At 70.7% G+C, this 55,101-nt stretch carries 64 protein-coding genes (2 of these 64 running past the window's edge); 18 read left to right on the forward strand and 46 right to left on the reverse strand.

Annotated elements, in window-relative coordinates; translation table 11 throughout:
* The 13 genes from ABEA34_RS02490 to ABEA34_RS02550 all read right to left on the reverse strand — a co-directional run.
* Positions 1-885 carry the 5' portion of a hydantoinase B/oxoprolinase family protein gene (locus ABEA34_RS02490; protein ID WP_345518895.1) on the reverse strand. Its footprint begins 1,044 nt before the window's first position, so the window shows 885 of its 1,929 coding nt (coding positions 1-885); its start codon is at positions 883-885; the stop codon falls past the left edge of the window.
* Positions 882-2,990 carry a hydantoinase/oxoprolinase family protein gene (locus ABEA34_RS02495; RefSeq protein WP_345518897.1) on the reverse strand — a complete coding sequence of 703 codons (2,109 nt, stop codon included), beginning with the start codon at positions 2,988-2,990 and terminating at the stop codon, positions 882-884. Before ABEA34_RS02495 ends, ABEA34_RS02490 begins: the two co-directional genes overlap by 4 nt.
* Positions 2,987-4,237 carry an amidohydrolase family protein gene (locus tag ABEA34_RS02500; protein ID WP_345518899.1) on the reverse strand — a complete coding sequence of 417 codons (1,251 nt, stop codon included), beginning with the start codon at positions 4,235-4,237 and terminating at the stop codon, positions 2,987-2,989. The genes ABEA34_RS02495 and ABEA34_RS02500 overlap by 4 nt, the downstream gene beginning before the upstream one ends.
* A gap of 99 nt (positions 4,238-4,336) precedes the next feature.
* Positions 4,337-5,002, reverse strand: a complete 666-nt coding sequence (locus ABEA34_RS02505) for a lysophospholipid acyltransferase family protein (protein ID WP_345519123.1) — start codon at positions 5,000-5,002, stop codon at positions 4,337-4,339.
* Positions 5,003-5,108: 106 nt separating this feature from the next.
* Positions 5,109-5,783 carry a class F sortase gene (locus ABEA34_RS02510; protein ID WP_345518901.1) on the reverse strand — a complete coding sequence of 225 codons (675 nt, stop codon included), beginning with the start codon at positions 5,781-5,783 and terminating at the stop codon, positions 5,109-5,111.
* The gene (locus ABEA34_RS02515; protein ID WP_345518903.1) at positions 5,780-6,802 is read right to left on the reverse strand and encodes an ice-binding family protein; all 1,023 of its coding nucleotides are present in this window, start codon (positions 6,800-6,802) and stop codon (positions 5,780-5,782) included. Before ABEA34_RS02515 ends, ABEA34_RS02510 begins: the two co-directional genes overlap by 4 nt.
* An 886-nt stretch (positions 6,803-7,688) precedes the next feature.
* Positions 7,689-9,074, reverse strand: a complete 1,386-nt coding sequence (locus ABEA34_RS02520) for an amidase (protein WP_345518905.1) — start codon at positions 9,072-9,074, stop codon at positions 7,689-7,691.
* Between the two features lie 94 nt (positions 9,075-9,168).
* Positions 9,169-9,798, reverse strand: coding sequence for an SRPBCC family protein (locus ABEA34_RS02525; protein WP_345518907.1), 630 nt, complete (start codon positions 9,796-9,798; stop codon positions 9,169-9,171).
* Positions 9,795-12,194 carry an aerobic carbon-monoxide dehydrogenase large subunit gene (cutA, locus tag ABEA34_RS02530; RefSeq protein WP_345518909.1) on the reverse strand — a complete coding sequence of 800 codons (2,400 nt, stop codon included), beginning with the start codon at positions 12,192-12,194 and terminating at the stop codon, positions 9,795-9,797. Before cutA ends, ABEA34_RS02525 begins: the two co-directional genes overlap by 4 nt.
* A 67-nt stretch (positions 12,195-12,261) precedes the next feature.
* A complete protein-coding gene (locus ABEA34_RS02535) occupies positions 12,262-12,744 on the reverse strand; it encodes a (2Fe-2S)-binding protein (protein WP_345518911.1) in 483 nt (160 codons plus the stop codon).
* A complete protein-coding gene (locus ABEA34_RS02540; RefSeq protein WP_345518913.1) occupies positions 12,741-13,565 on the reverse strand; it encodes an FAD binding domain-containing protein in 825 nt (274 codons plus the stop codon). The genes ABEA34_RS02535 and ABEA34_RS02540 overlap by 4 nt, the downstream gene beginning before the upstream one ends.
* Before the next feature lie 21 nt (positions 13,566-13,586).
* Positions 13,587-15,056, reverse strand: a complete 1,470-nt coding sequence (locus tag ABEA34_RS02545) for a uracil-xanthine permease family protein (protein ID WP_345518915.1) — start codon at positions 15,054-15,056, stop codon at positions 13,587-13,589.
* A gap of 129 nt (positions 15,057-15,185) precedes the next feature.
* Positions 15,186-16,439 (reverse strand): PucR family transcriptional regulator, encoded by a 1,254-nt coding sequence (locus ABEA34_RS02550; protein WP_345518917.1) that lies wholly within the window; start codon positions 16,437-16,439, stop codon positions 15,186-15,188.
* A 75-nt stretch (positions 16,440-16,514) separates the two neighbouring features.
* On the opposite strand from ABEA34_RS02550, the gene ABEA34_RS02555 reads away from it, so the two are divergent.
* Genes ABEA34_RS02555 through ABEA34_RS02565 form a run of 3 tightly spaced genes read left to right on the forward strand, consistent with a single transcriptional unit; the run spans position 16,515 to position 19,965 of the window.
* Entirely contained in the window at positions 16,515-17,186 is a 672-nt protein-coding gene (locus tag ABEA34_RS02555; RefSeq protein WP_345518919.1) for an oxamate carbamoyltransferase subunit AllH family protein, read from the forward strand.
* A complete protein-coding gene (locus ABEA34_RS02560; protein ID WP_345518921.1) occupies positions 17,183-18,568 on the forward strand; it encodes an AllF/FdrA family protein in 1,386 nt (461 codons plus the stop codon). The genes ABEA34_RS02555 and ABEA34_RS02560 overlap by 4 nt, the downstream gene beginning before the upstream one ends.
* Positions 18,565-19,965 (forward strand): YlbE family protein, encoded by a 1,401-nt coding sequence (locus ABEA34_RS02565; RefSeq protein WP_345518923.1) that lies wholly within the window; start codon positions 18,565-18,567, stop codon positions 19,963-19,965. The genes ABEA34_RS02560 and ABEA34_RS02565 overlap by 4 nt, the downstream gene beginning before the upstream one ends.
* A gap of 112 nt (positions 19,966-20,077) precedes the next feature.
* Here ABEA34_RS02565 and ABEA34_RS02570 read toward each other — a convergent pair whose 3' ends face one another.
* The 9 genes from ABEA34_RS02570 to moeZ form a co-directional block, all read right to left on the reverse strand.
* Complete coding sequence (locus ABEA34_RS02570) at positions 20,078-20,683, reverse strand: hypothetical protein (protein WP_345518925.1); 606 nt, start codon at positions 20,681-20,683, stop codon at positions 20,078-20,080.
* Positions 20,684-20,720: 37 nt separating this feature from the next.
* Positions 20,721-21,056: an MGMT family protein gene (locus tag ABEA34_RS02575; protein WP_345518927.1), complete on the reverse strand. Its 336-nt coding sequence runs from the start codon at positions 21,054-21,056 to the stop codon at positions 20,721-20,723.
* On the reverse strand, positions 21,053-21,595 hold the full coding sequence (locus ABEA34_RS02580; RefSeq protein ID WP_345518929.1) for a hypothetical protein: 543 nt from the start codon (positions 21,593-21,595) through the stop codon (positions 21,053-21,055). Before ABEA34_RS02580 ends, ABEA34_RS02575 begins: the two co-directional genes overlap by 4 nt.
* Positions 21,592-22,917 carry a DUF58 domain-containing protein gene (locus ABEA34_RS02585; protein WP_345518931.1) on the reverse strand — a complete coding sequence of 442 codons (1,326 nt, stop codon included), beginning with the start codon at positions 22,915-22,917 and terminating at the stop codon, positions 21,592-21,594. The genes ABEA34_RS02580 and ABEA34_RS02585 overlap by 4 nt, the downstream gene beginning before the upstream one ends.
* The gene (locus ABEA34_RS02590) at positions 22,914-23,909 is read right to left on the reverse strand and encodes an AAA family ATPase (RefSeq protein WP_345518933.1); all 996 of its coding nucleotides are present in this window, start codon (positions 23,907-23,909) and stop codon (positions 22,914-22,916) included. The genes ABEA34_RS02585 and ABEA34_RS02590 overlap by 4 nt, the downstream gene beginning before the upstream one ends.
* 2 nt (positions 23,910-23,911) lie before the next feature.
* A complete protein-coding gene (locus tag ABEA34_RS02595; protein WP_345518935.1) occupies positions 23,912-24,382 on the reverse strand; it encodes a hypothetical protein in 471 nt (156 codons plus the stop codon).
* Positions 24,379-25,104 carry a DUF4129 domain-containing protein gene (locus tag ABEA34_RS02600; protein ID WP_345518937.1) on the reverse strand — a complete coding sequence of 242 codons (726 nt, stop codon included), beginning with the start codon at positions 25,102-25,104 and terminating at the stop codon, positions 24,379-24,381. The genes ABEA34_RS02595 and ABEA34_RS02600 overlap by 4 nt, the downstream gene beginning before the upstream one ends.
* Before the next feature lie 56 nt (positions 25,105-25,160).
* A complete protein-coding gene (locus tag ABEA34_RS02605) occupies positions 25,161-26,039 on the reverse strand; it encodes a S1 family serine peptidase (protein WP_345518939.1) in 879 nt (292 codons plus the stop codon).
* Between the two features lie 69 nt (positions 26,040-26,108).
* Entirely contained in the window at positions 26,109-27,308 is a 1,200-nt protein-coding gene (gene moeZ, locus ABEA34_RS02610; RefSeq protein ID WP_345518941.1) for an adenylyltransferase/sulfurtransferase MoeZ, read from the reverse strand.
* A 190-nt stretch (positions 27,309-27,498) separates the two neighbouring features.
* On the opposite strand from moeZ, the gene ABEA34_RS02615 reads away from it, so the two are divergent.
* The 3 genes from ABEA34_RS02615 to ABEA34_RS02625 are packed head-to-tail and all read left to right on the forward strand — an operon-like array spanning position 27,499 to position 28,648.
* Positions 27,499-28,086 (forward strand): TetR/AcrR family transcriptional regulator, encoded by a 588-nt coding sequence (locus ABEA34_RS02615; protein WP_345519125.1) that lies wholly within the window; start codon positions 27,499-27,501, stop codon positions 28,084-28,086.
* A 45-nt stretch (positions 28,087-28,131) separates the two neighbouring features.
* On the forward strand, positions 28,132-28,353 hold the full coding sequence (locus ABEA34_RS02620) for a DUF3107 domain-containing protein (RefSeq protein ID WP_345518943.1): 222 nt from the start codon (positions 28,132-28,134) through the stop codon (positions 28,351-28,353).
* 25 nt (positions 28,354-28,378) lie between these two features.
* Entirely contained in the window at positions 28,379-28,648 is a 270-nt protein-coding gene (locus tag ABEA34_RS02625) for a GlsB/YeaQ/YmgE family stress response membrane protein (protein ID WP_345518945.1), read from the forward strand.
* Positions 28,649-28,659: 11 nt separating this feature from the next.
* On the opposite strand, the gene ABEA34_RS02630 is transcribed toward ABEA34_RS02625, so the two are convergent.
* Positions 28,660-29,373, reverse strand: a complete 714-nt coding sequence (locus ABEA34_RS02630) for a ferritin-like fold-containing protein (RefSeq protein ID WP_345518948.1) — start codon at positions 29,371-29,373, stop codon at positions 28,660-28,662.
* A gap of 140 nt (positions 29,374-29,513) precedes the next feature.
* On the opposite strand from ABEA34_RS02630, the gene ABEA34_RS02635 reads away from it, so the two are divergent.
* Positions 29,514-31,010: a DEAD/DEAH box helicase gene (locus ABEA34_RS02635; RefSeq protein WP_425576851.1), complete on the forward strand. Its 1,497-nt coding sequence runs from the start codon at positions 29,514-29,516 to the stop codon at positions 31,008-31,010.
* A gap of 99 nt (positions 31,011-31,109) precedes the next feature.
* Here ABEA34_RS02635 and ABEA34_RS02640 read toward each other — a convergent pair whose 3' ends face one another.
* The 4 genes from ABEA34_RS02640 to ABEA34_RS02655 are packed head-to-tail and all read right to left on the reverse strand — an operon-like array spanning position 31,110 to position 34,039.
* Positions 31,110-31,952, reverse strand: a complete 843-nt coding sequence (locus ABEA34_RS02640; RefSeq protein WP_345518952.1) for a hypothetical protein — start codon at positions 31,950-31,952, stop codon at positions 31,110-31,112.
* Positions 31,952-32,488: a SigE family RNA polymerase sigma factor gene (locus tag ABEA34_RS02645; protein WP_345518954.1), complete on the reverse strand. Its 537-nt coding sequence runs from the start codon at positions 32,486-32,488 to the stop codon at positions 31,952-31,954. Before ABEA34_RS02645 ends, ABEA34_RS02640 begins: the two co-directional genes overlap by 1 nt.
* 49 nt (positions 32,489-32,537) lie before the next feature.
* Positions 32,538-33,233 carry a L,D-transpeptidase gene (locus ABEA34_RS02650; protein ID WP_345518956.1) on the reverse strand — a complete coding sequence of 232 codons (696 nt, stop codon included), beginning with the start codon at positions 33,231-33,233 and terminating at the stop codon, positions 32,538-32,540.
* Entirely contained in the window at positions 33,230-34,039 is an 810-nt protein-coding gene (locus ABEA34_RS02655; protein ID WP_345518958.1) for a ParA family protein, read from the reverse strand. Before ABEA34_RS02655 ends, ABEA34_RS02650 begins: the two co-directional genes overlap by 4 nt.
* A 62-nt stretch (positions 34,040-34,101) precedes the next feature.
* Between ABEA34_RS02655 and ABEA34_RS02660 the strand changes: the two genes are divergently transcribed.
* On the forward strand, positions 34,102-34,863 hold the full coding sequence (locus ABEA34_RS02660; RefSeq protein ID WP_345518960.1) for an SDR family NAD(P)-dependent oxidoreductase: 762 nt from the start codon (positions 34,102-34,104) through the stop codon (positions 34,861-34,863).
* On the opposite strand, the gene ABEA34_RS02665 is transcribed toward ABEA34_RS02660, so the two are convergent.
* From ABEA34_RS02665 to ABEA34_RS02700, 8 genes are all read right to left on the reverse strand, one after another.
* Entirely contained in the window at positions 34,832-35,728 is an 897-nt protein-coding gene (locus ABEA34_RS02665) for a PHP domain-containing protein (protein WP_345518962.1), read from the reverse strand. The genes ABEA34_RS02660 and ABEA34_RS02665 overlap by 32 nt on opposite strands.
* Positions 35,729-35,754: 26 nt before the next feature.
* Positions 35,755-36,390: a DUF6758 family protein gene (locus ABEA34_RS02670; RefSeq protein ID WP_345518963.1), complete on the reverse strand. Its 636-nt coding sequence runs from the start codon at positions 36,388-36,390 to the stop codon at positions 35,755-35,757.
* A gap of 48 nt (positions 36,391-36,438) precedes the next feature.
* Complete coding sequence (gene purE, locus ABEA34_RS02675) at positions 36,439-36,960, reverse strand: 5-(carboxyamino)imidazole ribonucleotide mutase (protein WP_345518964.1); 522 nt, start codon at positions 36,958-36,960, stop codon at positions 36,439-36,441.
* A gap of 2 nt (positions 36,961-36,962) precedes the next feature.
* Positions 36,963-38,135 (reverse strand): 5-(carboxyamino)imidazole ribonucleotide synthase, encoded by a 1,173-nt coding sequence (locus ABEA34_RS02680; RefSeq protein WP_345518965.1) that lies wholly within the window; start codon positions 38,133-38,135, stop codon positions 36,963-36,965.
* Between the two features lie 21 nt (positions 38,136-38,156).
* Positions 38,157-38,477, reverse strand: coding sequence for a winged helix-turn-helix domain-containing protein (locus ABEA34_RS02685; RefSeq protein WP_345518967.1), 321 nt, complete (start codon positions 38,475-38,477; stop codon positions 38,157-38,159).
* A gap of 80 nt (positions 38,478-38,557) precedes the next feature.
* Positions 38,558-39,577: an adenylate/guanylate cyclase domain-containing protein gene (locus ABEA34_RS02690; protein WP_345518969.1), complete on the reverse strand. Its 1,020-nt coding sequence runs from the start codon at positions 39,575-39,577 to the stop codon at positions 38,558-38,560.
* Entirely contained in the window at positions 39,543-40,064 is a 522-nt protein-coding gene (locus ABEA34_RS02695) for a PH domain-containing protein (RefSeq protein WP_345518971.1), read from the reverse strand. The genes ABEA34_RS02690 and ABEA34_RS02695 overlap by 35 nt, the downstream gene beginning before the upstream one ends.
* 12 nt (positions 40,065-40,076) lie before the next feature.
* On the reverse strand, positions 40,077-40,868 hold the full coding sequence (locus tag ABEA34_RS02700; protein ID WP_345518973.1) for a biotin--[acetyl-CoA-carboxylase] ligase: 792 nt from the start codon (positions 40,866-40,868) through the stop codon (positions 40,077-40,079).
* A gap of 66 nt (positions 40,869-40,934) precedes the next feature.
* On the opposite strand from ABEA34_RS02700, the gene ABEA34_RS02705 reads away from it, so the two are divergent.
* The 4 genes from ABEA34_RS02705 (at position 40,935) to ABEA34_RS02720 (ending at position 45,295) form a co-directional block, all read left to right on the forward strand.
* Positions 40,935-42,554 (forward strand): acyl-CoA carboxylase subunit beta, encoded by a 1,620-nt coding sequence (locus ABEA34_RS02705; protein WP_345518975.1) that lies wholly within the window; start codon positions 40,935-40,937, stop codon positions 42,552-42,554.
* 71 nt (positions 42,555-42,625) lie between these two features.
* Positions 42,626-42,880 carry an acyl-CoA carboxylase subunit epsilon gene (locus ABEA34_RS02710; protein WP_345518977.1) on the forward strand — a complete coding sequence of 85 codons (255 nt, stop codon included), beginning with the start codon at positions 42,626-42,628 and terminating at the stop codon, positions 42,878-42,880.
* Positions 42,881-43,034: 154 nt separating this feature from the next.
* A complete protein-coding gene (locus tag ABEA34_RS02715; protein ID WP_345518979.1) occupies positions 43,035-44,513 on the forward strand; it encodes a glycosyltransferase family 2 protein in 1,479 nt (492 codons plus the stop codon).
* 50 nt (positions 44,514-44,563) lie between these two features.
* Positions 44,564-45,295, forward strand: coding sequence for a hypothetical protein (locus ABEA34_RS02720; protein ID WP_345518981.1), 732 nt, complete (start codon positions 44,564-44,566; stop codon positions 45,293-45,295).
* Between the two features lie 16 nt (positions 45,296-45,311).
* Here ABEA34_RS02720 and ABEA34_RS02725 read toward each other — a convergent pair whose 3' ends face one another.
* Together ABEA34_RS02725 and ABEA34_RS02730 are read right to left on the reverse strand one after the other, a co-directional pair.
* Complete coding sequence (locus ABEA34_RS02725) at positions 45,312-45,779, reverse strand: hypothetical protein (RefSeq protein ID WP_345518983.1); 468 nt, start codon at positions 45,777-45,779, stop codon at positions 45,312-45,314.
* 12 nt (positions 45,780-45,791) lie between these two features.
* Positions 45,792-46,160: a hypothetical protein gene (locus tag ABEA34_RS02730; protein ID WP_345518985.1), complete on the reverse strand. Its 369-nt coding sequence runs from the start codon at positions 46,158-46,160 to the stop codon at positions 45,792-45,794.
* Positions 46,161-46,272: 112 nt separating this feature from the next.
* Between ABEA34_RS02730 and ABEA34_RS02735 the strand changes: the two genes are divergently transcribed.
* Positions 46,273-46,524, forward strand: a complete 252-nt coding sequence (locus tag ABEA34_RS02735) for a hypothetical protein (protein WP_345518987.1) — start codon at positions 46,273-46,275, stop codon at positions 46,522-46,524.
* A gap of 577 nt (positions 46,525-47,101) precedes the next feature.
* On the forward strand, positions 47,102-47,338 hold the full coding sequence (locus ABEA34_RS02740) for a hypothetical protein (protein ID WP_345518989.1): 237 nt from the start codon (positions 47,102-47,104) through the stop codon (positions 47,336-47,338).
* A gap of 107 nt (positions 47,339-47,445) precedes the next feature.
* Here the strand turns inward: ABEA34_RS02740 and ABEA34_RS02745 are convergent, their stop codons facing one another.
* Both ABEA34_RS02745 and ABEA34_RS02750 read right to left on the reverse strand, forming a co-directional pair.
* Positions 47,446-47,826: a hypothetical protein gene (locus ABEA34_RS02745; protein ID WP_345518991.1), complete on the reverse strand. Its 381-nt coding sequence runs from the start codon at positions 47,824-47,826 to the stop codon at positions 47,446-47,448.
* 133 nt (positions 47,827-47,959) lie between these two features.
* Positions 47,960-48,184 (reverse strand): hypothetical protein, encoded by a 225-nt coding sequence (locus tag ABEA34_RS02750; protein ID WP_345518993.1) that lies wholly within the window; start codon positions 48,182-48,184, stop codon positions 47,960-47,962.
* Positions 48,185-48,598: 414 nt separating this feature from the next.
* Here ABEA34_RS02750 and ABEA34_RS02755 point away from each other — a divergent pair, with 414 nt between their 5' ends.
* On the forward strand, positions 48,599-49,042 hold the full coding sequence (locus tag ABEA34_RS02755) for a WapI family immunity protein (protein ID WP_345518995.1): 444 nt from the start codon (positions 48,599-48,601) through the stop codon (positions 49,040-49,042).
* A gap of 53 nt (positions 49,043-49,095) precedes the next feature.
* Here the strand turns inward: ABEA34_RS02755 and ABEA34_RS02760 are convergent, their stop codons facing one another.
* From ABEA34_RS02760 to ABEA34_RS02775, 4 genes are all read right to left on the reverse strand, one after another.
* The gene (locus ABEA34_RS02760) at positions 49,096-49,356 is read right to left on the reverse strand and encodes a DUF7660 family protein (RefSeq protein WP_345518997.1); all 261 of its coding nucleotides are present in this window, start codon (positions 49,354-49,356) and stop codon (positions 49,096-49,098) included.
* Positions 49,357-49,461: 105 nt separating this feature from the next.
* The gene (locus ABEA34_RS02765; protein ID WP_345518999.1) at positions 49,462-49,935 is read right to left on the reverse strand and encodes a hypothetical protein; all 474 of its coding nucleotides are present in this window, start codon (positions 49,933-49,935) and stop codon (positions 49,462-49,464) included.
* A 248-nt stretch (positions 49,936-50,183) separates the two neighbouring features.
* Positions 50,184-50,594, reverse strand: a complete 411-nt coding sequence (locus ABEA34_RS02770) for a hypothetical protein (RefSeq protein WP_345519001.1) — start codon at positions 50,592-50,594, stop codon at positions 50,184-50,186.
* 84 nt (positions 50,595-50,678) lie between these two features.
* Positions 50,679-50,945, reverse strand: coding sequence for a hypothetical protein (locus tag ABEA34_RS02775; RefSeq protein WP_345519003.1), 267 nt, complete (start codon positions 50,943-50,945; stop codon positions 50,679-50,681).
* Positions 50,946-51,086: 141 nt separating this feature from the next.
* On the opposite strand from ABEA34_RS02775, the gene ABEA34_RS02780 reads away from it, so the two are divergent.
* Positions 51,087-51,560 carry a hypothetical protein gene (locus ABEA34_RS02780; protein ID WP_345519005.1) on the forward strand — a complete coding sequence of 158 codons (474 nt, stop codon included), beginning with the start codon at positions 51,087-51,089 and terminating at the stop codon, positions 51,558-51,560.
* 89 nt (positions 51,561-51,649) lie between these two features.
* Positions 51,650-52,051 (forward strand): SMI1/KNR4 family protein, encoded by a 402-nt coding sequence (locus tag ABEA34_RS02785; RefSeq protein WP_345519007.1) that lies wholly within the window; start codon positions 51,650-51,652, stop codon positions 52,049-52,051.
* A gap of 743 nt (positions 52,052-52,794) precedes the next feature.
* Here the strand turns inward: ABEA34_RS02785 and ABEA34_RS02790 are convergent.
* Both ABEA34_RS02790 and ABEA34_RS02795 read right to left on the reverse strand, forming a co-directional pair.
* Entirely contained in the window at positions 52,795-53,013 is a 219-nt protein-coding gene (locus ABEA34_RS02790) for a hypothetical protein (protein WP_345519009.1), read from the reverse strand.
* A gap of 175 nt (positions 53,014-53,188) precedes the next feature.
* Positions 53,189-53,794 (reverse strand): hypothetical protein, encoded by a 606-nt coding sequence (locus ABEA34_RS02795; RefSeq protein WP_345519011.1) that lies wholly within the window; start codon positions 53,792-53,794, stop codon positions 53,189-53,191.
* A 386-nt stretch (positions 53,795-54,180) separates the two neighbouring features.
* Here ABEA34_RS02795 and ABEA34_RS02800 point away from each other — a divergent pair, with 386 nt between their 5' ends.
* Positions 54,181-54,450 carry a hypothetical protein gene (locus ABEA34_RS02800; RefSeq protein ID WP_345519013.1) on the forward strand — a complete coding sequence of 90 codons (270 nt, stop codon included), beginning with the start codon at positions 54,181-54,183 and terminating at the stop codon, positions 54,448-54,450.
* Between the two features lie 360 nt (positions 54,451-54,810).
* Here the strand turns inward: ABEA34_RS02800 and ABEA34_RS02805 are convergent, their stop codons facing one another.
* Positions 54,811-55,101 carry the 3' portion of an HNH endonuclease signature motif containing protein gene (locus tag ABEA34_RS02805; RefSeq protein ID WP_345519015.1) on the reverse strand. The gene runs 957 nt beyond the window's last position, so 291 of the gene's 1,248 nt are visible here — the last part of the coding sequence; its start codon lies beyond the right edge, outside the window; the stop codon is at positions 54,811-54,813.

A 55,101-nucleotide genomic window follows, 5' to 3' on the forward strand; every position in this document is an offset into this window, starting at 1 on the left:
GAGGATCAGCCGCTCGCCGTCGGGGTCGTCGGCGGGCGTCCGGGTGAGGGTGATCCGCTGGGTGTGCAGCATCGGCTCGTCGACGCCGTCGTGCTCGGCGTAGTCCTCCCAGACCCACTCCCCGACCGGGATCTGGCTGAGGATCTCGCGGCGGTAGGTCTCGGTGGTGCGCGAGATGATCGCGTCGAAGCACGACTCGACCGTGGCGACGCCGTACCGGTCGAAGAGCTCGCCGAGCCGTCTCGCTCCCATCAGGCAGGCCGAGCACTCGGCGTCGAGGTCGGCGGCCAGCGACTCGGGCATGCGCGAGTTGCGGGTCATGATGCTGAGCGCCGCCTTGTTGGGCACGCCCGCGTCCCAGAGCCGGATCGGCGGGACCATCAGGCCCTCCTCGAAGACGCTGGTGGCGTTGGAGGGCATCGAGCCGGGCACGGCGCCGCCGATGTCGTCGTGGTGCCCGAAGGCCTGGACGAACGCGACGACCCTGCCCTCGGAGAAGACCGGGACCGTGACGCAGAGGTCGGGCAGGTGGCCGATGCCGCCCTCGGAGCGGTAGACGTCGTTGTGGAAGAAGACGTCGCCGGGCTGCATCTCGTCGATCGGGAAGTCGCGGGCGACGGGGTGGACGAGGGCGGAGTACGAGCGGCCGGTGAGCTTGCGCAGCAGCCGGTCGTGGATGCCCGCGCGGAAGTCGTGGGCGTCGCGGATCATCGGGCTGCGGCTGGTGCGCCCGATCGCGGTCTCGACCTCCATCTCGACGCTCGCCAGGGAGCCCTGGACGATCTCGACGAGGACCGGGTCGGCGCTCGCGCCCTGGTCGTCGGTGAGGTGGCCGAACGGGAAGTCGGTCGGTGCCCTGCGGCTCTCGCCGGTGGTCGCGCTCATGCGTCGCTCCTGGTCACGATGATGTTGAGGTACTCGTCGACGCGGGCGGTGAAGCCCGGGTGCAGCGGCACCGTGGACCCGAACTCCTCGATGATCGCCGGGCCGGTCACGACCGTGCCCGGTGGCAGGTCGGCTCGCCAGAGCACCGGCGCCTCGACGTACCCCTCTCCTGCGTCGAAGCACACACGTCTCGTCGAGTCGGGACCTGTGACGCTCGAGTCGGGACTTCTGTCCGCCGAAACTCCGGACTCAACCGTCAGAAGTCCCGACTCGACCTTCTGGATCTCCGGGCGCTGGATCGGGCCGATGCCGGACACCCGGAGGTTGACCCACTCGACCTGCTGGGTGGGGTCGCCGGAGAAGTCGTAGCCGTACGTCGCGCGGTGCTCGGCGTGGAAGGCGTCCGCGACCGCGGTCGGGTCGAGCTCGCCCTCGCCGACGGGCACCCGCACCTCGAAGGCCTGGCCGAAGTAGCGCAGGTCGGCGGTGCGGACGAACTGGTGCTCCGCGGGTGCGAAGCCCTCCTTGGCCAGCGCCTCCGCTGCCTGGGCGGCGAGACCGTCGAAGATGCCGGTCACGGCGACCGGGTCGAGCTGCTCCGCCAGCGTCACGTGGGTCCGCACGTAGTCGTTCTTGACGTCGACCGTCAGCAGGCCGAACGCCGAGACGTTGCCCGGGTTGGGCGGGACCAGCACGGCCGGCAGGCCGAGCACGTCGACGAGCCGGCACAGGAGCAGCGAGCCCGAGCCGCCGAAGGTGGTGAGCGTGAAGTCGCGTACGTCGAGCCCGCGCTTGACCGTGACCTGGCGCAGGGCGTTGGCCTGGTTCCACGCCGAGATCTCGAGGACGCCGGACGCGCACGCCTCGGGCGTCATCCCGAGCTCGCGCGCCAGGGCCTCGATGCCGGCGTGGGCCGCGTCGACGTCCAGCGGGATCTCACCGCCGAGCAGGTGCGGAGGGATCCGGCCGAGGAAGACGTGAGCGTCGGTGATGGTGACCTCGGTGCCGCCCTTGCCGTAGCAGATCGGGCCGGGGTCGGCGCCGGCCGACTGCGGGCCCACCTTGAGCGTGCCCTCGGGCGAGAGCCAGGCGATCGAGCCGCCTCCCGCGCCGACGGTGACGACGTCGATCATCGGGATCTTCGACGGGAACGCGCCGACGGAGCCCTCAGTCGTCAGCGTCGGCTCGCCGTCGATGACCACCGAAACGTCGGTCGACGTACCACCGCCGTCGGAGGTCAGCACCTTGTCGAACCCGGCGACCTGCGCGATCAGCGCAGCCCCGAGCGCGCCGGCCGCGGGGCCGGAGAGCACGGTGGTGATCGGCTGGTGCACGACCTCGTCGGCGGAGAGCACGCCGCCGTTGGACTTCATCACGTAGAACGGGATGACCCGGTCGTCGAGCTGCTCGAGGCGCGTCTTGATGTTGGTGACGTACGCCGAGAGCCGCGGCTTGACGGCCGCGTCGACGAGGGTCGTCATCGCCCGCTCGTACTCGCGGTACTCGCGCAGCACCTGGCTCGACAGCGACACCACGGCGTCGGGGTGCTCCTCGGTGAGGATCGCGCGCATCCGCTCCTCGTGGACCGGGTTGGCGTAGGCGTGCAGGAAGCAGACACCGAGGGTGTTGACGTCCTGCGCCCTGAACCAGCGGGCGACCGCGCGCGCACCGTCCTCGTCGAACGGCCGCACCTCGTCGCCGTTGACGTCGAGGCGACCCTCGACGCCCTTGACCCGGTCACGGGGCACGATGCGCTCCGGCTTCACCCAGAAGTAGGAGTTGCCGTAGCCGTCGGGCACGGACTGCCGAGCGATCTCGAGCATCGCCTCGTAGCCGGTGTTGGTGATGAACCCGAGCCGGTCGACCTTGCCCTCGAGCAGCTGGTTGGTGGCGACCGTGGTGCCGTGGCTGACCGCGTCGATGTCGGCCCCGGTCGCGCCGAGCAGGCCGAGAACCTTGTCGATGCCCGCCAGGAAGCCGTCGGCCGGGTTGCTCGGCGTCGACGGCGTCTTCGTGGTCACCAGCTCGCCGCTGTCCTCGTCGAAGGCGACCACGTCGGTGAACGTGCCGCCCGTGTCGATGCCGATCCGGATCCGCCGGGTCATGAGTTCTCCTGCTCCAGGTGGGCCAAGTGGAAGGTGGTGCTGGACGTCGAGCTCGCGACCAGCCTGCCCGACGCGACGACGTACGCCGGCGCCTCGTGGTGCGTGAGCACGGCCCGCAGGCCGGCGTGGTGGTGGACGACCAGGTCGGCGTTGCCGCCCTGCTCCAGGCGGTGGCCGACGATCCCGAGGACCCGGGCCGCGGTGGTGGTGACGGCGTCGTACACGAGGTCGATGCCAGCGGTGTCGACCGCCTCCAGGGCGTGGGCCGCGAGGAACGCCACCTCGACCATGTTGTGCCGGCCGAACGGGTAGTAGGCGTCCTCGATGTCGTCCTGGCCGAGCGCGACCGGCAGCCCCATCGCGGTCAGCTCGCGCACCGGCAGGTGCAGCGGGCCGGTGTGCGGGTCGCTGACGAAGCCCAGGCCGGCGCGCCGGGCGATCCCCGCGAGCCGTTCGAGGGAGGGCCGGGGGTAGAGGCCGACCGCGCGGGCGTGGTTGGCCACCCCGCGCCCGACGAGTCCGTGCTCGAGCATCGCGGCGGCCAGCATCTCCGTGGTCCGCAGGCCCGGGTCCCCGGCGTCGTCGACGAGCATCGCGACCCGGCGGTCGTGGGCGGCGGCGAGGGCGCACATCCGGCGGACGTGCTCGCGGGCCTCGGCGTCGGTGTGCTCGATCCAGGGGATGCCGCCGACGACGTCCGCGCCCAGGTCGACGGCCTCGCGCACGAGGTCCTCGGCGCCGGGGTCGCAGAGCAGGCCGTCCTGCGGGAACGCGACCACCTGCAGGTCGACCACGCCGCGGAGCTCGTCGCGCAGCGTCAGCAGCGGGATCACGCCCTCCAGCCCCGCCCGGGTGTCGACGTCGGCGAAGGCGAGCACGTGGCGGACGCCGTACCGCACCGCCTCCATGACCGCCCGACGGGCGTTGACCGCGATCCAGGTCCGGTCGTAGCCGGCCTTCACCGCCGACGCGAGCTCGATGGAGGTGCGGGCCGAGCCCATGTCGCCCGAGGTGTACGCCGTCAGCGCGGCGTCGCCGATCCGGTCCAGCGTGTGCACCTTGTCGAGGTGCATGTGCCCGTTGGCGAAGCTCTCGGTGACCAGGCCACCGGCGGCGTCCAGCTCCACGGCACCGCTGACGCGGTCCTGGGTCACGGCGCTGATGCGGCCGTCGTCGACCGCGACGTGCCAGCGGCCGTCCCGTCCACGGAGCGTCGCGTCCGCGACGACGAGCTTATGGGTGGGCACGACTCGATTCAACCGGCCCCGGTGCGGCCCGGCCACGGCAGACCTTGCCGACGAACCCATCCCGGTCCGGCAACCTCTGCCAGCGGGCCACCACCACCGTCAGGCGTCGGGCGCCCGTTCGTTGTAGATGCCCGCCTCTTCCTGGCCGGTCATCGCCTGGATCGCGCGCATGATCTCGTCGGTGACCTCGCGGCGGGCGCGGCCGAGCGGCACCCCGTCGTACCGTCCGGCGACCTCGATCGGCTTCCCGAAGGCGACGGTGACGGGGACGACCTTGGGGAAGCGGGCGCCGACGGGCTGCAGCTTCTCGGTGCCGGTGATCCCGACGGGGACGACCGGCACGCCGGCGGTCAGCGCCAGGTGGGCGACGCCGGTGCGGCCGCGGTAGAGGCGGCCGTCGCGCGACCGGGTGCCCTCGGGGTAGAGACCGAACGCGTCCCCGCGGCCGAGCACCTCGAGCGCGGTGTCGAGGCTGGCGATCGCGGCCCGCGGGTCGTCGCGGTCGACCGGCAGCATGCCCATGCCCTCGAACCACGCCTTCTGCAGCGTGCCCTTGATCCCGCCGCCGGCGAAGTAGTCGGACTTGGCCAGGAAGTGGACCTTGCGCGGCGCCACGATCGGGATCACCAGGGAGTCGGCGAAGCTCAGGTGGTTGCTCGCCAGGAGGACGGCCCCCGTGCGCGGCACGTTGTCGAGGCCGGTCACCGTCGGCCGCCAGACCAGCTTCGCGACGGGCGGGACGACCGCGTGCAGGACGGCGTACATGACCACGCGTCCAGTGTCGTGGTTACCCGTCGGTCAGCCGATTCTCCGTCTCACCCCTCGTGGGAGCACGGCCACCGGATCCCCGGAACCGGGAGATCCCTCGCGGTCAGCTGCGGGTGCCCGAGACCCAGCGTGCGTTGACGACGACGTTGGACTGGTAGCCGCCCCGGCTCGAGTCGTAGGCGCCGCCGCAGGTCACCAGGTTGAGCTCGCGCCGACCCGTCCCGCCGTACACGAGCCGGGCCGGGAAGTCGGCGTTCGCGTAGGTGGTGATGGAGCGGACGGCGTACGTGACGCTGCTGCCGTCGTCGAGCCGGACCTGGATCCGGTCGCCGGCCGCCAGCTGGGTGAGCCGGGCGAAGACCGCCGGCCCGTCGACCGAGTCGACGTGCCCCAGGATCACCGCGGTGCCGTGGGCGCCGGGAGGTGGGCCCAGGTGGTACCAGCCCGCCAGCGACGGGTCCGCCGGCACCTCGACCTCCCCGTCGGGCTGCAGCCCGAGCCGGAGCAGCCGCGAGCTGACCTCGATGCCGGGGATGCCGAGCCTGACGGGCTGCGGTGGCGGGGCGGCGTGCTTCCGCGGCCCCTGCTCCGCCGGCAGCTCCGGCTGCTGCGTGGACGCGAGCGGTGGCGCGGAGGTCTGCGAGACCTCCGCGCCCTCGGTCGGCGTCGAGCCGTCCGCCGCCCACATGACCAGGCACCCGGCGCCGATCAGCGCCAGCGCGGCCGCGGCCACGCGCCACGGGGTGCTCGACCCCCGGGCGCGGTGCGCGCGGCTCACGAGTCGGGCAGGTCGGTCCGTCGAGAGCCCCGTACGGCGGCGACGCCCGCAGCGGCGAGCGCGACCAGGCCGAGCATCAGCCAGCCGGTCCCGCTGGGTCCGCCGGGGAGCTCACCCGTGCGCGGGTGCCCGGTCGGGATCGGGGTGTCGCCACCCGGGCCACCCGGGCCACCCGGACCGCCGGGACCGTTGGGGCCCGGTGCACCAGGGCTGCTGGACGTGGGAGTGCCGGGCGACGGAGACGCGGACGCCCCGGAGCCGGGTCCGCTGGTCGACGACGGCGAGGCGCTCGGCGTCGGTGACGCGCTCGGCGTGGCGGCGGGCGCGGCGCAGGTGGGCCGGGTGATCGTGTTGGAGTCGAGCGTGACCGCGCCGTTGCGGGCCAGCATCCGGCCCTCGACGGTGGCGCTGGTCTGCAGGGTGATGCTGGTGCGGGCCAGCACCGACCCGACGAACTGGGTCGTGGTCCCGATGGTGGCCGAGCTGCCGACCTGCCAGAACACCCGGCACGCCTGGGCACCTCCGACCAGCTGGACCCGGCTGCTCGTGGCGGTGATCAGCGTCGAGCCCGCCTGGAAGACGAAGACCGCGTCGGGGTCGCCCTGGGCGTCCAGCCGGACGGTCCCGGTCAGCGCCATCCCGCTGGCCGCGGAGTAGACGCCCGGGACCAGGGTCCGGCCGCCGAGGTTCTTGCTGCTCACGTCGACGACGGGGCCGCGACCGGCGGCGTCGTTGTACGCCGTCGTGAGGTCGTCCTTGGCCTGGAGGGCCGGCGCGTCGGCGGCGTGGATGGTCCCGGCGTTGACGATGCCGGGCGGGAAGCCGGTGACCGCGGTGCCCGGGCTGACCCCGACGCTGCCGCTGATGACGCTGGGACCCGTGTTGGTGACGGTCGTGCCGGCGAGCACGGCGTACGGTCCCGCCGTCCCGAGTCCCACGCGTGGCTGGGCGGCGACGGCAGCGCCGTCGAGCGAGAGGACCACGACCACGGCACTGGCCGTGGCGATGAACGGCAGCACAAGTTTTCGGTAGGACATGCCATCTCCGAGCGTTTGCCGGAAGGCAACACCTCGGGAGGTTCAAATGTCATCGAGTCCGGATATCTCGACCTTACGTCGAGATCACGCGAAATACTCACTCCAAAAGGGTGAAGGGCCCTCGAGAGTATGAGTCCCAAGGGCCCTTCGGTTGATCGGTATCGATGACGCTCCCGATCGACTGCTCTTCTCCTCCGGCCCCGGCGGCGTCGTCATCTCGCCGTCGCGATCACTCCCCGGCAAGCCGGTTCGTTCACGTGTGGACCTTCGTCTCCGAGCTGTCCCGCCTCCCGTTGCCGGAGGACGTGAGAGAAGTTCTATGCCCTGCGGAACGGGCTGCGCAAGACCTTTCGGGAACATTCTCCTGGTTCCACCGAAAGTCACCGACTTGTCCACAGAACCGACCGGGGTTGTCCACAGAAAACGCCCAGATCCCCACAGTTGACCGGGATTGACCGCCACGGCAGATGGTCCGGAAATGGACGAAGGGCCCTTGCGAGTATGAGTCGCAAGGGCCCTTCAGGTGACCGGTACCGGTGACGCTTCCGGTCGACACACTCGTCGTCTCCGGTCCCAGCGGCCTCGTCACCCAGCCGCCGCGATCACTCCCCGGCAAGCCGGTTCGTTCACGTGTGGACCCTCGTCTTCGAGCTGTCCCGCCTCCCGTTGCCGGAGGGCGTGGGAGAAGTTCTATGCCCTCCGGGAATCGGCGCACAAGGGGTTCGCGCAACATTCTTCCGGTTCCACCGGAAATGGCCGGTTGCTCCACAGATCCGCCTCCGTGGTCCACAGACGGAGGCCCGATTCCCACAGGTTTTCCACCGGTGCTGTGGATACCGCGGCGGGCTGGTCGTGCCGATCGTCGACGTCAGCCGACGGCCGCCTCGAACGCCGCGGCCACCTCGAGCAGGAACCGGTCGCGCCCGTGCGGGGCGACGATCTGGATGCCGACCGGCAGGCCCGAGGCGGTGTGGCCGAACGGCACCGAGATGGCGGGGCAGCCGGTGACCGTGATGAAGTACGCCGCCCGCATCCAGTCGAGGTAGGTCTCCATCGGCCGGCCGTTGATCGACGTGGGGAACTCCTGGTCGGCCGGGAACGGCGGCACCTGGGACACCGGCAGCACGAGGACGTCGTACGCCGTGAAGAACTCGCGCATGCGCTCGGAGAGGGCGGTGCGCTGGCTGTACGCGCGGGCCACGTCGGCGCCGGTCAGCGACTCACCGGCCCGGATGTTGTCGGCGAGCGACTGCTTGAAGTCGTCGGGCGAGGCGGCGAGCATCAGCCCGAACTTGGCCTGGAAGTGCCACGCACGCAGGGTGCGGAAGGTGTCGTCGGCCTCGGCGAGCAGTGGGTGGGCGTCCGACACCGTCGCACCGGCGGACGTGAGGACGGCCGCGGACGAGGCGACGACCTCGGCGACCTCGGTGTCGACCTCGAAGGCGCCACCGAGATCGGGAGAGACAGCGACGCGGAGCCCGGACAGCGAGCCGGCGAGCGGGGGTGCGAAGCCCGAGCCGGGATCGGTGAGCGCCTGCGGCGCCCGGGGATCGGGCCCGGCCATGACGGACAGCAGGAGCGCCAGGTCGCCGACGTTGCGCGCCATCGGACCGCCGACGGACGTCGTCTCCCACTGGTTGTAGAGCGGCCACTCCGGCACCCGGCCGAGCGACGGCCGCAGCCCGACCACGCCGCAGAACGACGCCGGGTTGCGCAGCGAGCCGCCCATGTCGGATCCGTCGGCGAGCGGGACCATCCCGGAGGCCAGCGCGCACGCGGCACCTCCGGACGAGCCGCCGGCGGACCGGGTCGGGTCGACCGGGTTGCGGGTGAGCCCGAAGACCCGGTTGAACGTGTGCGAGCCGGCCGCGAACTCCGGCACGTTGGTCTTGCCGATCACGACCACGCCGGCCCGGCGTACGCGCTCCACGATCAGGTCGTCGTGCTCGGCGACGTGGTCGGCGAAGAGCGGGGAACCGTACGTCGTGCGCCATCCCTCGACGCCGTGGGTGTCCTTGAAGGCGAACGGCAGCCCGTGCAGCGCGCCGACCTCGGCGCCGGACGCGAGTGCCTCGTCGGCGGCCGCGGCGCCCGCGCGGGCACGCTCCTCGTCGAGCGAGACGATCGCGTTGAGCTCGGGGTTGCGCGCGGCGATCCGCTCCAGGTGCAGGTCGAGCAGCTCGCGCGCCGAGATGTCGCGCCGGCGTACGGCGTCGGCCTGGTCGCGCGCGGTCGACTCGACGGAGAGCGTCACCGGGGGTCACCGGGCAGCGGTGAGCAGGCAACCACAATGCGGCCGTCAGGGCTGGCGAACGGTTGCTGGCTCACCGCTCCCCGGGACGTCACGCTCATCGGCGACGGCGGCCGAAGAGCCCACCCGCGACGACGCCGAGCAGGACGAGGCCGGCGCCGACGGCGATGCCCTTGAGGAAGTCGTCCTGGGAGGAGACGCCCGCCGCCTTGGGCGGAGCCTTGAACACGGCGGGCGCACCGGCCGCGGGGGTCTCAGCAGCCTCGATCGCCGGAGCGTCGACCGCGGGAGACGCGATCGCGGAGGCGACGTTGCCGAAGAACTCGCCGGCCATCCGCTTGGAGACCGAGGTGAGCATCCGCTGGCCGACCCCGCCGACCATGCCGCCGACGACCGCGTCGGCCTCGTAGTCGATCTTCGTGACGCCGGGCTCGGCCTCGCCGAAGAAGACCTGCACGGTGGCGTCGATCGTGCCCGGGGCGCCGGCGCCGGACAGCCGCATCACCAGGGACTCGTGCGCCTTCAGGTCCGAGAGCGTGCACGAGCCCTGGTAGGTGCCCTTGATCGCGGCGACCCCGGCGGTGACCGTCATGTCGTAGGCGTTGTCCGCCGTCGCCGCGAGCTGCTCGCAGCCCGGGATCGTGGTGACCAGCACCCGCGGGTCGAGGATCGCGTCCCAGACCGTCTCGACCGGGAACGGGACGACGTTGGATCCGCTGATCTTCATGAGTTCTCCAGTCCCTGCGATTGGCGAAGCGCGTAGAGCTCGGACGGCGAGATCGGCATCGCCTTGATGGTGATGCCTTCCGCGTCCTCGATGGCGGCGGCGAAGACGGCGGCCGACGGGATCACCCCGGCCTCGCCGGCGCCCTTGATGCCGAGGGGGTTGAGCGGGGACGGCGTCTCGAGGTGGTCGATGTCGATGCCGTCGGGCACCTCGGTGACGTAGGGCATCAGGAAGTCCATGAACGACGCGTTGAGCAGCTGTCCCGACTCGTCGTACGCCATCCGCTCGTAGAGCGCTCCGCCGACCCCCTGCGCGACGCCGCCGTGGATCTGGCCCTCGACGATCATCGGGTTGATCAGGTGACCGCAGTCGTGCACGACGGCGTACTTGAGGATGGTGATCTCGGCCGTCTCGGGGTCGGTCTCGACGATGACCGCGTGCATGCCGGACGCGAACGTCGCGCGCTCGGGCGAGTAGAAGTCCTTACCCTCCAGGCCCGGCTCCTCGTCCTCCGCGACCGGCGGCTTGCCCGGGTCGCCGACGGTGAACTGGGTCGCCGCCTTGGACGCCTCGTCGAAGGCGTAGCGCAGCGGGTTGGACAGCACGGAGACCGTGCCGAGGTCGATGGACGTGCCCGGTGAGCCCTTGACCGACACCACCCCGTCCACGATCTCGAGGTCGTCCTCGGACGCCTCCAGCGCCTCGGCGGCGATCTTGAGCACCTTCTCCTTGGCGCGCTTCGCCGCGAGGTGGATCGCGGAGCCGCTCATCACGGCCGCGCGCGAGGCGAACGTGCCGACGGCGTACGGCATCCGCCGAGTGTCGCCGGTGACGACCTCGACGTCCTCGAACTTCACGCCAAGCTCGTCGGCGACGAGCTGCGCGAAGACGGTCGCGTGCCCCTGCCCCTGCGTCGTCAGGCCGGTGGCCACCTTGACCTTGCCCGACGTCTCGATGTGCACGTGCGCGCCCTCGTAGGGCCCGACGCCGGTGCCCTCGACGTAGCAGGCGAGGCCGATGCCGACCTGGCGCCCCAGCGCCGCCATCTCGGCCTTGAAGGCCGGGAACTCGTCCCAGCCGACCAGCGCCTTCGTCTTCTCCAGCATCGCCGGGTAGTCCCCGGAGTCGTACTCGAGCTCCCGGCCGTCCTGGAAGACCAGGCCCTGGTCGTAGGGGAACTCGTCGGGCTGGATGAAGTTGACGGCACGCACCTCGGTGCGGTCCTTGCCGAGGTACGCCGCGATCGCGTCCATCGTCCGCTCCATGGCGTAGCAACCCTGTGGCCGCCCGGCTCCGCGGTACGGCGTGACCATCACGGTGTTGGTGTAGAGCGACTCGAAGACGACCCGGTAGTTCTGCGGCTTGTAGGGCCCCAGCAGCTGGGTCGAGGTGATGATCGGGACGATCAGGCCGTACGGCGTGTAGGCGCCGTGGTCGTGCCAGAACTCCACGTCGAGCCCCAGCAGCCGGCCGTCGTCGTCGAAGCCGACCTCGATGTGCTGCACCTGGCCGCGCTCGTGCGCCGACGAGATGAAGTGCTCGCGCCGGTCCTCGGTGAACTTCACCGTCCGGCCGAGCGCCCTGGCCGCCATCGGGACGAGCAGCTCCTCGGGCCACGGGTGGTTGATCTTCACGCCGAAGCCGCCGCCCACGTCGGGGGTGATCACGTCGACCTGGCCGAGGTCGAGGCCCATCTTCACGGCGACCGCGGCGCGGACGCCGGTCGAGGTCTGCGTCGACGTCCACACCTGGAGGCGGTTGAGGTCGGGGTCCCAGCGGGCGACGGTGCCGCGGCCCTCGAGCGGCATGCACGCGCTCCGCTCGACCGTGAGGTCGAGCTCGAGCCGGTGCGGTGCCTTCGCGATGGCGGCCGGGGCGTCCCCGACGTTCTGCTCCAGCCGGGCGCCCACGTTGCCGGGCACGTCGTCGTGGACCAGCCGCGTCGCCGCGCGTGCGGCGTCGATGCCGACGACCGGCGGCAGGAACTCGTAGTCCACCCGGATCCGGCCGACCGCGTCCTCGGCGACGTAGCGGTCCTCGGCGACGACGAACGCGATCGCCTCGCCCACGTAGTTGACCTCGTCCTTGGCCAGCGCGTACTGGGTGCGTCCGTGGGTCAGGGCCGGGTGCGGGATCAGCAGCGGGAGTGGCTCGGCCATCTGCGGCGTGCAGGCCGCGAGGTCCTCCCACGTGTAGACCGCGTGCACGCCCTCGACGTCGAGCACGTCGGCGACGTCGATGTCGACGATCCGGGCGTGCGCGTGCGGCGAGCGGAGCACGGCGCAGTGCAGCACGTCCCGCTCGACCGCCACGTCGTCGACGTACCGCCCGAGCCCGCGCAGGAAGCGCTGGTCCTCGACCCGCTGGACCTTCTGGCCCATCAGCTTGGTCGTCATGCGGGGTCCCCGCGAAAGTGTGGGGTGGAGGAGCGAAGCGGGGGAAGCCCGCAGTTTCGTGGGGTGCTCATGTCGCTCCCAGCTCCGCGGCGCGCTCGACGGCCCTCACGATGTTCTGGTAGCCGGTGCAGCGGCAGAGGTTGCCGGCGATCATGTCGCGGGCCTCCTCGTGCGTGGGGGTCGGGTTGTCGCGCAGCCCGGCCGTGATCGTGGTGAGGAAGCCCGGGGTGCAGAAGCCGCACTGCAGCCCGTGGCACTCGACGAACGCCTGCTGCACGGGGCCCAGCGACCCGTCCGGGTTGGCCAGGCCCTCGACCGTGGTGATCTCGCTGCCCTCGGCGGCGACCGCGAACATCAGGCAGGACCGCATCGGCGCCCCGTCGACCAGGATCGTGCACGCGCCGCAGACACCGTGCTCGCAGCCGACGTGGGTACCGGTGAGCCTGAGGTCGTGGCGCAGCGCGTCCGACAGCAGCCGCCGCGCGGGCACCCGGATCTCGTGGGCGTGGCCGTTGACGGTGAGGCGTACGTCGTGGAGCTCCTCGGTCATCGCACTCCCTCCGCAAACGTGTGTGCCGATCGAACCACGCGCCCGGTGAGCACCCGGACCAGCTGGGCGCGGTAGGCGGCGGTCGCGTGGATGTCCTCTGCGGGGTCGAGCTGCGCGAGCGCGGCCTCCCCCAGGTCGTCGTCGGCGACACCGCTCAGGTCGACGACGGTCGGCACGTCGCTCACCGACAGGTAGCCGACCCGCACCGTGTCACCGTCGACCAGCGCGGCCGCGCCGACCAGCGCGTAGTCGCCGTGCCGGCGCGCGATCTCCTCGAAGGCGACGCCCGCACCGGCCGCCAGCCCCGGAAAGTAGGCCGAGACCGCGATCTCGTCGTGGGCCACCGACGACTCCAACGGCCCGAGGTAGAGCTCGGACGCCGGGATCGTACGGCGTCCTCGCGGCCCCTCGACGTCGAGCGAGCCCCCGAGCAGCGAGAGCACGACGGGCATCTCGGCCGCCGCGTCGGCGTGCACGATCGAGCCGACCGTCGTGCCCCGGTTGCGGATCGTGGCGTGAGCGACGTTGGCCAGCGCCAACGAGACGAGCGGCTGCACCCGGCGTACGTCGGGCGAGGCGAGGACGGCGGCGTGCCGGGCGAGCGCACCTACCCGGACGCCCCCGTCCTCCACCGTGACCTCGTCCAGGCCCGGGATCCCGTTGATGTCGACGAGCATCGCGGGTGCCGCGAGCCGCATCGACAGCAACGGGACGAGGCTCTGGCCACCGGCCAGCACCTTGGCGTTCGGCTCGCCGGCCAGGGCCTCGACAGCTTCGGCGATGGTCCCCGGCCGGCGATAGGCGAACGGTGCTGGCTTCACTCAGTCATCCCTGGGTCGGTCCTAGTGCTTGTGGTCATGGGTGTGCGGCGGCGCGTGGTCCTCGACGTGAGCGCCCGTGGTGCCGACCGCGATGATCGCTCCGTCGTCGACGCCCTTCGGACCGACGAAGCGGGCCAGGTGGTAGCCGAGCACGACCACCAGGGTGCCGAGCGCGATGCCGGTGAGATGGAAGTCGTCGGTGAACTTCAGGTCGGCGTTGCCGATGGCCAGGATGATGCCCGCGCCGATCGGGACCAGGTTGACGGGGTTGGCGAAGTTGACCCCGTTCTCCTTCCAGATCTTGGCGCCGAGCAGGCCGATCATGCCGTAGAGCACCAGCGTGATCCCGCCCAGGACGGCCGGCGGGGTCGCGTTGACGATCGCCCCGAACTTGGGGACCAGACCGAGCAGCACCGCGACGATCGCCGCCACGAAGTACGCGGCGGTCGAGTAGACGCGCGTCGCGGCCATGACGCCGATGTTCTCGGCGTACGTCGTGGTCGGCGAGCCACCCACGGCGCTGGCGATGACGGTGCCGACACCGTCGGCGGCGACCGCACGACCCATGTACGGGTCGAGGTCGGCGCCGGTCATCTCGCCGACGGCCTTGACGTGGCCGACGTTCTCCGCGATCAGCGCGATCACGGCGGGGAGCACGAGCAGGATGAAGGTGATCGAGAACGCCGGCGCGTGCCAGCCGACCGCTCCCAGGTTGCCGGCCAGCGTCTGGTTGCCGACGAGGCCGTCCGCGGTGTGCTTCGGGAAGCCGAACCAGTCGGCGTCCTTGACCGTGGTCCAGTCGACCCGGTGGTGCGGACCCGGGTCGGCGTTGCCGGGCAGCGGCAGCGAGGTCTTGCCGAAGAGCCCGTCGAAGAGCCAGGACACCAGGTAGCCGAAGATCAGGCCGAGGAAGATCGCGATCCGGCCCAGGAAGCCCCGGAAGCCGACCGCCATCAGGATCACCGCGGTCATGGTGATGATCGCGACCCACGGGTCCGAGGGCATGTACGTGCCGGTGGCGACCGGGGCGAGGTTGAACCCGATCAGCATGACGACGGCGCCGGTCACGATCGGCGGCAGGACGGCGTTGACGACGCCGGCGCCGAGGAAGTGGATGATCACGCCGACGATCGCCAGCACGACGCCGGCGACGAGGATCGCGCCGGTCACGTCCGCGGGTCCACCGGGACCGCCCGAGCCGGTGTAGGTGTAGATCGCGGTGGCACCGCCGACGAAGGAGGCCGACGTGCCGAGGTAGCTCGGCACCTTGCCCTTCACGATCAGCAGGAAGCAGATGGTCGCGATACCGCTCATCATGATCGCGAGGTTGGCGTTCAGGCCCATGACGATCGGGAAGACGAAGGTCGCCCCGAACATCGCTACGACGTGCTGGGCGCCGAGGCCCACCGTCTTGCCCCAGGCGAGTCTCTGGTGCGGCGCTACGGCCTCACCGGGCCCGGGATTGACTACGTCCCACTTGAACATCGACATGTGAGCACCCTTTCGGTGTCAGGACGGATCCCGAGTTCCGCTCAACCTAGTGAGGCCCATGACACACCCACGACGGCGACACATGCCGAAGGAACGCCGCGACGGCTGTCATCTGTTGTCGGCGCGTGATCAGGCGGTGATCTCCAGGACGCGCAGCGCGACCGCGACGTCGAGGCGCAGGTGCGGGTCCGTCGAGAGCGGGCCGAGCAGCCGCTCGAGCTTGGAGACCCGGTAGCGCATCGTGTTGTAGTGGAAGAACTGCAGGCGGGCCGCCTCGGCCACGTTGAAGTTGGTGTCGAGCAGCACCTGCAGGGTCACCCGCAGGTCGGCCGCCTCGGTGGTCGCCTCGGCCAGCGGTCCGAGGACGTCGTCGACGAACGCACCCAGCTCCGCCGAGCCCGCCGGGGTGTCCGGGATCAGGGCGATCAGGCGGTGCACGCCGAGCTGGTCGAAGAACGTCGTCGACCCGCCGCCGCGGATCCGCCGCCCGACCTCGACGGCCCGGCGTGCCTGGGCGTACGCCGTCGGCAGGTCCTCGATGCCGCCGGCGATCCGGCTGACGCCGACCGAGAACGGGCGCCGGCCGCCGCCCTTGTCGCCGGCGACGGCGGTCACGGCCCGGCGTACGACGTCGTGGCCCGCCAGGGGCTCCAGGTCGCCGTCACCGAGCGGGAGCAGGGTGACGACCTCCGACGAGAAGTCGACGGTGGCGATGTCCGGCGCGAAGGTCGCGGCCACCTGCCGCCAGGCCGCCGAGAAGCGCTGCTGCCACTGCCGGCGCCGGGCGCCCGACGCGAGGTCGTCGCTCGGGTCGATCTCGGCCACCACGACGACCATCGGCCGGGACAGGTCCCAGCCGAACGTCTCGGCGTGCTCGGCGACGTAGGCCTGGTCCGCGGTGCGGCGCAGCAGCAGGTCGCGCAGGAAGTCGCCCTGGTACTTGGTCTCGACGGCGGTGACCGCCTCCTCGCGGGTGATCAGCAGCGCGGCCACGGCCGCGGCGCGTTCGAGGGCGTGCACGTCGTCGGCGGAGATCGGCTCGCGGCGCACCGCCACCAGGCGGGCGAGCTCGACGCCGCCGGCGGCCACCCGGGACACGTGGACGTCGCCGCCGCCGATCCGCTCGACCCGCACCCGGCCGGTCGGGTCGACCAGGTCCTGCTCGGTGAGCAGGGCCTGGTGGTCGTCGTCGAGGGCCGCGGCCCGGATCCGGCCGTCGGTCGACGTGAACGCCACGCCGACCCCGAGCACCCGGCTCACCTCCGCGGCGATCCCGCCGAGGTTGCCGCCCTCCAGCACGATCTGCGTCAGCCCGGTGTGCAGGGCGTCGACCCGGGCCAGCGCGGCGCTGGCGAGCTCCTCGCGGTCATCGCTTATCAACACTTGCACTCCCTTGGCGTAGGCGTTGGCACAACCTCACATCCCCAAACCGTAACCGCCCCCGATAGCGTCGGTGCAGTGATCCCCGTCAGCGCACCCCCGCGAGTGCGGGCGCTGCTGCGGTCGGCCCCCGACGGACCGGTGCCCGTGCTGCACCGCGGTCGCGACGCGGTCTACGTCGAGATCGCCGGTCGGTGCGTCGGCGTCGTCTCCCGCCGGGCCACCGCCGTGCCGTGCGCCCTGCGGGCCGCGGCCGACGCGCTGCCCGACGTCCGCTGGGCCCGGATCGACCAGGGCGTGCTGCACCTCGACGACGAGGCGCTGCCGGTCGGTCGGGTCGTCGAGGTCCGGGTCCCGACCCTCCGGGCGCTCGCCACCAGCCCGGCGCCCCCACCCGGCGACGTCGCGTCGATGGTCGGGCGCGGCGACGGTCTCACGCCGTACGACGACGACGTGCTGTGCGGCTGGCTGGCCACGCACCGCGCGGCCGGGATCGCGACCGACGAGGTCGACGCCGACGTACGCCGGTGCCTCGACCGGACCACGCTGCTCTCCGCAACCCTGCTCGAGTGCGCGATGCACGGCGAGGTGATCCCGGAGTTCGCCCGGTGGCTCGCCGCGGTCGGCAGCGAGGCCGAGGCCGAGCTCGCGGACCGGCTGGCCGCCGTCGGCCACACCTCCGGACGCGGGCTGCTCCAGGGCGCCCGCACCGCCCTCGACCACCTCAGGCCTCTCGAAGGAGCCGCATGACGAACCACGTCGAGCTACGACCCGGCGCGTACGCCGACTCGGTCACCCTGCTCCAGGTCAGCCGCGCGGTGCAGGGCCTCGACGGCGTGCTCGCCGCCCAGGTCGCGATGGCGACCGCCCTCAACATCGAGGTGCTGGTGGAGATGGGCTTCGACGTCCCCGCCGAGGCGACCACCAACGACCTGGTCGTGGCGCTGCGGCTCGCCGACGCCGATGCCCTCCCGGTCGCGCTGGCCGGCGTCGACCAGGCGCTGCGCGACGCCAACCGACGGCCCGAGGGGTCGAGCGAGATCGCCGCGCCCCGCACCACGGCGAGCGCCTTGCGGCGTACGCCCGAAGCCGCCGTCGTGGTCGTGTCCGTGCCCGGCCCCAGCGCGCTGGTCGAGGCGATGGACGCCGTCGACGCCGGGCGCGACGTGCTCATCTTCAGCGACAACGTCCCCGTCGAGCAGGAGGTCGCCCTCAAGCGCGCGGCCGCCGAGCGCGGCGTCCTGGTGATGGGACCGGACTGCGGCACCGCGGTGGTCGGCGGGCTCGGGCTCGGGTTCGCCAACGTCGTCTCCCCCGGGCCGGTCGGCATCGTCGCCGCGTCCGGCACCGGCTGCCAGCAGCTGCTGGCCCTCCTCGACCACGCCGGCGTCGGGGTCACCTCGGCCCTGGGCGTCGGCGGCCGCGACCTCTCCGCGGAGGTGCGCGGCGTCTCCACCCGCGAGGCGCTGCGCCGCCTCGACTCGGACCCCGCCGTCGAGCTGATCGTGGTGATCTCCAAGCCGCCGGCGCCCGACGTCGCCGCCGAGATCGAGGAGTACGCCGGCACGCTCGCCACCCCGGTCGAGTTCGCCCTCCTGGGTGCCGGGAAGCCCGACCTCACCGCCGCCACCGAGGCGGTGCTGCGCCGGCTCGGCCGCGACGTGCCGGCCTGGCCCGTGGTCGGATCGGCCTCGCCCGGGAGTGGCGCGATCCGCGGCCTCTTCGTCGGCGGGACCCTCAAGAGCGAGGCCCAGCTGATCGCCGGCACCGATGCCGGGCACACCTTCGTCGACTTCGGCGACGACGAGTACACGACCGGTCGCGCCCACCCGATGATCGACCCGAGCCTCCGGCTCGACCACCTGGGGCGGGCCGCGGCCGACCCGGCCACCGGCGTGCTCCTCCTCGACGTCGTGCTGGGCCACGGCGCCGAGCCCGACCCGGCCGCGCTGCTCGCGCCGGCGATCGCGGCCGCCACTCAACCCGTGGTGGTCGCCGTCGTCGGCACCGACGGCGACCCGCAGGGCCGCGACCGTCAGGTCCGGGCGCTGGTCGACGCCGGGGCCGAGGTCCACCTGTCCAACGCCGGCGCCACCCGCCGCGCCCTCGAGCTGCTGGGAGCCTCGTCGTGACCACCCCGGAAGCCGTCGTCAACGTCGGCGCCGACCTGCTCGCCGACGCCGTGGCCGATCAGGCCACGCCCGTCACCCGGGTCGACTGGCGGCCACCGATGACCGGCACCGAGGCCGACCTCGCGACGGTCGCCGCCGACCCCCTCCGTCGTACGGCGAACGAGCGGGCTCTCGTGGCGATGCTCGGCGTGACCGCCACCCTGGTCGACGTCGCTCCGGCGTCCGAGGTGCTCGGCCTGCAGCGCGGCGAGTTCCTGCACGCGGGCCCGCCGATCGCGTGGGACCGCGCGTCCGGCCCGCTCCGCGGTGGGCTGATGGCCGGCGCCGCGCTCGAGGGTCTCGTCGACGACCCCGAGGACGCGGTCGCGCTCTTCGAGGCGGGCGACAGCGTCTCGCTCGAGCCCTGCCACCACCGCTCGACCGTCGGCCCGATGGCCGGCGTCGTCACGCCGAGCATGTGGATGTTCGTGCTCGAGGACGCGGCCAGCGGCCGGCGTACGTACTGCTCCCTCAACGAGGGCCTCGGCAAGGTGCTCCGCTACGGCGCCTACGGCCCCGAGGTGCTGACCCGGCTGCGCTGGATGGGCGACGTGCTCGGGCCGCTGCTCCAGAAGGCCGTCCGCGCGACCGACCCGGTCGACGTCACCGGCATCCTCACCCAGATGCTGCAGATGGGCGACGAGGCCCACAACCGCAACCGCGCCGGCACGCTGATGCTGCTGCGTGACCTCTCCCCCGCGATGGTGACGAGCGGCATGGACAGCGCGGACGTCGCGGACGGGTTGCGCTTCATCGGCGGCAACGACCACTTCTTCCTCAACCTGGCCATGCCCGCCTGCAAGCTCGCGCTCGACGCCGCCCGCGGCACCGAGGGCTCGACGATGGTCGTCGCGATGGCCCGCAACGGCACCGACTTCGGCATCCAGACGGCGGGCACCGGCGACGAGTGGTTCACGGGGCCGGCCCAGCTCGCCGACGGCCTCTTCCTCGGCTCCTACGGTCCCGACGACGCCAACCCCGACATCGGCGACTCGGCGATCACCGAGACCGCCGGCATCGGCGGGTTCGCGATGGCGACCGCGCCGGCGATCGTCCGCCTCGTCGGCGGCTCGGTGCCGGACGCGCTGGCGACCACCCGCCGGATGCACGAGATCACGCTCGGGGAGAACCCGCGCTGGACGGTGCCGGTGCTGGAGTTCCAGGGCACGCCCACCGGCATCGACGTGTCGAAGGTCTGCCGCACCGGGATCCTGCCGCAGATCAACACCGGCATGGCCGGCCGGCTCGCCGGCGTCGGACAGGTCGGCGCCGGCCTGGTCACGCCCCCTGCCGAGATCTTCCCCCAGGCGCTGGCCCGGCTGGCGGGGCTGGCGCGCGAGCGGCAGGATCGGCTGTAACGCCGGGTTAATGGCTGTACCCAGGGGGTTGCAGCACCGTGGGTACAGGCAGTAACCCGGCGTTACAGGTGCCGTCGGCCTGCCGCGAGCCGCTTGCCTGGGGGCGAACGGGTCAGTAGCGCAGCCAGCCGCGCAGCCCGATCACGGCGCCGCGCTCACGGCTGGCGTCGAGGAACACGTAGAGCGGTCCGCCGGGCACGTGCTCGCGCTGGGCGAGGTTCCCGTTGCTCGGGTGCACGGCGTGCAGGTACCCGTCGTACCCGCGGATCTTGCCGCCGGTGACGATCATCGTGTGCCAGCCGCGGTCCACCCACCCGCACAGCCAGCTGTCCTGACCGGTGCCCATGTGCGCGGCGTAGACGTAGACCTCGTGGCGCCACACGGCGGGGTCACGGCCGCCCGGGACGTCGGGGCAGCGGGTCGGCGCGGCGGCCCACCTGATGAAGGTGGTGCTGAAGAAGGGATAGCTCTCGTGCCAGGTACGTCGCTCGCCGGTGCCCTGGCAGGAGCCCGCGTCGTCACGCCAGCTGCCCTCGCAGCTGGCGGCGGCCCCTCCCCCGTACGCATTGATGTGGAAGTGGACCTGGTGCCACGACCCCGGGGCAGCGCCGGCGTCCTCCTCGTTGGCGACGGCCGTCCCGGCCGGGACCAGCAGGCTCGCCAGGAGGCCGACGAGGGTGAGGAAGCCGGCCGCGGCGGCCCGGGTCGAAGTGGTCATGCCCCGGACCGTAGGCCCGGCGGCGGGTCCTGCTCTGTCAGCGACCTGACACAACGGACGCCGGCGGTCGCCACAGGGCGCGCTTGATGTCGACGCTCCCCGACGGGCGCAGCGGCGTGCCCTCCTCGAGGTAGGCCTGGCGGGCCTCGTCGTGGTGGCTCGGCGGCAGCGACCCGTCGGCGCGGACCACGCGCCACCACGGCATCCCGGCTCCGTGGGACGCCATCACGTTGCCCACGATGCGCGGACCACCACCGCCGACGACGGCGCCGACCACCTCGGCGATGGTGCCGTACGTCGTGACCCGGCCGCGCGGGACCGACTCGACGCAGCGCAGCACCAGCTCGACGTACTCCTCGTGGTCCAACGTCATGGCAGGTCCTCGCGTGGCGAGCCGGCGGTCAGCGCGACCGCCGCCGCGACCGTGGCGACGAGGCCGGCGCCGACGCCGACGACCCAGATGCCGGGCTGCTCGGGCTCGCCGTCGAGCAGCAGCGCCAGCCCCCAGACGAGAGGTACGCCGAGGAGCAGCACCGCGCCGCGGCGTACCCACAACCGCACCAGCGCGGGGTCGAGCGGCATCTCGCCGGGGCCGTAGCCGGCCAGCACCGCGGCGACGTGCGCGACCAGCAGGGCGGTCGCCGCGACGAGCACGGCCGGGTGCAGCCCGTCGTCGAGGGCGCCCGCCCACCAAGCCAGCACGGCAAGCAGGACGCCCGCCCCGACCGGCGACTCGGGCAGCGCGGCGAACGCCCCGGACAGGACGACGATCCCGACCGCGACCCACCACGTGGGCCACCGGCCGGCCGGCCCGGCCGCGAGGACGGCGACGATCGGCGCGACGAAGATGATCGCCCGCAGCACCAGCTGGCTGCGGGAGAGCGCGGTGGCCGCGGCCAGCACCCCGTTCACCGGACCACCACCCGGGGCTGGCCGGCCCGCCGGGCCAGGCGCCGCAGCACGTCGTCGATGGTGCCCGGCCCGCGCCACGCCACGACCGGGCAGCCGAGGGCGGCCAGCCGCTGCAGCACGACCGTCCGCTCGAGGCTGCGCATCCGCCAGGCGTACGCCGCCAGCTCCGGGTCGGTGCCCTCGGCGACGCCGGGGCGTACGTCGGCGGGCAGGGTGTCGACGACGAGCACGGGCACGCCCCGCTTGGTCAGGGTCGCGGCCACCGCGCCGATCGACTCGGCCAGCATCGGCGACAGCAGGATCACGACGGTGCCGCCGGTGACGCCGAGCTGCAGGACGCCCGCCTCGGCCTCGGTGACCTCGCCGGGCCGGATGCCGGCCAGGGTGTGCTGCAGCCGTCGCAGGTGCCGCGAGCCGGTGCCGTAGCCGACCAGCTCGCGACCGCGACCGACCACCCGCAGCGCCACCCGGTCGCCCGACCGGACATGGTGCTCGGCGACGGCGGACGCCGCCCGCACCGACAGGTCGAGGCTGCTCGCGGCGCCGTCGACGCCGTCCGACGCGCCGTGGTCGGCGAGCGCGTCGACCACGAGCAGCACGCCGGTGTCCTCCTCGGCGCGGGTGCTGACCACGTGGAGCTCCCGCGACCGCAGCGACACCCGCCAGTTGATCCGGCGCAGCCGGTCGCCCGGTGCGAAGGGCCGGATGCCGGCCAGCTCGGTGCCGCTGCCCGGCCGCTGCGAGCGGTGCGCGCCGACCAGGCCGACCGGCTGCGGCGCGTCCGCGCGCGAGTCGTACGGCGCCGTCGCCGGCAGCACCCGCATCTCCTGGCCGCCCAGGGTGACGGGGCCGAACCGGTAGCCCGCCCACGGCGACAGCAGCGCCACCCGCTCCGTGCCGACGTGCCGCCGACCCCACCGCCGCGGGCTGATCTCGGTGGTAGGCGCGGGACCGTCGGCCCCCTCGAGCAGCGCGCCGACGTACCCGCCGTGCGGCCGCGCGACGACGTACGGCGGGTGGCCGGTCGCCCGGACGAGGTACTCGGCGTGGTCGGCGCCGGCGAGCGTCAGCCGCGACGTCGTCCCCTGGCCCTCGTGGAGCGTCGTGTGGTCGAGCCGGGACTCGAGCCGCGGGACGGCGGTCGGCCGGCGCAGCAGCCCGACCGTCGCCAGCCCGATGAACGGCACCGCCAGCACCACCAGCGACGGGTCGCCCAGCAGCAGCGCGCCGCCGACGGCGACCGCCGCGGTGACGACCGCCCGGCCGAGCGCCGCCGTCGGCCGCCAGCGGGCGTCCGCCGAGGTCAGGGGGCTGAGCGTCATCGCCGCTCGAGGGTGGCCGGGGTCGGGACCTTGGCGAGCACGGCGTCCACCACGCTCCGGCCGCTCGCGTCGGTCATCCAGAGCTCCGGCCGCACGGTGACCCGGTGGCCGAGGACCGAGCGGGCGACCGCCTTGACGTCCTCGGGGATCACGTAGTCCCGCCTCCGGATCAGCGCGAACGCGCGGGCGGCCAGGACCAGGCCGAGCGAGCCGCGCGGCGAGGCGCCGGTCAGCACGTCGGAGTGGGTGCGGGTGGCGGTCGCGAGGTCGACGCAGTAGCGGCCGACGCTCTCGTCGACGGTCACGGTCTCGACGGCCGCCTGCATGGCCAGCAGTCCCTCGGCGTCGGTGATGCGCTGGAGGTCGACCTCCTCCTGGCGCCGCTCGAGGCGTCGTGCGAGCACGTCGTACTCCTCGCCCGGTGAGGGGTACCCGAAGCTGACGCGGAGCAGGAACCGGTCCAGCTGCGCCTCGGGCAGCGGGTAGGTGCCTTCGTACTCGATCGGGTTGGCGGTCGCGAGGACGTGGAACGGCGCGGCCAGCGGGAAGGTCTCGCCCTCGACGGTGACCTGCCGCTCCTGCATCGCCTCCAGCAGCGCGGACTGGGTCTTGGGCGGGGTCCGGTTGATCTCGTCGGCCAGCAGGAGGCCGGTGAAGATCGGCCCGGGCCGGAAGTCGAAGCGAGCCTCGCGCTGGTCGTAGACGAACGAGCCGGTGAGGTCGGCCGGCAGCAGGTCGGGGGTGAACTGGGCTCGCCGGAAGTCCAGGCCGAGCGCCTGGGCGAACGACCGGGCCGCGAGCGTCTTGCCGAGTCCCGGGTAGTCCTCGAGCAGCACGTGCCCCTTCGCCAGCACGGCGGCGAGCACCTGGAGCAGCGCCTCCCGCTTGCCGACGACGGCCTTCTCGACCTCCGCGATCACCCGCTCGGCCAGGTCGGCGGCCTGGTCGACGGACATGGGCTCGGTCCCGGTTCCGGGCCTGCCTTCAGACATGGTCACAGCTCCTCGATGATGGTCAGGCAACGGTCGATCTCTGCGCGGCTCAGCCAGCGGGCCGGTCCGGACAGTACGGCGCTCAGCTCCGGCCCCAGGACGGCGGCCGCGCCCGGGTCACCCCGGTGCAGCCCGTGCCGCTGCCGGAGCACCTGGTCGGTGAGCACCCCCAGCCGGTCGCGGAGGGTGTGGTCGGGCGTGCGTGAGGACAGGTGGGCCTCCATCAGGCCCACGTTGCGCAGCAGCCGGGGGTCGCCGCTGTCGCGCACGGAAGGGCGCTCGACGTCGACCTGCCACGACGGCTCGCCGAGGTTGAGCGCGTCGCGGAGCAGGCCGAGCAGCGCCGTGCAGATCGCGACCAGGAGGGCGAGCCGGACCGGGTCGGGGTCGGCATCGATGAGCACGAGCAGCAGCCCGAGCCCGACGTACGCCGCAAGCCCGCCGGCGACCCGCGGCCACCACCGCCCGATCACGCGGTCACCGGGCCGTGGACCGTGCGGTGGATCCGGTCGAGCGCCTCGAGCGCCGCGGTCCGATCGTCCTCGGTGAGCTCGTGCTGGGAGAAGCGCGCCTCGCGGTAGAGGCCGGCGAGCCGGGACACCGCCGCCGGGTCGGCGTCGACCAGGTCCAGGACCCGGATGGTGTGCTCGGAGGAGGTCTCCCAGGCACGGCGCTCGACGCCCGCGGCCGCGGCGGCGAGCTCGAACCGGTGCCAGCAGGCCACCACCGCGTTGCGGGGGCTCCCCCCGGTGAGCGCCGCACGCTGGGCGTCGATGCCGGCGAGCAGCTCGCGCGCCACCGCAGCACCCGGGTCGACCACGTCGAACGCGGACTCGAGCCGCACGCTGCGACTCGCCCGGTCCCGGCGGACCCGGCGTACGGCGAGCAGCCAGCGCACGAGCCAGACGAGCAGCGCGACCACCAGCACGACGGCCGCCACGTTGAGCAGGACGGCGATCACCCGGATCCACCCGGCGTGCGCGCCAGCGTCGTGCGGACGCGGCACCGGATCGGTGTCGCCCTGCGGCGTCGCGGACTGGCTCGGCTGGTCGGTCGGCGTCGCCAGGCTGGGCCCATCGCCGCGGATCACGTCGTTGGGCCCGATCGAGGCGGCCCAGGTCACCAGCACCACGCCGAGCAGCACTCCCACGGCCACCAACGCCACGGCCAGGGTGCCGGAGCGCCGAGCGGTCATGCTCGGCAACCTACCGGGACACCCTGGCCGGGGCCACGCGATCTACGTGAGGTGCATCAGAGGATCGGGTCGAACGCCTCCGTGCCGTTGACCAGCTGCAGGCCGGAGATGCCGGAGTGCTGCTGGGCGAAGGCGAGCTCCTTGCCGAGGTCGCCGATGTTGTTCGACGCCGGGAGCGGGGCCAGGCCGAGCGTGGACAGGACGCCGATGGCCTTGCCGTCGGCGCTCACGAACGCCGAGCCGGAGTCGCCGGGGACGCCCGGGGACACGGTGTAGAGCGGGTGCGACCAGCCGCCGTCGGCGGCGTCGTCACCGAGGCTGACGCCGGTGTGCGGCGAGAGCAGCGCGATGCCGGCGCGGAGGCTGGAGTTGCCGTAGGTGTAGACGCGGTCGCCGGCGGCGGTGCCGTCGGTGTCGATGCCGGTCGGGCCGCCCCAGAAGGGGATCGACGGGTTCACCTTGGAGACGTCGGCGGCGGACACCTTGACCAGCGCGAGGTCGTTGTAGGCGCAGGTGTTGGCGTCGGTCGTCCCGAGCTCCTTCTCCTTGAGCCAGGACGAGTACACGAGGGTGCCGGTGCCGACCTGGGTGCCCTCGCTGACCAGGCTCCCGCCCTCGTTGAAGGTCACGGGGGTGCCCAGCGGGAGGGACTCGGCCTGGCAGCCGTTGGTGTCGGTCGCCTCACCGAGGCCGGCGCAGTGCGCCGCGTAGCCGACGTACACGTTGGAGGAGGCGTCGGTGTAGACGAAGTTGGCGGTGCACTGGGCACCCTCCGTGTACATCATCGTGCCGGGGTGGATCGCGGCCGTGTCGGCGGGCGCCCACACCGGCGCGCTCTCCGCGCGGCTCGGGCTCAGCGCCAGCAGCGCGGCGGTCAGGATCGTGATGGTCACGGCCGCGAGGACCGCGGCCACCTGGGATCGAGAGAGGCTCATGCCCCGGTCAACGACGACGCTCCCGGCCGGTTACGCGGTGGTAACCGACCGGGAGCGTCGCAAAAAGCGTCAGTACGTGGGCTGCGAGGGGTCGATCTGGTTGACCCAGGCGACCACGCCGCCGCCGACGTGGACGGCGTCGGCGTACCCGGCACCCTTCACGATGGCGAGGGTCTCGGCCGAGCGGACGCCCGACTTGCAGTGCATGACGATCTGCTTGTCCGACGGCAGCTGCTCCAGCGCCGAGCCGTTGAGGAAGTCGCCCTTCGGGATCAGCACGGAGCCCGGGATCCTGTTGATCTCGTACTCGTTGGGCTCGCGCACGTCGATGAGCACGAAGTCACGGGTGCCCTCCGAGCGCTCCTTGAGCATGTGCTCGAGCGTGGTGACCGAGATCGTCGACCCGGCGGCGGCGTCGGCGGCCTCGTCGGAGATCGCACCGCAGAAGGCCTCGTAGTCGATCAGGCCGGTGACCGTCGGGTGCTCGCCGCACAGCGCGCAGTTGGGGTCCTTGCGGACCTTCAGCTTGCGGTACTCCATCTCCAGGGCGTCGTAGATCATCAGCTTGCCGATCAGCGGCTCACCGATGCCGGTGAGCAGCTTGATGGCCTCGTTGACCTGGATCGAGCCGATCGACGCGCAGAGCACGCCGAGCACGCCGCCCTCGGCGCAGCTCGGGACCATGCCCGGCGGCGGCGGCTCGGGGTAGAGGCAGCGGTAGCAGGGCGCGTCGTCCGACATCGACGGCGCGAAGACGGAGGCCTGGCCGTCGAAGCGGTAGATCGAGCCCCAGACGTAGGGGATCCCGAGGAAGTACGCCGCGTCGTTGACCATGTAGCGGGTCGCGAAGTTGTCCGTGCCGTCGACGATCAGGTCGTAGCCCTGGAACACCTCCATGACGTTGTCGTTGTCGAGGCGCTGCTCGTGCAGGATCACGTTGACGTACGGGTTGGTCTCGGCGATCGACTCCTTGGCCGACACCGCCTTCGACTTCCCGATGTCGGACTGGCCGTGGATGATCTGGCGCTGCAGGTTGGACTCGTCGACCTCGTCGAACTCCGCGATGCCGAGCGTGTGCACGCCGGCCGCGGCCAGGTAGAGCAGGGCGGGGCTGCCCAGACCGCCGGCACCGATGACCAGCACCTTGGCGTTCTTCAGGCGCTTCTGACCGGTCATGCCGACGTCGGGGATGATCAGGTGGCGGCTGTAGCGACGCACCTCGTCGATGGTCAGCTCGTCCGCGGGCTCCACGAGCGCGGGAAAGGACACGGCGTACTCCTCAGTCTTGCAGCGAGATTGTCTTCCACCGGGCGAACAACCTCCGGTGCTGCCATGTTCCCCGTGGGACACCGGCCCGGATCGCCGCGTCCCGTCATCCGGACGGCCGTGACCCACCGGTAGTGTTCACCGCGTGACGGCAGAGCAGTACGACGCACCGGCGCGGCCCCGCGGCGGCCGGATGCCCCGGCGGGAGCGCCGCGCCCAGCTGATGGAGTCCGCCCTCGAGGTGTTCGTGGCCCAGGGCTACCACGCGGCGGCGATGGACGACATCGCCGAGCGCGCGGGCGTCTCGAAGCCGGTGCTCTACCAGCACTTCCCGGGCAAGCTCGACCTCTACCTCGCGCTGCTCGACCGCTCCTGCGACACGATCATCGACAACACGCGCGTCGCGCTCGAGTCGACGCCGGACAACAAGCTGCGCGTCGCGGCGACGATGGACGTCTTCTTCGAGTACGTCGCCAGCGACACCGGCGCGTTCCGCCTGGTCTTCGAGTCCGACCTCACCAACGAGCCCGCCGTGCGCGAGCACGTCGACCGGGTGACCACCGAGTGCGCCGCGATGATCGCCCACGTGATCCACGACGACACCGGCCTGCCCGGCGACGCCTCGCGGCTCCTCGCCGTCTCCCTCGTGGGAATGGCGCAGGTCAGCGCTCGGTTCTGGCTCTCGGACCCCGGTGACATCAGCCGTAAGGACGCGGCCGCGCTGGTCGCGGGCCTGGCCTGGCGCGGCATCCGCGGCTTCCCGCTCACCGACGAGCACTGACCCATCGCACGCCCCGCACAACGAAGCGCTAACAAGGAGGACCTCGTGGAGGTCAAGATCGGCGTCCAGAACGCCGCCCGTGAGCTGACGATCGACGTCGAGGAGACCCCGGAGGCGATCGAGCAGCTCGTCGCCGACGCCGTGTCCGGCGACGGAGTCCTCAACCTGAAGGACAGCAAGGGCCGTCGGGTCATCGTGCCCGTCGCGAAGCTCGCGTACGTCGAGCTCGGCCACGGCACCGCGGGCCAGGTCGGCTTCCGCGGCTGACCCCACCTAGGAGCTTGATCCGACCATGATCTCCGCGCTGCTGTGGGCCGTGATCGGTGGCACGGTCATCGGCCTGCTCGGCAAGCTGGTCGCCCCGGGCGACCGCGACGACGTACCCCTGTGGCTGACGGTGCTGTGCGGCATCGGCGGATGCCTGATCGGCGACTACCTCTACGGGCTGTTCTTCAACCCGCGCACCCTCGGCGTCGACTGGTGGAGGCACGGATGGCAGGTCGTCGCCGCCGCCGTGCTCGTGATGATCGCGGCCAGCCTGACGGGGCGCCGGCGGGCCTAGCCGCACCGGTGCTAGCTGTCGAGCCCGAGCTCGGCCATCCGCTCGGCGTGCCGCTCCGTGATCCGGGTGAACATCCGCCCCAGCGCAGCGAGGTCGAGCCCCGGCCGGTCGATGCCGCCGGCGAGCAGCGCGGTGAGGGCGTCGCGGTCGGCGGCGACGCGCTGGGCCTGGGTGAGCGCCTCCCCCATCAGCCGGCGACCCCACAGGGCGAGCCGGCCACCGAGGCGCGGGTCGGCGGCGATCGCGGCCCGCACCCGGTCGACCACGAAGGCCGAGTGCCCGGAGTCCTCGAGCGACGCCACGATCAGGTCGCGGGTGTCGGCATCGAGGTAGGCCGCGATCTCGCGGTAGAAGTCGTTGGCCATGCCGTCGCCGACGTACGCCTTGATCAGTCCCTCGAACCAGTCGGCGGGCGCGGTGTACTCGTGGAACTTGTCGATCGGCGCGCGGAACGGCGCCATCGCCTCGAACGGGTCCGCGCCCAGCTCGGAGAGCCGCTCGCGCAGCCGCGCGACGTGGCCGAACTCGGCCGACGCCATCGAGGCGATCGCGACCTTGTCCTCCAGCGTCGGCGCCAGCTTGGCGTCCTCCGCGAGGCGCTCGAACGCCGAGATCTCGCCGTACGCGATCGCCGCCAGGAGGTCGATGACCGCCTCGCGGTACTGCGGGTCCTGGAACGCCACGGGACTCTCGTCGTGGGCGGGCGGCGGCGCGGATGGGGGCACGTGCGCACCCTACCGATAGACTCGAGGTGACCGAGGTCGTCTCTGCGACCTCGCCGCATGTGCGCGGCAGACCACTCTGAGTCCGCCGCATCCGACGTTCAATCGGTTGATACCCGGCTGACTCACGAAAGCAGAAGACACTGACCACGTTCCGAGAGCTCGGGGTCCTGCCCGAGATTTGCGACGCGCTCGACCGCCACGGCATCACGACCCCCTTCGCCATCCAGGAGATGACCCTCTCGGTCGCCCTGATGGGCACGGACCTCATCGGCCAGGCCCGCACCGGCACCGGCAAGACCCTCGCGTTCGGCATCCCGGTGCTGCAGCGCAGCGTCTCGCCGACCGACCCGGCGTACGCCGACCTGCCGCAGGGCAAGCCGCAGGCGCTCATCGTCGCCCCGACCCGTGAGCTCGCGCTCCAGGTCTCCAGCGACCTGTCCATCGCGAGCAAGGACACCGGCCTCCGGGTCCTCACCGTCTACGGCGGCGTGGGCTACGACACCCAGCTCGACGCCCTGCAGACCGGCGTCGACATCGTCGTCGGCACGCCCGGCCGCCTGATCGACCTCGCCAACCGCCGCGCCCTCGACCTCTCGCACGTGCACGCGCTCGTGCTCGACGAGGCCGACGAGATGCTGGACCTGGGCTTCCTGCCCGACGTCGAGCGGATCCTGCGGATGACGCCCGAGACCCGCCAGACGATGCTGTTCTCGGCCACCATGCCGTCGGCGATCGTCTCGCTGGCCCGCATCCACATGCGGCACCCGATGAACATCCGCGCCGAGTCGTCGTACGACACCTCGATGGTGCCCGCGACCGCGCAGTTCATCTACCAGGCCCACGACCTCGACAAGCCGGAGATCATCGGCCGGATCCTGCAGGCCGAGGACGCCGAGAAGATCATCGTCTTCACCCGCACCAAGCGGCAGTCGCAGCGGATCGCCGACGACCTCGCCGAGCGCGGCTTCAGCGCCAGCCCCCTGCACGGCGACATGGCGCAGGTCGCGCGTGAGAAGGCGCTGACCAAGTTCCGTGAGGACAAGATCCGGGTCCTGGTCGCGACCGACGTCGCCGCCCGCGGCATCGACGTCCGCGGCGTCTCCCACGTCATCAACTACACCTGCCCCGAGGACGACAAGACCTACGTCCACCGTATCGGCCGCACCGGCCGCGCCGGCGCCTCGGGCATCGCGATCACCTTCGTCGACTGGGCGGACCTGCACCGCTGGAAGATGATCAACAAGGCGCTCGACCTGCCGTTCGACGAGCCGCAGGAGACCTACTCGACCTCCGAGCACCTCTTCCACGACCAGGGCATCCCCGCGGGCACGAAGGGCCGGATCGTCGACCCCGCCCCCGTGGAGCGCAAGCCCCGCGAGGACCGTGGCGGCGACCGTGGTGGTCGCTCCGGTGGCGACCGCTCCGGCGGTGGCGACCGTCCCGCCCGCAACCGGGACCGCAACCGCACGCGCACCCGCAGCGGTGAGGCCGTCGCCGGCGACGCTCCGGCAGCTGCCTCCGCCGCTCCGGCGGCCGACGGCGAGTCGCGTCCCAGCGGCAGCCGCAACCGCAACCGTCGTCGCCGCTCCGGCGGCTCCGGTGGCGGTGCCGCCGAGAAGGCTCCTGCCGCGGAGTGAACGGCGTCAGGGATACCCGGTCAACCGGGTATCCCTGAACTCCTGGGCCTCTGCATAGCCCAAGAAGTTGGCGAAGTGCCTGAGGAGTACGCCGTCGGCTCAGGGAGCGCCGTGGACCCAGCCCTGGTTGTCGTCGAAGTCGACGTAGCCACTGAGGGTGCGTCCGGCATCGACGAAGGCGGCCGGCAGGGCGTCGCCCCACATCGGGAGCGTCGCGATCGCCGTCAGGTCGTCGACGTCCAGGGGAGGCATCGGCCGGGTCCGGTCCCAGGCACCGCCGTCGATGTTGACCTCGAAGCCGTTGGTCGCGATGGCGACGACGCGGATCCGGTCGGGCCGCAGCAGGTCCGCGACCAGGCGGATCCCGGGGCCTCCGGGCACGTCCGTGCGCTGTTCGTACGTCGTGAGCTGCGACCCGTCGGCCAGCCGGGTCACCTCGCAGCGCAGCTCGGCGGGGTCGTCGCAGGTGGCGTGCATGCCGCGACCGTGCTGCACGTTCAGCCCGATCTCGGAGCCGCCGACGTCGTCGGCGTCCTCCCACCGGATCTGGGCGTAGTAGTCGCCACTGGTCTCCGAGTGCTGGCCCTTGAGGTCGAAAGCCGACCCGGCTCGCTGCTGGCCGACCGCCCAGTGCAGCGCGAGCACAGCCGCTTGCCCGGTGGTCGGAGCGGTGGGCCCGGCGAGATCCGGGGTGACCATCGCGGCCGGGACCGGCCCGTCGCTCGCGACGTCGGCACCGGTGCCACCCGGGCCACCGACGGCGGCCAGCACGCTGCCGGTCAGGGCGAAGGCGGCGACGCTCGCCGCGACAGCGATCCCCGCCGTACGCCGGCGGCGCAGGCTGGTCCCCCGGCGGCGGGCGACGGTGGTCATCAGGCCCAGGTCGGGACCGGTCTCGTCGACGCGGTCGAGGGTGTCGGTCAGGTGCTCGTGCAGGTTCATCAGGACTCCTCGTCCAGGTCGGTGAGGTGGAGACGGAGGCGCGCGAGGGCGCGCCGGGAGCGGGTGCGCACGGCGGTCTCGCTCAGCCCCAGATCGGCAGCCGTCTCTGCGACGCTGCGGTCGAGCCAGTAGCGGAGCACGACGACCACCCGGTCGCTGGGCGAGAGGGCGCGCAACGCCGCCATCAGGTCGAGGTGGAGCGCCGGGTCGGCGGGATCGGCCGGGTGGTCGGGCAGGTCGTCGCTCGGGCGCTCGGAGGAACGACGCAGCCGGCGGTGCGACACGTAGGTCCTGGTCAGCACGGTCCGGGTGTAGGCGACCGGATCGTCCGCCCGGCTCACCCGCGACCAGGCGGCGTACACCTTGGCGTAGGTCGTCTGGAGGAGGTCCTCGGCCAGGTGGTGGTCCCCGCCCGTGAGGAGCAGGGAGGCACGGTAGAACTGGCGCCCCGTAGCGGATACCAGCTCGTCGAAGCTCCGTACGTCGGGCACCGAGAGCCGCTCCGTCGGGCTGAGGTCAGTCGTCGAGATGGTCACACCCCCCTGACGCCTCGACCCGGCGTCCGCGTGACACCCCGATCGCCGGTCAGGCGGTGACGACGACGTCCGTGCCGAGGGGCGCGAACTTCCAGAGGGCGACGGCGTCGGCCTCCTTCTGGCGGATGCAGCCGTGCGAGAGCGGCGTGCCGAGCTGGGCGACGGTCTGGACGGGCTTGCCGTCGTCGACGGGGATGTCGTGGAAGCCGATCGCGGCGTGGTCGCCCTGGGCGAAGCGCACGAAGTACTTCATCGTCCCGGAGTCGTCGACGCCCCAGGCCTGCTCCGAGCGGGAGTAGACCTGGTAGCTGCCGGGGTCGAGGTTGTCGTAGGCGCTGCCCGAGACCAGGTAGGTGCGCTTCACCTTCTCGTGGTCGCCGATCAGCCACACCCGCTGGCGGCTCTGGCTGAAGACCACGCGCCGGCCGTCGCCCGAGTCGGCCGGGACCGTGGTGTCGTCGGCGGGATCGACCATCGGCTCGACGTCGGCGGCCGAGGTCGAGGCCGGCTCGGACGTGCTCGGCGACGCCGCGTCCGAGGCGAGGTGAGCGGTCGCGCCGAGGTCCGCCGCGGCGTTGTCGGTAGGCGACTTCTGGGCCGCCGCACCGCCGTCGGAGAAGGGCAGCGCGCCGAACGAGCCGAGCAGCGCGATCGTCGTGACCGCGAGCGACACCCCGAGCGCCGTGAGCCGGCCGTAGCGCGGCCGGACCGGTACGGCGCGGTGGGCGCCGCGAGGCTCGGTCACGACGCCTTGCCCGCCTTCTTCTTCCGAGACTTCGGGCGCTTCGAGCGCGCGACCAGGTTCTCGGCGGCCTCGCGGTAGGCACGCGCGCCCTTGCTGCTGCGGCTCGTCGCGAGGATCGAGCGGCCGGCGGCCGGGGCCTCGGCGAACTTGATCGTCTTGGGGATCGGCGGCTCGATGACCTCGAGGTCGTAGGTCTCCGAGATCGTCTCGAGCACCGTGCGGGCGTGGTTGGTGCGCCCGTCGTACAGCGTCGGCAGCACGCCCCAGACCTCGAGCTTGCGGTTGGTGAAGCGGCGTACGTCGTGGACCGTGTCGAGGAGCTGGCCCACGCCACGGTGCGAGAGCGTCTCGCACTGCAGCGGGATCAGGACACCGTCGGCGGCGGTCAGCGCCGCCACCGTCATCACCCCCAGGGAGGGCGGGCAGTCGAGCAGGACCCAGTCGTACTCGTGACCGTCCTCCTCGAGCGTCTCGATCATCGTCTTGATGACGTGCTCGCGACCGGTGCGCGTGAGCAGCTCGGCCTCGGCGCGCGCGAGCTCGATGGTCGCCGGGACCAGGTCGACCCCGTCGTCGGTCGTGATGATGACCTCGGAGGGGTCGAGGCCCTTGGTCAGCACGTGGTGGACCGAGAGCTCGAGGTCCTCCGGGTCGATGCCGAGCGAGAACGTCAGGCACGCCTGCGCGTCCAGGTCGACCAGGAGCACGGAGTGGCCGAGCTCGGCGAGCGCGGCACCGATGGACGCGACGGTCGTGGTCTTGGCGACGCCGCCCTTCTGGTTGGCGATCGCGAGTGTCGTGGTCATTGCTGTCCATCATGCCCGACCGCCCTCGCGGGATCCCGCAGGCACCTGCTTGACTCACGCACATGTCGAAGACCGCACTCGTGACCGGCCCCACCGCGGGCATCGGGAAGTCCTTCGCCCACCAGCTCGCCGACCAGGGCTACGACCTCGTCCTGGTGGCCCGCGACCGCACCCGCCTCGAGGCCGAGGCCGCCGAGCTGACCTCGACGTACGACGTCGCGGTGGAGGTGCTGCCGGCCGACCTGGTCGACCGCGAGCAGCTCGCCCTCGTCGAGGCCCGACTCGCCGACCGGGACCGCCCGATCGACCTGCTGGTCAACAACGCCGGCTTCGGCCTGAAGAAGCGCTTCCTCGACAACCCCGTCGACGCCGAGCAGGCGATGCTCGACGTGCTGGTCACCGCCGTCATGCGGCTCAGCCACGCGGCGCTCGCGCCGATGGCGGAGCGCGGCTCCGGCGGGATCATCAACGTCTCGAGCGTCGCGTCCTTCCTGCCGCGCGGCAGCTACAGCGCGGCCAAGGCCTGGGTGAACTCGTTCTCGGAGTGGGCCGCCTACGAGTACCGCGACCAGGGCGTCACGATCACCTGCCTGTGCCCCGGCTTCACCAAGACCGAGTTCCACGAGCGGATGGACGTCTCGCGCGGCTCCGCGCCCGACTTCCTGTGGCTGGACGCCGACGAGCTGGTGGCCACGGCGCTCAAGGACCACGCGAAGGGGAAGGTCTACTCGATCCCGGGCGGCCAGTACAAGGTGATCACGACCGCCGCCCGGCTGGTCCCGACGCCGGTGCTCAAGCGCTTCCAGTCGCTGGGCCGTAAGTAACGACCGGCGGCACCCGGTCGCTGCGTACGCCGGCGTCGGCAGCCAGCGCCATCAGCCGCTCGTACTCCCCCGGGTCCGTGGTGTTGCAGCCCAGGTCGTGGTCGACCTTGCCGTCGCCGTGGTAGTCGCTGGAGCCGGTGGCGACCAGCCCGATGTCCCGTGCCAACGCACGCAGCCGCGAGCGGGCCGCGGCGTCGTGGTCCTGGTGGTCGACCTCGATGCCGGCGAGCCCGACGGCGTGCAGGTGGGTGAGGGTTGCCTCGTCGGGCCGGCCCAGGCCGCCCCGCCCCCACGGGTGCGCGATCACCGAGACGCCGCCGGCCTCGGTCACCGCGCGGATCGTGCCCTCCAGCGGCGCGGCATAGCGGTTGACGTACGCCGACCGGCCGGCCCCGAGGTAGCGGTCGAACGCCTCCGTCCGGTCCCCGACCACGCCCAGGGTGACCAGGGCGTCGGCCACGTGCGGCCGCCCCGTCGCCGCCGCACCGTGCGACGCCGCTCGTACGTCGTCCGCGCTGATGTCGATCCCGAGCCGGCGCAGCCGGTCCAGCATCTCCGGCACCCGCGACTCGCGGCCGGCGAGCACCTGCGTCAGCTCGGCGGCCAACGCCGGCGAGGTGGGGTCGGGCAGGTAGGCGAGCAGGTGCACGCTGCGGCCGTGGTGGATGGTGCTGATCTCCATCCCGGGGACCAGCGTGATGCCGACCTCCTCCGCCGCGGCCGCGGCCTCCGCCCACCCGTCGGCGGTGTCGTGGTCGGTGATCGCCACGACGTCGAGCCCGGCCCGCGCCGCGGCGCGCACCAGCCCGGCCGGGGTGTCGGTCCCGTCGCTGGCACGCGAGTGCGTGTGCAGGTCGATGCGCACGGCACAACCGTAGGGCGTGCCGGGCGTCACCAGCCCGGCCGGTGCCCCCCGAAGGGCAGCTCGACCAGCTGCGGCCCCGCGCTCGAGACGTCGCGCAGGATCCAGTCGTCGCGGAAGAGCAGCAGCGCGGAGGCGGGCCGGAGCACGATCCACAGCCAGCGCCCGGAGGCCTCGCCGGCGAGCACCGATCGGTCGAACTCCCCGTCGTCGCTGCTGGTCGAGATGTCCCAGAGGTTGACCGCCTGGCTCCCGATCCGCACCCGCGCCGACGGCGGTCGCTCGCCGATCTCGAAGCCGGGGTCCGTGTAGCGGGTGCCCGCGCACCGGGCGCCGAGGCCGGTGCCGGCCTCCTCGGCGACCACCAGCACGTCCACCGGACCGTCCAGCTCGCTGGTGCCCGAGGTGCACGTCAGCACCGCCGTCGCGCTCCCCGGAGCCGGCGCGACCGCGGCGAAGTCGGTCATCGTCCAGCCCGGGCTCATCGGCCACGGCACGTAGGTCGGGAAGCCCGCCGAGGTGCGGAGGTGCTCCACGAACCCGTCGTACGACGGCTCCGGCGCGAGCCACAGCGGAGCGGTGACGCCGTGGTCCGGGCACGCCCACGTGCCGTCGGGCGCCTCGAGGACCGGCGCCGGGCAGCGCACGCAGGTCGCCGTCAGCATGGGACAACGGTGCGGACGACCGCCCCGGTCGTCAAGGGTGGGGCCGGCCTAGAACCCGATGCGGGGGCCAGCCGACTCGCTGCGCACGACCTGGCCCTTCTTCTCGGCACTGGTGCGGAGCTCGGCCTGGAAGGTCCGCATCCGGGCCTGCAGCACGAGGTCGCCGACCGCCAGGATGCGGACGGCGAGCAGGCCGGCGTTGCGCGCACCGCCGATGGCGACCGTGGCGACGGGCACGCCGGCCGGCATCTGCACGATCGAGAGCAGCGAGTCCATGCCGTCGAGGTACTTGAGCGGCACTGGTACGCCGATCACCGGCAGCGGGGTCACCGACGCGAGCATCCCGGGCAGGTGGGCCGCACCGCCGGCACCGGCGATGATCACCGACAGCCCGCGGTCCGCGGCCGAGCGGCCGTACTCGAGCATCTCCTCGGGCATCCGGTGCGCAGACGTCACGTCGGCCTCGAAGGCGACGTCGAACTCCGCCAACGCCTCGGCGGCCAGCTTCATCACCGGCCAGTCCGAGTCCGAGCCCATCACGATGCCCACACGAGCGGCTGCCTCAGGCATGGTCACTCACTCTCGTTTCCCAGGTCGCCCCGGAACCACGCGGCCGCGTGCCGGGCTCGTTCGAGACACTCGTCCAGGTCGTCGCCGTAGGCGTTGACGTGGCCGACCTTGCGTCCCGGACGGAGGTCCTTGCCGTACAGGTGCACCCGGAGGTGCGGGTCGCGCGCCAGGGCGTGCGGGTAGCCGTCGTACAGGCGCCCGACGCTCGCGTCGGGACCGCCGAGGATGTTGACCATCACGGTCCAGCGCGCCCGCGGCGCCGGGGAGCCGAGCGGCAGGTCGAGCACGGCGCGCAGGTGGTTCTCGAACTGCGACGTCACCGCGCCGTCCTGGGTCCAGTGCCCGGTGTTGTGCGGGCGCATCGCGAGCTCGTTGACGAGCACCCGGCCGTCGTTGGTCTCGAACAGCTCGACGGCCAGCACGCCGGTGACGTCGAGCTCGCCGGCGACCCGCAGCGCGATCTCCTGCGCCTGGCCGGCGAGCGCGGGGTCGAGGTCGGGCGCGGGCGCGACGACCTCGTGGCAGATGCCGTCCTTCTGGGTCGAGGCGACGACGGGGTACGCCGCGGCCTGGCCGCTCGGCGACCGCACGACCAGGGCGGACAGCTCGCGCCGGAAGTCGACCAGCTCCTCCGCGAGCAGGCGTACGCCGGTCGCGTCGGCCGCGGCGAAGGCGTCCGCGCAGTCCTCGACCGAGCGGACGAACCACACGCCCTTGCCGTCGTACCCGCCCCGCGTCGTCTTGACCACGCACGGGAAGCCGAACGCCTCGACGTCGGCGAGCGTCGCGACGATGGCGTTGCGGGGACAGGGGACGCCGAGCTCGGCCAGCCGCTCGCGCATCACGCCCTTGTCCTGGGCGTGCACGAGGGCGTCCGGACCCGGGCGTACGGCGACGCCGTCGGCCTCCAGCGCGTGCAGGTGCTCGGTCGGGACGTGCTCGTGGTCGAAGGTGACCACCGGGCAGCCGGCGGTCACGGCGCGCAGGGTGGCGAGGTCGCGGTAGTCACCGACCTGGTGGTCCGGGATGACCTGGGCCGCCGAGACCCCCTCGGCCTCGGCCAGCAACCGGAGCGGCAGCCCCATCGCGGCGGCCGGCTCGGCCATCATCCGGGCCAGCTGGCCGCCGCCGATGACGGCGAGCGTGGGCGCGTGGGTGGGGTCGGGCGCAGGCACGCGCCCACAGTAGTGGGGCTGCTACGACTGGCGGCTGCGCAGGTCCTCGGTCTCGAACCGGAGGCCCTGGCCGCGGATGGTCGTGATCAGGTGCGGCTGCCGGCTGTCGTCACCGAGCTTGCGGCGCACCCACCCCAGGTGCACGTCGATGGTCTTCGACGAGGTCCAGAACGTCGTGTGCCAGACCTCGCGCATCAGGTCGTCCCGGCTGACGATCCGCCCCGCCTGGGTCATCAGGGCGTGCACCAGGTCGAACTCCTTGCGCGACAGCACGATCTCCTCGTCCCCGCGCCACGCACGACGTTCCTCGGGATCGAGCTTGATCTCCTGCACCTCGATCATCCGCCCACCGTAAGAAGGTGACGCGTGTCACGTGGGCAAATGCGAGAAAAATCTAGGCCCGACCCCGACGGCCCAGGGCTCTAGGCCCGGCGCACGGTCAGCGGCTCCACGATGCCGAACCCGCGCACCGGCCGGGCAGGCAGCCGCCGGGTCTCGAACTCGTCGTCGGGCAGCAGCTCCGCGGTGGCCGCGTCGATGATGATCCGGTTGCGACGGGCGACCGCGGTCAGCCGGGCGGCGAGGTTGACAGGCGGCCCGAAGACGTCACCGAGCCGCATCACGACCGGACCGCTGGCGAGGCCGAGCCGGACGTCGGGCATCCGGGCATCGCGGCCGACGACGTTGATGATCCCCTCGGCGATGTCGTAGGCGCGGATCGGGTCGTCGCTGACGAAGAGCACCGAGTCGCCGATGCTCTTGATGATGCGGCCGCCCTGGGTGGTGACGACATCGGCGCACCGGGACTCGAAGAGCTCGACCAGGTCGCCGATCTTCTCCTCGGTCATCCGGTTGGACAGGGCCGTGAAGCTGACGATGTCGGCGAAACCCACCGTCAGCTGGACGGTGTTGAGGTCCTCCTCGTTGGACCGCATCGCCTCGACGCGGGCCACCGCGGCCGCGAGGTGCCGGCGCCACACGTAGATCAGCAGGTCCTCGAAGGGGCCCTTGATCTGCTCGATCAGGTGCAGGGCGGAGCCGGTCCGGCCGTTGTCGTTGGCGGGGTCGGCGGCGAGCTCGTCCACCCGCGAGACCAGCGTCGACACCTCCCAGTCGGCGAGCCGGGCCATGGTCTGGCCGACCGCCCGGGTCAGGTTGACCGCCAGGTCGAAGTCGATCAGGTCCGCGCGGACGGCGCTGATCATCGTGGTCAGCGCCTCGGTGTCGGCGTCCGTGTAAGCGTTCTCGAGGCCGTGCTCGGGGAAGCCGAGCGCACGCCAGAGCCGACGAGCCTCCTCCAGCGTCACGCCGGTGGCCGCGGCGACCTGCTTGGCGTTGAACTCGGGCGTCTCCCCGAGGATCGCCCGCTCGAGGTCTCCCGGACCCGGCTGGGGGTCGGGCAGAGGATCAGGCTCCGTCGTCATGTCCTGCCGCGGGGTCATGGATCTTCTGCAGCATCAGGTTGAGCGTCCGCTGGGTCTCCTCGACGCGCGGGATGTCGTGCAGCTTGATCGTGCCGTGCGTGCTCGCGTCGGAGATCAGCAGCGTCCCGCAGCCGAGCAGCCGGTCGATCGGCCCGAACTCGTACGCGATGTCGCTGATCCGGGCCAGCGGCATGTCGTGCCCGCGGCGGACGATGACGCCGGTGCGGGTGATCAGGCGGCGGTCCGTGAACGTGTACGTCGCGGTCGCCCAGATGATCAGCGGCCGCAGCACGAACCAGATGATCCCGACGGCGACCAGCACCCAGAGCGCGAGGGTCGTGATGTGCTGGGCGTCGGAGTCCTGGTCGAGCTTCACCTGCCCGAAGGTCCCGATCGCGAGCAGCAGGACCAGCGCGAAGATCGGGAGGATCAGTGCCTTGACGTGTGTGCGCGTGTCGACGACGACTTTCTCGCCCTCGTTCAGCAGCTTCGGTGAGATGGCCACGAAGGGATCATGTCACCGATCGACGGCGCGCACGTGGACAACGTCACCCGCGCCGACGACGGTGTCGCCGCCGGGTCCGGCGACCACCAGCCGGCCGCCGGGGTCCACTCCGGTCGCCCGGCCGGTCAGCACGGCGTCGCCCGGCAGCTCGACCCGCACGTCGCGCCCGACCGTCACGCAGGCCGCGGCGTACGCCGTCCGCAGCTCGTCGGTCGCCCGGTCCCCGCCGGCCTGCCAGGCGTCGTACGCCTCCCGCAGCGCGCGGAGCAGCACGACGAGCAGGGCGGTCCGGTCCGGCTCGGCCCCGGACTCGATCGCCAGCGAGGTCGCGGTCGGCACAGGCAGGTCCGCCACGGTCAGGCTGACGTTGATGCCGATGCCGACAATCGCGGCCGGACCGTCGGGGGTCTCGACACGCTCGACCAGGATGCCGACGAGCTTGCGGTCGCCGATCAGCACGTCGTTGGGCCACTTCACGCCCGCGTCGTACCCCTCGGCGCGCAGCGTGCTGGCGACCGTCAGGCCGGTGAGCAGCGGCAGCCACGGCCAGTGGGCGAGCGGGACCGTCGGCCGCAGCACCAGCGAGAACACCAGCGAGGAGCGCGGGGGCGCCTCCCAGGTCCGGTCGAGCCGGCCGCGTGCGGCGGTCTGGTGCTCGGCCACGACGACCAGGCCCTCGGCCGCGCCCGCCCGCGCTCGCTCCGCGCCGACCGCGTTGGTGGAGGTGGTCGTCTCGAGCAGCTCCACGACCAGGTCGGGGGCCAGCGCGGCGAGCGGCGCGGGATCGAGTGAGATGCGTCGCATCGACGGGGAGGTCACGGGCACTACATTGACCCACGGTCCCAACCGCACGCGAACGAGGAGCCCCAGATGAGTGCCCAGCCCGGCGAGGGAACCGACGTCCCGGCCGACCTCGACCTCCACACCACCGCGGGCAAGCTGGCCGACCTGGACCGGCGGCTCGACGAGGCCGTCCACGCCGGCTCCGCGAAGGCGGTCGAGAAGCAGCACGCCAAGGGCCGCAAGACCGCCCGCGAGCGGATCGAGCTGCTCTTCGACGAGGGCTCCTTCGTGGAGCTCGACGAGCTCGCCCGGCACCGCTCGGTCGCGTTCGGCCTGGAGAAGAACCGCCCGTACGGCGACGGCGTGATCACCGGCTACGGCACGATCGACGGCCGCCAGGTCTGCGTGTTCTCCCAGGACTTCACCGTCTTCGGCGGCTCCCTGGGCGAGGTGTACGGCGAGAAGATCACCAAGGTGATGGACCTCGCCATGAAGACCGGCTGCCCGATCATCGGCATCAACGAGGGTGCCGGCGCCCGCATCCAGGAGGGCGTCGTCTCGCTCGGCCTGTACGGCGAGATCTTCCGCCGCAACGTGCACGCCTCGGGCGTCATCCCGCAGATCAGCCTGATCATGGGCAACTGCGCCGGCGGGCACGTCTACTCCCCCGCCGTCACCGACTTCACGATCATGGTCGACCAGACCTCCGCGATGTTCATCACCGGCCCCGACGTCATCAAGACCGTCACCGGCGAGGACGTCACGATGGAGGAGCTCGGCGGCGCCCGCACCCACAACACCAAGTCCGGCAACGCCCACTACATGGGCTCGGACGAGGACGACGCGATCGAGTACGTCAAGGCGCTGCTGTCCTACCTGCCGCAGAACAACCTCGACGAGGCGCCCACCCTCGGGGACGTCGCGGACACCGACTTCTCCGACCTCGACCGCACTCTCGACACGATCATCCCGGACTCCCCGAACCAGCCCTACGACATCCGCGACGTCATCACCGTCGTCGTGGACGACGAAGACTTCCTCGAGGTCCAGGAGCTGTTCGCGCCCAACATCGTGATCGGCTTCGGCCGGGTCGAGGGCCACCCCGTCGGCGTGGTCGCCAACCAGCCGATGCAGTTCGCCGGCACCCTCGACATCGACGCGTCCGAGAAGGCCGCCCGCTTCGTCCGCTTCTGCGACGCGTTCAACATCCCGGTGCTGACCTTCGTCGACGTGCCCGGCTTCCTGCCCGGCACCGACCAGGAGTGGAACGGCATCATCCGCCGCGGCGCCAAGCTGATCTACGCGTACGCCGAGGCCACGGTCCCGCTGGTCACGATCATCACCCGCAAGGCCTACGGCGGCGCGTACGACGTGATGGGCTCCAAGCACCTCGGCGCCGACATCAACCTCGCCTGGCCGACCGCCCAGATCGCGGTGATGGGCGCCCAGGGCGCCGCCAACATCGTCCACCGCAAGACCCTCAAGAAGGTCGAGGACGACGGCGGCGACGTCGAGGCCAAGCGCGCCGAGCTCATCGACGAGTACGAGACCACGCTCGCCAACCCCTACATCGCGGCCGAGCGCGGCTACGTCGACGCCGTCATCACCCCCCACGAGACCCGCGTCGAGGTCGTCCGCGCCCTCCGGCTGCTGCGCAGCAAGCGCGAGACCCTGCCCGCCAAGAAGCACGGCAACATCCCCCTCTGACCAGCAACAGCAACCCCGGGGGAAGTGCGCCGAAGCGGACCGTAGGACGAAAGGAAAGGGCGAGCGAAGAGATGCCACAGACCACCGCAGGTGAAGAGGCAGCGACAACCGCTGAGACCAGTCCCACTCCCCCCGCCCTCCGCATCATCAACGCGGACGCGACCCCGGAGGAGGTGGCGGCGATCGTGGCGGTGTTCAGCGCCCTGCAGTCGGCACCGGCACCGGAGCCCCGCCGTACGCCGGAGTGGTCGGCGCCCCACCGCACGATGCGCCGTACGCTCCCGCACGGCCCGGGCGGATGGCGCTCCAGCAGCCTCCCGCGGTGAGGAAGCCTCGCTGATCGTGACCGGGAGCACACTCCTGGCACATACTTAGGGAGATCTTTGAGGTTTTCGGTGGGGCGACTTGAGACGCGGTCCCCAGACTGGAAGCACACGGGGTAGCCGCATCGGGCGGCACCTCCAGCGCGAAGGGGACACGGTGGACGTCAACGACATGGGGACGCAGTACGGAGCTGCTCCGGCTGCTCCCGCCGATCCGTACCTCCGCGTGGCCGACCCGGACCTGGCCGCCTACGAGCACCAGTACCAGGAGGAGGTCGACGAGCTCCCCACCTACCGGCCCACCGTCGGGTGCATCATCCCTGCGTACAACGAGGCCGAGACGATCGCCGGCGTGCTGGACTCGCTGCTCCAGCAGACCCGGCTCCCCGACGTCATCCACCTCGTCGTCAACAACACCTCCGACGACTCCGTCGAGATCGCCAGCCACTACGCCGGCCCGCACAAGCGGATGACGGCCAAGGGCGAGCAGGAGACGGTGATCTACGTCCACGACATCGGGAAGAACCCCGAGAAGAAGGTCGGGGCGCTCAACTACGGCTACTCGCTCGTCGAGCACATGGACTACCTGCTCGGCGTCGACGGCGACACCACGCCCGAGCCGGACGCCATCGAGTGGCTCGTCGACGAGATCTCCAGCGACGACCGGATCGGCGGCATCTCCGCGATCTACTCCATCGACGACAGCGCCCTCGACGGCTGGATGGCGAAGTTCCTGATCGCCGGCCAGCGCGCGCAGTTCTCGGCGTTCAACATGCAGAACCTGCTCAAGGGCCGCAACATGGCGGTCCTCGGCGGGCAGTTCTCGATGTTCTCGACCCAGGCCCTGCGCGACGTCCTCCGCGACAGCCACCAGCGCACCCCGTGGGTCAGCGACAGCGAGGTCGAGGACTCGCTCCTGTCGCTCCAGATCAAGAGCGCCGGCTACCTCACCAAGATCAGCGCCCGGGCCCGCGCCCACGTGGGCGGCATGGACACGCTCCGCTCGCTGGACGCCCAGCAGGTCAAGTGGAACTTCGGCGCCATCGACCTGATGTGGCCCGGCCAGCGCGGCGACACGAAGGGCCAGCCCTTCCACCCCAACCTGCGGCTGCGCTGGTTCGAGCACCTGTCGATGGTCATCAACATCACCTCCCGGGTGCTGTTCGTGCTGCTGCTCGCCGGCTCCCTCAACATCCACGCGTTCGTCTTCAGCGCCTGGTGGGTGATCCCGCCGCTGGCCTCGATCTGGCTGAACTTCCGGGTCGCGCGCTCCATGGAGTTCGCCAACAGACGTGACTATCTGTTCTCGCTGCTGCTCATCCCGGCGGAGACCTACATGGTCATCCGGATGGGCCACTTCATCCGCGCGTGGCTGAAGTTCTTCAGCCGCCAGCAGACCGACAACTGGGCGGCGCAGGCCAAGGCCGAGCGTGGCAAGGGCATCGCCTGGCTCTACCCGTTCGTCGCGTTCTTCTTCATCCTGGTCGTCTTCATGGCCGTCTGGGTGCAGCTCCCGATCGGCCTCCGCTCCGACATCCTGGCCGTCAGCTGGCCGATCCTCGGCGTCATCACCGTGCTCCAGACCGCGTGGATGTTCGTCAAGGCCATGAAGCGCTACCGCGGCTTCAAGGCATGACCCGCCGCCGTACGACGTCCGCCCCCACCACCGACTCCCAGGAGACCCCCATGACCCGCACCCGACCGCGCCTCCGCGGCCTCGCCGGCGTCCTGAGCGCCGCGCTGGTCCTCACGGCGCTCTCCGGCTGCTCGGTCATCGACGGCCTCACCGGCAACGACGCCGACCCCGCCACGACACCCACCGCCTCGCCGACGGCCTCCGAGACGCCGTACGACTCGGAGTTCACCCGCGACGGGACGTTCCAGTCGCACATCGAGATGAACGGCGTCGACTTCGTCTACACGCTCTACCCGACCAAGGCGACCCCGCGGACCAACGAGTGGTACCCGAAGGGCAAGAAGTACTTCACCTTCACGTTCCAGGCCTACGACCTCGACCGTGACCTCCGCGACCCGTTCAAGACCAAGCGCAAGGTCTACCTCGACCGCATCAAGGTCACCTCGACGGTCAAGACCTCCGACGGCACGAACGACGAGACGCCGTACGAGCTCAACGAGATCGCGAAGGAGGTCACCTTCGACCCGCAGCCGCTGTCGACCTCGCGCGGCATGCTCATCACCTCGCCGAAGGGCGCCTTCGAGCTCCGCAACCAGGTCATCCAGCCGACCGCCGCCGACACCGTCGGCATCGACCTGACCTTCAGCGCGACGGTGTACGTCGAGCGCCGGGCCGGGTCGGGCACCTTCGAGAAGAAGACCATCCGGCAGCGGGTCCCGATCGCGATCTTCGCGTCGGACAAGACCACCGAGGCCCAGGACATCCCGATCGACGCCAACTGACCCGGCGAACGCCCACTCAGCGTCGGGCGTCGGTGATCGGCTCCAGCTTGTAGTGGAGGCGCACAGCGGTGCTGCTCCAGAGCTTGAGCACGTGATCGGTGCGCAGCACGCCGACGGGATCGACGTAGACCCGGAAGGTCTCGTGCACGGGCACGCGGGCCGCGTAGGCGTCGCCGCCGTCCTCCACGACGACGTACGCGCCGTCACCTGCGAAGGGGGCTCGCGGAGATCTCAGGACGAGCGCGCCGTCCTCGGCGTACGGACGCAGGAACACCTGCACGTTGCCGGACTCCAGGGGGAAGGCGACGTGGACGCTCGGGCGGTCTGCGCCCGGCAGCGACCTCACGGAGTAGCAGCCGCTGAAGACGTAGCTGCCGGTCGCACGAAGCGTCCGAAGCCACGCCGCGGCGAGCTGGGTGCCCTCGGCGTCCGCGATCACCGACACCCTGCTGTCGATCCCGTGCGCGACGTCGAGAGGGCGCATCGGGAGGGCGAGCTACTGGACCCTTCTGCCGAACAGTCGCGAGACGAGCTCGCCGCCCGGCCAGAAGGCCGGCGACCAGCCGGCCCAGGCCTCCATGCGCCACCGTGAGGTGTGCTCGTAGAAGTCCCGGATGCGCGGATCGAGGTCGCCCGCGGAGAAGCTGGGGCCGTCGAGTGCCGACATCGACGCGAGCAGGCCCGCTCCCGGATCATCCGTGACCAGGCGACCGTTCAGCCGAGCGGCCTCGGCGGACAACCAGCTGTCACCGACCTCCGGTCCGGCGCTGGTCGGAGCGCTCAGCCAGGACTCAGCACCGTCGAGGTCCACCCGGCGTCCGCTGACACGCCAGAACTTGCGGGTCGCGAGGTCGAGTGCGTGCACGCCGCGACGCTACGACACCGTGGCCGGGCCACCAGCGGCGGGACCGAGCGGATCGCGGCATGTGAGTGCGTTTCGATCGATAGGCCCGGCGGCGGTGGGAGCATCGTTGGCTGTGGACGCATGGGAACACGATGGCCGCAAGTTCGAGGTTGTGATGGCCTCGGATGTCATCAACGATGGGATGGGCCTCGAACTCACAGACCTCGACTCATCCGAGAGTGGCCCCGCCCTTGTCGCGTTCTGGCATGCCGACGGCAGCGGCTTTGACTTCGTCGCGCATCACACGGGCACCCTTCCGTTCGCCGTCGTCGAGCGCTTCGTGGCAGCAGCCAGGAAGCGCCTCCCACCCTCTACCGAGTCCTGAGACCGCCAGCAGACGACCGCTCATCGGTAGTGCCGAGCAGATCGTGGCAGGGCGAATGTTTCGGGGAATCGTGATCGGGCTGGATGCGATTGCGGGAGCATGACGCTCATGAGCGAGCCATGCGCCCCGGCATCGTCCACGCACCGTGGGGCGACCCTGGTTTGCAGCCTCCTCACCCTCGGACTGATGAGTTGTGGCACCTCTGGTCAAGACAGCGGCGAGTCGGACGGCAGCACGGGACTGGTCGCGTTCTGCAGCGTCTATACCGAGCCTCCGGAGGGTGGCGAACGACGGGCGTGGGGCGAGGCACTCGGCCGCGTTGCGCCACCTACTGAAATGACTAAGGCAGAACGGAACGGCCTGAGCGTCCGGGCGCGGTGGCTGGTGGATGGGCCGACCCTGTCGTCGCTCCGAGCGAGTCGGTCCGACGTCCAAGCCTTCGACACGTTCGCAGAAGAATCGTGCGGAGACTCAGCGTTCAAACTGGTCGGCGACCAAGGCTAATCGCCATCCGCACATCGGTAGAACCGCGCACCGTCTGCGGCATGAGCGGACGTTCCTCCGGCAGCATGACTGCATGACTGAGGGCGGCAATGTGACTATCTCTCTGACCTCTGATGAGGCGCTGGTGCTCTTCGATCTGCTGCACCGTTGGGAGGACGCCGGTCGATTGAGTGCGCCGCAGCACAAGGGCGAGCAAGTGGCCCTGTGGAATCTGTCCACCCTGTTGGACCAGGAACTCGGAGAGCCCTTTGGTTCCGAGTACGGCGACCTCGTCGCAGTGGCAAGAGACCGACTCATACCCTCCGAGTAACTACCGTCCATCGGCACGATCGAGCGGATCGCGGCAGATGAGCCTGTTCCGGTGCGGGCGGAGTCCGCCCTGGCGTGGTGCAGAAAAGGACGGCGGCGACGGCCAGGCTAGATGCGGTTTCGTCTCAGGGACCCGCAGAGACGCAGTTGGTATGTGCCGATGAACCCCACCAGCGCGCGCGCTGCCAGAGCGTTCCCCCAAGCAGTCATCATCCAGACAAAGGTGAAGGTAGTACCTACGAGCCAGGACCCAGAGTCGGGATCAGCACCGGACAGGACGGCCACCAGGACGGGAAGTACGTACGCGGGCGCGATGGCAACAACGCCGAGGGGAAAGGTCAGAATAGGCAGGCCAAGAAATGCGCCGGCGTTGGTGTTCGAGACGGGCGAGGCGTAGGCAGTGACGGCGACAGCGGCCACGACGGCGACGTAGCACCAGCCGAGCCACGCGAGCCTCCACCACGGGCGGACCTTCTCCGACTTCGTCACAACGACGATCTTCGCGCAGAGCGCCCGCCGTTGGCCGTCGAAAGAGCGCGGCGGTGCAAACCGACCAGTTCGCTACGCGCCAGATCCGGGCGAGCGTAGCGGCCTCGACGCGGCAGGTTCGGTCGTCAGAATGTCATCGACGTCGCGGCTCGCGGTGGTAGTAGACGGTCATCGTGAGGTCGTCCTCGCCGTCGGTCACCGCAGAACTGAACGTCAGGTCTTGTACCTGCACATCTCCGAGGTCATCCAAACTGTTGGCCATATGGCGTAGCAGCGCAGCCACATCGCCCTGCCCTTCACCAGTCGGGTTCGACTGCGAGAAGTGCAGGACGGTCCATTCGCGGGCCTCATCGTTCACGTCAGCAGCCTCTCAGGCGGATCGCTGACCTGTGCGCTCATCGATAGGTCTGCGCATCGGATCGCGGCGTGAGCGGACGTTTGTCGTGCATGATCAGTGCCGTGATCGGCTCGATCCGGCGGTGGCTGCGACGTTCAGATGCCCGTCTGTCGCCGCGCCCGCACAACTGTCCCGCGTGTGGTCACAACTGGGGCGAGCACGGCTTAGACAACGACGTAGACGGCGTTTGCGGGAGTGCGCGTATGAGATCGAGCACGGCCTTCGTTCCAATGAGGAGCCCGGCTGTCGGCTATCACCTCATGCCCGTCGCGACTGAGCGAAGCGGCTCCGCTCTTCGGCAGAACGCACTATCAGCGGCATAAGAGTGCGTTTCGGATGGGCCTGTGGTTCGGGTAGACCTGACACAGTTTGGCTATGACCGCCGAGTTCCGCATGGGTTCGAATGACACCGAGCATCTGTCCATCACGGTGCAAGGTCGAGAGCATGCTGGCGCGGACGACTACTGGGATGGCAACTGGGTCGTCTCCACCATCTCCGTGGCAGCTGGTGGCTTCACTGGTCAAGTTCGGGCGTCGCTCCGTATGGACGAGATCCACCGCTTCAACGAGGGACTGAAGTTCCTCAACCAGAACCTCTTCGGTGCAGCAGTGCTCGAAAGCATGGAGCACTGGATCACCCTCACGGTGAAGGCAGAATCCCGAGGTCAGATCGAGGTCGTGGGTGAACTGACGGACGGAGCGGGCGGCGGCAACGTCCTGACGTTTGAGTTGGCTGAGGTGGACCAGACCTATCTGGCGAGTTGGATCAGCAGCCTGGACGACATCGAAAAGGCCTTCCCGGTGATCGGCAAGCCCTGAGCCCCGCTCGCTCTTCGGCAGTTCCGCGCGCTGTCAGCGGCAAGAGCGAGCGTTCACTCGTAGCCCGTGGCGGCCACGATCATCTCGCCGAACAGTCGCCAGGTGGGTCGCTCCTGGTCGCCGCCGCCAACGATGCGAGCATCCGCGAACGCCGCGAGGCCGTCGAGGAAGCGATCGAGGGTGCCGTTCTCCCACTCGGCTTCGCCGCCTGTGCGGAAGTCCTCCAAGGCGGCCTGGACGAGGTCGGCGAAGTCATCGCGGCTGACGACATCGGCACTCTCAGCGTCGGCGGCCCTACCCGTTTCGTGCGTCACCCGCGCATCGTGTCATTGCAAGTACTCGGGCGCCCTCACATCGGCATGAGCGGATACACACCTCGCGGTAGAAGCGGACGTTGTAAAGGGACCAGCAGCGTGCGGTCAGGCGGGGTCGTCTGCGGTTGGGACATTGATCTCGCGGAGGATCTCGGCAGCCGCAGCCGCGATCGTGGGATTCTCGTCCGTCACGCGGGCCTTCAACTCATGCAGGCCGTTCTCCGGCGTGATCCAGTCGTAGCGGAGGGCGTTCTCGATCGTCTCGATCATGCGCTCACGGGTGTAACCATCAGGTGCGGTCGCGAAAGCTTCCACAATCAGACGCCAGCCGACACCATCTGCGCGCTTTGCGAGTGCATCGACGGCGGCGATGAAGAAGGCGATGTACGGATCAACCGGGTCATGTGCCAGCAAGACCAGACCTCGGTCAACGTCCTCGATCCCGGCGAACAGGGCTAAGCAACGCGCGGCGATGCAACGGTCGGAGTAGGACTCGCTGGTGGCGAGCGCGAGGAGCGCCCGACGGGCATCGTGCTGTAAAGCCTCCGGTGTCCCGGCTGGCGGCGCGTCTGCAGTCACTGGGCGATTATCGTGCACATCCGCTCATCGGCATGACCGACCGGAGTGCGGCAGATGAGTGCGCGGGCTGAGTTGAGCCCACCCTGGCCCGGCTCGAACGGGCTGCCTCCCTCTCCGTGTTGCAGGACGGGCGGTCGGGGTGAACCGACCCGCCTAGGGCAGGGTCGTCGCCGAGAGTAAGCCCAGGAGTGCGCTGTTCACCTCTCGGTTTCACGGACTGCGGCAGATGAGTGCGTCGAGCTGGGCTCTCAACGCGGGAGACTTGTTTCGACCTTGCACCACGTTTCGTCGCCTTCAGGACGAAGCCAGATCTCCCGAGTTGAGCCGTCGTCGTGGTCGCCGAGTAGGGCGAAGGCCTGACCAACTGGCTCGCCGAGACCTATGTTGACCGTGGCGATCGGCAACTCGAAGCCCCGCCATGACACCTGCCAGTCCCGAGCCGGGTCGTCGTAGATGAGTACCTGCGCTGTGACGAGGTCGGAGGATCTGCCGGGTCCGGTGTCGAGGGTGGCCCGAACGGACGCCCCTCGGCACGTGCTCTCGCCTGTGTTCGGTCGGTCAGCAGTTGGACTTCTGAGATCGAGTACCCCGCCGATCAGGCCGACGACGAGGACGCACCCCACGAGGAGTCCCAACCGGAGTCGTCCACGGTTCGTCACGCTCGAAGACTAAGTGAGGGCCCGGTTCGCGTCGTTCGGAACTCAGCAGATCAGCTCGCTCAACGCGGCAGATCCGGTCGCTAGCTACGGGTTGATATTGCCGATCGGGTAGTTCCGGTCCTCGGGGGAGTGCGCACACGCCCCGGCATAAAACGTAGCCCGTGCCGAAGCGTTCTCGCGCTCGACTCCCGCCTTCTGCATCACGGCCTCCCGCTGCGTGGACGTCATGTCCAGCAGGTCGCCGCAAGTGGTGTCCCAGCCCTGATTCGGACTCGGATCCCAGTTCACGAACCAGACGCCTATCGACACGGCGATGAGCAAAACAACCGCGCCGATCACCACACGCTTCACTATTCCGCCGTCCAATAGACACCACAGCCCAAGCGATCGAATCGTGCCACGTACCCGGCTGATGCACGCTCACTGACACGAGCGCACCGCGGCATGAGCGGACGTCCGCCGACCGCACGCCCAGGCCCGTAGCCTCACTGCATGCTCCCGGATCGGCACACCGATGAACTCACGATTGACGACCTCGGACCTGGCTGGGAAGAAACAAAACGAGCCCTGGACGCCGTCCAAGCGGACCTGTCCCGGACCGTCCCAGGCGCGCCGAGACTTCTCCTGCTCTGGCGCAACGCAGACCCGACCCGAGCCTCCAACGAGGCTGACGTGCCGGACGGACGCTGGGCGTACATCGGCAAGGCACGCGATTGGTACTTCGGCGCAAATGGCGGCTTCGCTCTGCCGCGCGAGTACGCCAACGCAGTACAGGCGATCGCGTCTGACGTGTCCGACGCGGTCGTGGATACCCTGCTCGGCTATTACGCCTACTGGCCGCATTGCCCGGACGACGACTGCGCACTCGAGGTCCGCCTCGACGCGGAGCGACGGTGCTGGTGGTCATGCCGTGCAGGCGACCACAACGTCGGCGAGGTCGGGCACCTGCCCACACCAGCGAGTTGACCGCCCACGTCCGTCCAGACATCGGCAGATCGGAGAACCATCAGCGGCATGAGAGTGCGTGGTTCGTTCCGGCGATGCATCCTTGTTTCATGGCAGCAGGAGTGTTGCGTCCGGAGGACATCAACAGCGCTGAGGTGCAGCTCGGCGGCGTCCCGTTCCCGGGTGAATATCGCGACTGGCTGCTCGCGACCAACGGCCATGAGGCCTGGTTCGGCGAAGTCTTCGTGATGTTCTACTCGCTGGATGATGTCGTCGCGGTCACGCAGGCCGCCGAGCCAGACGAGCGATTGCCTGGCCTGTTGGCGTTCGGTTCCGATGGATGTGGGGAGCTACTTGCCTTCGACCTCCGCAGGACACCAGCACCCGTCATCTTGGTCAACACCGTCTCGGCTGGTTGGCACGAAGGCCTGTTCCAAGCGCCCTCGTTCAGTGCCTTCATGGCCCAGAGAGACGCATCCGAGCCCTTCCGTTGGGAGGAGCCGTACGTCTGATCCGGGCGCGAGCGAGCGCGAACAGCGGCAGATGCGGACGATCTCGTGCTCGATGCGAGCAGGACGAGGACCTCGCGTGGTCGGTAATTCGACTTCGAGGCAGACAATCTCGATGAGCGGCTACGTCGGGGCGCCTAGGACAGATCCTGGCCGGCGTGGCTCCGCTCCCTTGCTGGCGGCCGCGCGGGAAGGCTCGGCCCACGAGCTGCCCACCAGATGCACGCCACTGCAGCTGCAGCAAAGACGACCGACGCGGCGACCAGGTGCCACATCATGTCCCGCACCCAGTGGGGCGAGGATGAATTCGGAAACTCGAAGTAGAACGATGCCGGAGACAGCGCGTTCGCCCCGATGACGGCCACGCATGCGAGCACTTGGGCAAAGGCGTCGGGGCGCGCGCCCAAATGACCTGATCGCACCGCGAGCACAGCAAGCACCGTCACGGCCAAGAGCACGCAACCCCGCTCCAGGAGGAATTCAGGGGGAAGGAGGAGTGGGTCGGCTAGTTGTGCATCCCAGTACGGGGCGAGGCGGACTGCCTGGCGTGCCCAGATCCAGGCATTCGTGAAGCACGCTAGGGCCGCGATACTGGTGAGGATCCGCACGGCAAGCCCTTGTGGACTTCGTCTCTGCACCTCGTCACCGTAAGGCACTGCCGACGGCTCGGTTCCAGACTTCCGGCAAGTGCGAGGCCCCGTCACGCCCGCAGACTAGCCGCCCGATCATCGGCAGATCCGGACGTTCTAGGTTCGGCGGTGGTATCCGTACTTCTCCGGATTCGCCAAGACCGAGTCCACGGTGGCAGCGGCGCTCTCGTCGCTCATCGCGACGCGTGTGAGTAGCTGCACCGCGTGATCCCTGTTGCCTGCGTGGATCGCGGCGTCGAACTGCGCGGCCAAGCCCGCAGTGGAGAGGCGTTCGTTGACGGTCATGCCGCCGAAGTTCGGCTGTTGTCCACTCACGAATTCACACTAGTGGCGCAGGTCGGAGCTCACGCCGAAATCAAGGCCCACACGCGACCGTGTCATCGGGAGGAGCGGCCACCAGGCGCGTCCAGCAGACGGCAGAGGGATTCACCCTCACCGCAGCAGATCAGGATGTCTATGCGGAAACGTGCAAACGAGCCCCGAGCCGCACTCAGGACCGAATAGAGGCAAGAAAATCGGGTGTGAACCCCTGCCCTGTCTGCGGCTCGTACCCCACCACAGCAGTGACCACACGCCGAACGAACTCGATCTCCCGTTGGACTTCGCCCCATCGCTCGTCCTGCTCGACATCACCTTCATATTTGAGGTCGATTGCCTCGAAAATCTGTGAAACGGCCGTGACTGCGAAGTCGACTCCCCAAGCGACCGCGGCGAGTGCAGCTGAGTACGCAGCTACGGTCTGAGGACGGTCGAAGTCATCGGGTCCGTCTTCTCCTTCGTTGTGGTTGAGCGGGCTGAGGAGGTACTCGGCGATAGCTTGAGAGAGCGCGTAATGCTGCGATCGGTCACCGGCGAGGAACTTCCACACGTGCTGCAGGTGGATCTGCCACTTCCTGCTGGGCTCGTTCTGCCATTCGGTCAAGTGGTCCGTGACCCGATAAGTCTCCGCTGCCGCGCTCGCGGCGACGGCGATGGTCGCGTCGGCTCGCCGTCCGCCCGCTCGAACCCGGGTCAGCTCGGCGCGGACCCATTCCTCCAGTTCAGCAACTACGCGAATCTCGCGCTGCAGCCGGGATTCCCCCGTACGTCCGAACATGGCTCCGAGCGTGCCAGACCGACCTGGCTTGCGCGCGCTCATCAGTAGTTCCGCACCGTCAGCTGCAGATCCGGATGAATGGGTGTCGAGTGGCGTGGGCACGACTCACGCATGGGTTGGCGTAGAGACTTGAACGGGCCGGCGGCCCTGATCCAGTTCGTCATTCTCGGACTTGCCGTGATGTTGGTCGGGCTGGCCGGAGTGTCTGGCTCTTGGGGCGACGCGCCGGGGACTCTCCCCTTCTCAGCACTGTTGAGCGTGGTCGGCCTGCTGATGAGCCTCCTCGGTCTGCGGCGGCTCCGGCGCTAAGGCACTTCGCGCATCGGCAGATCCGAGCTGATCGCGGCAGATGCAGATGCATCCGACGTGACTGCAGAATGGCGTCCGTGACCGAGCACCTGGCTGACCGTGGCATCCCGTCGAACCTGCAGTCGTATGTCTGTCTCGAGGTATTTCGCGGCGAGCGCCCCGTGCTTCTCGTCAGTCGCGAGGACGGCGACTGGTGTTTCATTTGTGGTGAAGGGCATCCCGACGACCCTGCCTTCTACCGCGTTGCCGGGATCGGCCATCCGGTCGGCGACGATCTCACGCTTGCCGAGGTGCTTGACCTCGATGCCGACGAGGAGGCCGAGCGCGCGTTCGTCGGTGGACCTTAGGTCCGTTCGCGCTTGTAGGGGTCTTGGCGAAGAAGCGCTTTTCTCTGGCCGGCACGCCCCCGCTCATCGGCAGTTGCGCTCACCATCAACGGCATGAGCGGACGGGGCTGCTTCAGCCGGTCGGCGTCTTCCACATAAACGCCCCGATGAGGCTCGCGATTGATCCCGCGAACGCCGCCACAGCACCTGCTCTTCCCGCAGCGCTTCCCGTGTCTACCGCAAGAACCACCACTGAGCCGAACGCCAAGAGCAGCCCTCCACCGAGGAACAACATTCTTCCCAGTGGCCACGGGCTCATGGCAGCAGGCTATCCAATCGCCCGTCCGCTCATCGGCATGTGAGTGCGTCGGGACAGTCGGCCTAGCACCGGCGGTGGAAGTTGATCCTGCCGTCGGCTTGATGGGTGGTCTCGTACGTCGGGTCGTGGGCTCGGGCGTGGTGGCGGGGGCAGAGCAGTCCGCCGTTGGCGAGGTCAGTGTTGCCGTCGTCGGCCCAGCGGATCCAGTGATGTCCGTGGCACATCCAGGGTGGCCAGTCGCACCCGTCGGTGACGCAGCCGCCGTCTCTGATGCCCAGGGCGGTGAGCTGGGCCTTGGTGAAGAACCGTCTGGCACGGCCGACGTCGAGGACCTCGCTCTTGCCGTTGAGGAC

This window comes from Nocardioides conyzicola, assembly GCF_039543825.1.
Lineage (GTDB): Bacteria > Actinomycetota > Actinomycetes > Propionibacteriales > Nocardioidaceae > Nocardioides > Nocardioides conyzicola.

Bases quoted from the DNA above. Each gene is read 5' to 3' on its own strand.
- ABEA34_RS02545 (WP_345518915.1), bottom strand. From the start codon at position 15,056: ATGTCGATGTTCAAGTGGGACGTAGTCAATCCCGGGCCCGGTGAGGCC.
- ABEA34_RS02660 (WP_345518960.1), top strand. From the start codon at position 34,102: ATGTCGAAGACCGCACTCGTGACCGGCCCCACCGCGGGCATCGGGAAG.
- ABEA34_RS02700 (WP_345518973.1), bottom strand. From the start codon at position 40,868: ATGCGACGCATCTCACTCGATCCCGCGCCGCTCGCCGCGCTGGCCCCC.
- ABEA34_RS02615 (WP_345519125.1), top strand. From the start codon at position 27,499: ATGCCCCGGCGGGAGCGCCGCGCCCAGCTGATGGAGTCCGCCCTCGAG.
- ABEA34_RS02605 (WP_345518939.1), bottom strand. From the start codon at position 26,039: ATGAGCCTCTCTCGATCCCAGGTGGCCGCGGTCCTCGCGGCCGTGACC.
- cutA (WP_345518909.1), bottom strand. From the start codon at position 12,194: ATGACGACCAAGCTGATGGGCCAGAAGGTCCAGCGGGTCGAGGACCAG.
- ABEA34_RS02710 (WP_345518977.1), top strand. From the start codon at position 42,626: ATGCCACAGACCACCGCAGGTGAAGAGGCAGCGACAACCGCTGAGACC.
- ABEA34_RS02505 (WP_345519123.1), bottom strand. From the start codon at position 5,002: ATGTACGCCGTCCTGCACGCGGTCGTCCCGCCCGTCGCGAAGCTGGTC.
- ABEA34_RS02705 (WP_345518975.1), top strand. From the start codon at position 40,935: ATGAGTGCCCAGCCCGGCGAGGGAACCGACGTCCCGGCCGACCTCGAC.
- ABEA34_RS02740 (WP_345518989.1), top strand. From the start codon at position 47,102: ATGACTGAGGGCGGCAATGTGACTATCTCTCTGACCTCTGATGAGGCG.
- ABEA34_RS02795 (WP_345519011.1), bottom strand. From the start codon at position 53,794: ATGTTCGGACGTACGGGGGAATCCCGGCTGCAGCGCGAGATTCGCGTA.
- ABEA34_RS02720 (WP_345518981.1), top strand. From the start codon at position 44,564: ATGACCCGCACCCGACCGCGCCTCCGCGGCCTCGCCGGCGTCCTGAGC.
- ABEA34_RS02535 (WP_345518911.1), bottom strand. From the start codon at position 12,744: ATGACCGAGGAGCTCCACGACGTACGCCTCACCGTCAACGGCCACGCC.
- ABEA34_RS02755 (WP_345518995.1), top strand. From the start codon at position 48,599: ATGACCGCCGAGTTCCGCATGGGTTCGAATGACACCGAGCATCTGTCC.
- ABEA34_RS02590 (WP_345518933.1), bottom strand. From the start codon at position 23,909: ATGTCTGAAGGCAGGCCCGGAACCGGGACCGAGCCCATGTCCGTCGAC.
- ABEA34_RS02525 (WP_345518907.1), bottom strand. From the start codon at position 9,798: ATGAAGATCAGCGGATCCAACGTCGTCCCGTTCCCGGTCGAGACGGTC.
- ABEA34_RS02570 (WP_345518925.1), bottom strand. From the start codon at position 20,683: ATGACCACTTCGACCCGGGCCGCCGCGGCCGGCTTCCTCACCCTCGTC.
- purE (WP_345518964.1), bottom strand. From the start codon at position 36,960: ATGCCTGAGGCAGCCGCTCGTGTGGGCATCGTGATGGGCTCGGACTCG.
- ABEA34_RS02655 (WP_345518958.1), bottom strand. From the start codon at position 34,039: ATGACCACGACACTCGCGATCGCCAACCAGAAGGGCGGCGTCGCCAAG.
- ABEA34_RS02600 (WP_345518937.1), bottom strand. From the start codon at position 25,104: ATGACCGCTCGGCGCTCCGGCACCCTGGCCGTGGCGTTGGTGGCCGTG.
- ABEA34_RS02670 (WP_345518963.1), bottom strand. From the start codon at position 36,390: ATGCTGACGGCGACCTGCGTGCGCTGCCCGGCGCCGGTCCTCGAGGCG.
- ABEA34_RS02725 (WP_345518983.1), bottom strand. From the start codon at position 45,779: ATGCGCCCTCTCGACGTCGCGCACGGGATCGACAGCAGGGTGTCGGTG.
- ABEA34_RS02780 (WP_345519005.1), top strand. From the start codon at position 51,087: ATGCTCCCGGATCGGCACACCGATGAACTCACGATTGACGACCTCGGA.
- ABEA34_RS02585 (WP_345518931.1), bottom strand. From the start codon at position 22,917: ATGACGCTCAGCCCCCTGACCTCGGCGGACGCCCGCTGGCGGCCGACG.
- ABEA34_RS02575 (WP_345518927.1), bottom strand. From the start codon at position 21,056: ATGACGTTGGACCACGAGGAGTACGTCGAGCTGGTGCTGCGCTGCGTC.
- ABEA34_RS02640 (WP_345518952.1), bottom strand. From the start codon at position 31,952: ATGAACCTGCACGAGCACCTGACCGACACCCTCGACCGCGTCGACGAG.
- ABEA34_RS02625 (WP_345518945.1), top strand. From the start codon at position 28,379: ATGATCTCCGCGCTGCTGTGGGCCGTGATCGGTGGCACGGTCATCGGC.
- ABEA34_RS02690 (WP_345518969.1), bottom strand. From the start codon at position 39,577: ATGACCCCGCGGCAGGACATGACGACGGAGCCTGATCCTCTGCCCGAC.
- ABEA34_RS02560 (WP_345518921.1), top strand. From the start codon at position 17,183: ATGACGAACCACGTCGAGCTACGACCCGGCGCGTACGCCGACTCGGTC.
- ABEA34_RS02495 (WP_345518897.1), bottom strand. From the start codon at position 2,990: ATGACCCGGCGGATCCGGATCGGCATCGACACGGGCGGCACGTTCACC.
- ABEA34_RS02685 (WP_345518967.1), bottom strand. From the start codon at position 38,477: ATGATCGAGGTGCAGGAGATCAAGCTCGATCCCGAGGAACGTCGTGCG.
- ABEA34_RS02785 (WP_345519007.1), top strand. From the start codon at position 51,650: ATGGCAGCAGGAGTGTTGCGTCCGGAGGACATCAACAGCGCTGAGGTG.